This window comes from Streptomyces sp. NPDC034111 (assembly GCF_055575375.1).
Map to the genome: position 1 here is coordinate 1 of NZ_JBVIST010000030.1, position 54892 is coordinate 54892.

Genomic DNA, 54892 nt, shown 5'->3' on the forward strand with positions numbered 1-54892 from the left:
AAGGAACTCGTCGGCGCCCGTACGCCGTGTCTGCTGGGTCAGGAGAATCTGCTGCCGACGGCGAGGAAGCGCGGCTGGCGCTACGACGCCAGCTCCCCCGGCGGCCTTCAGGTGTGGCCCACCAAGAAGCAGGGCCTGTGGGACTTTCCGCTCCAGGGCATGCCGTTCCCCGGCCACTCCTTCCAGGTCCTCTCGATGGACTACAACATCATGGCCAACCAGTCACAGAACTCCACCAAGGCCCCGCCGGCCAACTATCCGGGCTGGCGCAAGCAGGCCACGGAGGCGTACATCGCCGGTTTCCAGCGGGCCTATGAGACCAACCGTGCGCCCTTCTTCATCGGCAACCACTTCGAGCAGTGGAACGGCGGCATCTACATGGACGCCGTCGAGGAGGCGATCAAGCACATCGCCGACGAGAAGAACAAGGACGTCCGGCTGGTCTCCTTCCGGCAGCTGTGCGACTGGCTCGACGCCCAGGACCCGAAGGTCCTCGCCGGCCTTCGCGGACTCGGCGTCGGGCAGCAGTTCACCGGACGCGGCTGAGAGCAGGAACCGGTCACGCCACGGCCGTCCGAGGGGCGCGTGCGCAGGTTTCGGCGGTTCGCAGCCAGCCGGTGAGGTCGGCGCGGGCGCGGGCCACTCGGGAGCGCACGGTGCCGATCGGGCAGCCCACGACCGCCGCGGCGTCCGCGTAGGGCATGCCGACCAGCTGGGTGAGGACGAAGGCCTGGCGCCGCTCGCCGTCCAGGGCGTCGAGCAGTTCGCTCAGCGCCAGTCCGTCGTCGAATCCCGGTAGTCCGCTGGGCTGTCGGCGTTCCGCGACTGCCTGCCAGTCGTCGACGTCGGCGATACGGGGGCGGGCGGCGGCGGACCGGTAGCGGTCGATCACCACCCGGCGGGCGATGGACAGCAGCCAGGTGCGGGCGCAGGAGCGTCCGGCGAAGTGCGGCAGGCCGGTGAGAGCGCGCAGAAACGTCTCCTGGGCCAGGTCATCGGCGCTGTTCGGGTCGCCGCTCAAGTGCGCCACGAACCTCCAGACATCGCGGTGGGAGGCGCGTATGAAGCGTTCGACGGCGGTGGGATCGCCGTCGCGTGCGGACAGTGCCAGGCCGGTCAGCTGCTCGTCGTCCACGGCGGTCCGCTTGCCACGGGCCGGACCAACAAGGGCAGGAATCATCGCCACATGTCCTTCGGAGGGGGCGGGCCGTACCACGGCAGGGCACGGCTCGGGTCGGTGAGCGGCACTCCGGCTGCCCGTACGGAACGGACGAGGGTCGACGGGCGTACGTCTATGGGCAGGCCGGAGGGCCGCGGGGCCAAGGGCCGGCGTGGGGGACGGCAGCGCTCATCGAGGTAGGAGGGAGGCAGCCGCGCGGACACGCCGGTACTCCGCCCGCCACCGCTTCCATGCGCCTTGCAGAAAGGGGAGTGGGGATCCCGGACGGCGTCGGCAACACTGAGCCATGGGCTTGTTGGCAGCCACCATGGGCGTATCGCAGAACCCGGACGGTGCCGGGAGGTCCCAGGACGGGCGGTCAGCAGGAGACGGAAAGCCTCGGCGGGCCCCGGCGGGAGAGGACGTGGTGCAGGAGCACCCCGCGCAGGCGTACGACATGACCGGCGGCGGCCACCGGGCGAGCGGGCGGCGTCGGACCGGTCCGGCCCAGCGTCGTCAGGACCAGTCGCAGGGGCGCGAACAACACCGCGGCCACGCTGCGGGCGAGCCGGAACGCGGCCGTCTCACCGCGCCACAGCCACAGGCCGCACACCAGCGCGGCCAGCGCGTGGGCGAGGAACATACCGAGGGTTCCGGGGCTGGAGTGCGCCGGCGGCAACTGGCTCATGTCGCCGTGCGCGGCGGCCATTTCCCCCATGTGCGCGGCGAGGTCGGCGGGTACGGCAGCCATGCCCGCCATACCGTCCATTCCGCTCGTCCCCGGTGGGCCCGACTGCGCCAGGCCGAACAAGGAGTGCAGAGCGAGTTGCGCCATGACCGTGGAACCCGTGACGACGAAGCCGCCGCGTTCCCGGCCTGTCAGCCACCAGGCCGCCGAGCCCGTGGTGCCCAGTGCGGCAACGAGAGCCCACCAGGGCAGGGGCTGCGCGGACATCAGCGCGTGCCCCAGGGCCGTGGTCGTCACACACACCACCGCGAAGATCGCGGCGCGCACGGCGCGTGAAACCGACCCGGTAGTCATGTTGGACATCGTGCCAGCCGGTCCGCCCGCTGGGAGGGGGCACGGCTTCTCTGGCTCAGTTGTTGTCCAGATCTGCTAAAGCGCCTTGTGGGGAGGCCGGCTGAGTGGCAGGCCGCCCGAGAGGGGGACCGTCGTGGCACCGGGTGTCACGAGTGAGAGCCGGCGCCACGACGGGGGCGGGCCCTACTGCACGTCGACGTAGTCACCGGTCGCGGTGACGGCCGGGGTGGTCGAGGTGCCGGCGAAGTTCCAGCGCCAGTAGCCGTCCACGGACGCGGTGGCCGTGGTCTTCAACTCGCCGGTGCTGGAGGTGTTCACCGTCTTGACGGTGGTGTACGTGCTGGTGCCCGCCTTGCGGAACTGGAGCTTGACCGGCTGGGCGGTGTAGCCCGCGTAGACATCGGTGTCCCAGTTCGCCCGGGTGAGCTTGCCGGTGACCGTGAGGGTCTTGCCCTGGGCCATCGGCTCCGGGCCCGCGTTGACGGTCAGCTTGGAGTACCGCTGGAGGCGGGTGGTGGTAGCGGCGTCCCGCTGAGCGCGGCTGTCGTCGTTGGCCCACACCTCGACACCGACCTTCCACGACCCGGCGTCGGCGTTGGTGAGCCACCAGTCCGGCTCGAAGGTGAAGGTCTTCGAGCAGGTGGAGGTGGTCGCGCTGGAGGCGACGCAGTCCGCGGGGGTGGTGTCCTCGTTCGGCTTGATGTAGCCGGCGGGGTTGTCGGGGTCGGTGCCGCGCCACAGATGAAAGTCCGCGTCCCAGATGCCCGAGGGGTCGGTGGCGGTCACCGAGACCGTGACGGTCTTGTCGGCGAGGCCGATCGCAATGTCCTTGCCGCCGTTGACGGTGACTTGAGCGATCTGGATGTCGCCGACGGTCTCGTCCGCGTACGCGGCAGGGACGGTGGATCCGCCCAGCGCGGTGACAGCGGCGAGCACAGCGAAGATTGCGCGCTTGCGCATACATCTCCCCACAGTGTGAAGATGCCTGCCGGATAAAGGACACGGCAGGCGAAGGAGCGGCCAACTGTAAACAGTTGAACGTTCTGTCACAACGGCGGGTCGATCACAGCGATCGCAGCGATCGCGCCGAATCGACCTGATCCACCGAATCCACCGAATCCACCGGTTCCCGCAGGGCCACGTTCACGCCTGTGCCGCGGGGGCGATCTCGTCGATCAGTCCGCGGATCCGCTGCTCGATCTCGTCGCGGATGGGCCGTACGGCCTCGACGCCCTGTCCGGCGGGGTCGGTCAACTGCCAGTCGAGGTACCGCTTACCGGGGAAGACGGGGCAGCTGTCGCCGCAGCCCATCGTGATGACGACGTCGGATGCCTGCACGGCCTCGACGGTGAGCACCTTCGGCACCTCGGCCGAGACATCGATGCCCACCTCGGCCATGGCGGCGACGACGGACGGGTTCACGGTGTCGGCGGGGGCGGACCCGGCGGACCGCACCCGTACGCGGTTGCCGGCGAGGTGGGTGAGGAACGCGGCGGCCATCTGCGAGCGGCCGGCGTTGTGGACGCAGACGAACAGGACGGAGGGCAGGGCGGTGTCAGACACGGGCGGGGTCCTCCTCGGTCAGGGGCGCGGGGGTGGTGAAGAAGCGCCGGGCGTAGAGCGCGACGTAGACGAGGCCGATCAGTACGGGCACCTCGATGAGCGGGCCGACCACACCGGCGAGGGCCTGGCCGGAGGCGGCGCCGAACGTGGCGATGGCTACCGCGATGGCGAGTTCGAAGTTGTTGCCGGCAGCGGTGAAGGCGAGCGTCGTCGCACGCGGGTGGTCGAGTCCGACGGAGCGTCCGAGGGCCATGGAGCCGGCCCACATCAGGGCGAAGTACACGAGCAGCGGGAGCGCGATGCGGGCGACGTCCAGCGGCCGTGAGGTGATCGCGTTGCCTTGCAGCGCGAAGAGGATGACGATCGTGAACAGCAGCCCGTACAAGGCGAACGGGCCGATGCGCGGCAGCAGTCGGGACTCGTACCAGGTGCGCCCCTTGGCCTTCTCGCCGATCCGGCGGGTGAGGTAGCCGGCGGCGAGCGGGATACCGAGGAAGATCAGCACGCTTCGGGCGATCGCCCATACGGACACGTCGAGGCCGGACTGTTCAAGGCCGAGCCAGCCGGGCAGTACGGACAGGTAGAACCAGCCGAGGGCCGAGAACGCGATCACCTGGAACACCGAGTTCAGCGCGACCAGGACGGCGGCGGCCTCACGGTCCCCGCACGCCAGGTCGTTCCAGATGATGACCATGGCGATGCAGCGGGCCAGCCCCACGATGATCAGGCCCGTGCGGTACTCGGGCAGGTCCGGCACGAGCAGCCACGCCAGCGCGAACATCAGGGCAGGGCCGACGAGCCAGTTCAGCAGAAGGGAGGGCAGCAGCAGCCGGCGGTCGCGGGTGACGGTGCCGAGCCGGTCGTAGCGGACCTTGGCCAGGACCGGATACATCATCACGAGCAGGCCGAACGCGATCGGCAGGGACACCCCGGTGACGGTGACCTTGGCGAGGGTGTCGCCGAGGCCGGGCACCAGGCGCCCGAGGCCGAGGCCGAGCACCATCGCGACAAGAATCCACACGGCGAGGTAGCGGTCGAGGAACGACAGGCGGCCGGCGACCGCTTGCTCGGGTGCGGCGCTCACGAGCTCACCCCGGTGACCTCGGCGGGGGCGGGCAGCGGCGCGCCCGCGGGACGCGCGAGGATGCCCGCCAGGCGGTCGGTCATCTCCGGCAGCAGCCAGTAGTAGACCCAGGTGCCGCGCCGTTCGCAGTCGATCAGGCCGGCCTGCCGGAGCAGCTTGAGGTGATGCGAGATCGTCGGCTGCGACAGATCGAACGCGGGGGTCAGATCGCAGACGCAGACCTCCCCGCCGGCGCGCGAGGCGATCATCGACAGCAGACGGAGGCGCACCGGGTCACCCAGCGCCTTGAACACCTTCGCCAGCTCTACGGCCTGGTCCTCGGCGAGCGGGGCCGACAGCATTCCGGGGCAGCAGGCGCCGGCCTCGTCCGTCTGGCCCAGCACCACCAGCTCTTGTTTCGACATACTTCTATGTTGACGTTTTTCGATTCAAGGCGCAACCTTGTATCGATAGACATCAATGCAACACGAGGGGAGTCATGACATGTCCCGTGCACAGCTCGCCCTGCGCGTCAGTGATCTCGACGCATCGGTCACCTTCTACTCCAAGCTGTTCGGCACCGAACCGGCCAAGCGGCGAGCGGGCTACGCGAACTTCGCCCTCGCCGAGCCCCCGCTCAAGCTCGTGCTGATCGAGGGCCGGCCCGGCGAGGAGACCCGCCTCGACCACCTCGGCGTGGAAGTCGACTCCACGGACCAGGTGACGGCCGCGACAACCCGGCTCAAGGACGCGGGCCTCGCGACGTTCGAGGAGAACGACACCTCGTGCTGCTACGCCCTCCAGGACAAGGTGTGGGTACACGGCCCCGGCCAGGAGCCATGGGAGGTCTACGTCGTCAAGGCGGACGCGGACACACTGGGCAAGAGCGCCGGCCCGGACGCAGGCGTCAGCGGCACCGCCTGCTGCACGGGCGGCAACGGCACCTGCGGGTGCGACGAAGGCCCAGGTCGATGACCTGGGCCTCCGGCCGTGAGCAGGTGTCGCGGGCCTAGCTCCGGAGCTGGTCGCCGATCTCGCGGGAGAAGGACGCTATCCGGGTGTAGACGCCGGGCGTCGGTGTGGAGTCATTGCCGTTGGTCAGCCAGCTGACGATGCCGATCAGCTTTCCGCCGGCGACGAGCGGACCGCCGCTGTCGCCCTCCGCGTGGTGGGCGCCGGTGACGCTGTTGTTGGCGCAGGCGTGCATCGTGGGCTTGACGTCGCCCCAGGGGTTGAGCCGTTGGCACGTCTTGTCGGCCAGGACGCGCAGATTCGCCGAGCGCAGCACGTTCGCCATGTGGTCCTCGTTGTCCAGCATGCCCCAGCCGTAGACCCGTGCGCCGGTGCCCGGCCGGTACAGAGCGGTGTCCGCGGCGGTGGCCAGGGGCAGCGGGGTGTACTGCGGGGGCATGGGCCGGTCGAGGGTGAGGACGGCGACATCGTTCTCGAGGTGACGGCCGAACCGCGGGTGGATCCAGACCTTGGTGACCTTGCGCCACGCGCCCGTGTGGCGGCGCAGGTCGGTGCGGCCGGCGACGGCCCCCAGATCGGTGGGGGCTTCGTCGGCCACACAGTGGGCGGCGGTGACGACCTTCGTCGGGGTGACCAGGGTGCCGCCGCAGAACTGGCCCGAGCGCGGGTAGGTGTCGGTCTGCCGCCACAGGTTGAGGGCGACGGCCCACGGTGCGCGGGCCGTGCTCGTGTGCTGTCCGCCTATCACGGCATGGGCCTGCTGCACCGGGAGGACGGCGAAGCTGATGCCGAGGAACGCCATGAGGCTTCCCAGGACCAGCAGCCGCACCGGCACTTGACGTCGTGTCATGGGGATGGCTCCTTCTTCTCCGACTGCGCGACGGGGCGGCTACTCGGCCATCTGGCTCTGGAGCAGCGGGTAGTAGGAGGCGACCTTGACGGCGACGCCCGGGTAGAGCCGGCTGGTGCAGCTGCCGCCGCCGCTGATGACGCCGACGAGCCGTCCCTTGACCACGACCGGTCCTCCGCTGTCGCCCGAGCAGGCGCTCACACCGCCGGCCGGGTAGCCCACACACATCGTGTAGCGCTTGTCGTAGCGACGGCTGCCGTACGCCGTGATGCACTGCTCGTCGCCCCTGTTGGGGATCAGCGCGGTCTGTAGCGGCGGCACGCGCCGGTCGTCGCCGCGGCCCGTCGTGGAGCCCCATCCCAGGACCCGGCTGGGCGTGCCCTCTTCGTACAGCTTCGGCTGCGCCGGGGTGACGAGCGGCAGTGTCTTGTAGGGCATGGGGGCGTTGAGGGTGAGTACGGCTATGTCGTGGGCGTAGGTGGCGCGGCCCCCGTCCGTCACGGCCTTGGGGTGGATCCACGCCTTCACGACCTTGCGGACCGTGCCCTTACGGGTGTTCCGGAGATCTTCCCGTCCGCCGACCACGCGGAGGCTGTCGACGGTGGCCGGGTTCACGCAGTGGGAAGCGGTCAGTACTTTGCGCGGTGCGATGAGGGTGCCCCCGCAGTCCGGATCCTTCACGTTGTCCGACGTCAGCGCGACCGTCCAGGGGTACTTCTTGAGGTCCGCACGGTCTCCACCGACGACCGCTGCGGCGGGTGAGACGGCTGACAGCGCCAGCGCCGACCCGGCCAACACCGCACCCACCAGGGCTCCGCGGCGTGTGCTCGCTGCGTTCATTGCTCCTCCGTGGCGATCGAAACAATGTCGCCCATGGAGAGGCAGTGCAGCGCGCGGCGGTTGTCTGCGAGGTGCGGTGACTCTTACGGGGTGGCCGATGCACCGTGAGGGGGCCGCGGCCAGTCACAACAGAGCGGTAGGTACTGTCAGTTCAGGCCGGGACGAGCCGCCTGGTGCGGCGGCCCGTACGGCGGGCTTCAGCCGGCCTCGGCCGGTCTCAGTGGCCCGTCGGCACCACCGAGGAGTGGTGGTTGACGATCTGCCAGCGGCCGTCGCGGAGCTCGTAGACGAAGGTGTAGCGCGCGTCGACCTTGCTCTTGGTGCCGTCCTTGGCCGTCAGGGTGAACTGGTACAGGCCGGTGTCGATCGCCGCGGTGGGGCTCAGGATCTTGATGGACCGCCACTGGATCCGTCCCTGGGGCTTCTGCGGGAGGAACCCCTCGAAGTAGTCGACGATTTCGGCGTGCGTCGAACGTATCTGGTCGGACACCGTCGGCAGCAGGACGGCGTCGGGGGCGTAGAGGGCCGCGACCTTCTGGGCGTCCCCCGTGGCCAGCGCCGCGTTCCAGCGGTCGAAGAGAGCGGCGATCTGCTCCTGGGTGGGCGGGGCCACGGCCTGCTGCCGGACCGTGGCGTGCGTCGCCGTGACCGTGGACGCGGGCGCACCGATAGCGGTGGAGGCCGCCCCTGTGCCGGCCAGCAGAACGGTGCTGGTGGCAATGGCTATCCGGGTAGGGAGGCGGTACTTCATCAGTCCTCCGGAGTTGGACGGTACGTCCGGACCCCCGCTTTCCAGCATCGACCTCCACCGCGACCACGGCATGTCGGCAGGAGGCCAGATCCCATCGGAACGCACGGTCTTGGGAAACCTTTTACCCGGCGGGGCCACGCACGCCCGTCGGCCGAGGAGGGACAAGTCCGGAGCGGGGAGCGGGGGTTCGCGTCCTGCCGATCACACCGTCCGGCGCTGCTGCGGCCCTCCAGCCGGCGTTGCACCACCGCGTAGCCGGGCTGGTCGTCGCCCTCCGGGACCAGGGGGTACTGGACGACCGCGACCAGGCCCGGCTCGTGCTTCACCAGCAGATGGGGGCGTGATCGCGCGGGCCGCCCGGGCGAGGTCCGGTTCCAGGGCCCGGACGGCCTGGGCCAGGAGGTCGAGAGGGCGGCGCGCAGGGTTTCCGGGGCGTCGAGGAGCCGGTGGGCGAGCTCGGCGCGGGCGGTGGAGCGCACATCGAGCGGCCGGTCCCCGGCGGCGCTCAGCGGGAGCAGATACCGGGCCCGGTATGAGGCCCACAGCGGTGCCCAGCCCCTGATGCGCTGCCTCAGGCCGGGAGTGAGGGTGGAGGTGGGTGCGGGGTCCCGCGGCGATCCGTCCGGGCCGGGGGCGCCGGTGCCGGAGGTGTCGGTTTCGAGGCCGCGGGCCCAGCGCCCCGACCGGGAAGTGAGCCGGCGGTGGGGGCGCCCGAAGACGGCGCCCCCACCGCCCGTACCCCATCCCGGGATTACGGAGGACATGTCCGGAGTACTCCCGGCCACCGGCAAGGAATCTGCACGGAAGCGTCACAAGGTCTGCGCAGGCCCTTCGGCGGGCGCCGTTAGCGTGACTGGCCGCTCGACCCGCGTGCGAACGCGAACCGGTCTCCGGGCCCCTCGCGGCGCAGTCACCACAGGAAGATCGCAATGGACTACTGCTCGTCGTGCCGCCGGAACCTCAACGGGGCCCTCGTGTGTCCAGGATGCGGTGATTACGCCCCGGACATCGCCCCGCCTTCCCACCGCCGCGCGCCGGACGCCGCCGAGGCGGACTGGGAGGCCTGGCCGGCCACGGCAGCCCCCGGATCTCACCCCTTCGACGCCGCGCCGGCCGGGCTCGACGCCATATCCGACGCGGCACGGCCCGAGACCCCGGACGCCGATACCGCCGATGGCCTCGCAGGCGCCTCCCCCACCGGCCAGGGCCGGGCGGCGCGCCGCCGGCAGCTGGCGCGCTGGAAGAAGTACCGGCGCCGGGCGGCGGCCGCCACGGTCTTCGCGCTCGCCGGTGGCGCCCTGACCGTCGCCCTGCTGCCCGACAAGCCGTCCGCCGGCCACACCCAGGCCTCCTCGGGACCGGACCCGGAGCTCGCAGGTACGCCCCGGACCGCCCCCACCGAAGCGCCGTCGGAGCGGCCGGACTCCCGCGCGTCCCGGCACATCGACAGCCGCCCGTCCAGGGAGGCCGGACACCGGCACACCGCGGAGGCCACCTCCCCCGCCGCCACGACGGCCCGGCACCCGCGGTCCTCCGCCACCGGCCACCCCGCCGCACCCCCGAGCACCACGCCGCACACCGCTTCCGCACAGGGCAGGACCACGCACACCGCCCCCTCCGACACCACCGAAGCGGCACCGGAGACCAGCTCGCCGGCGCCTGCCGAACCGTCCGGCACCGACAACGACACCTCGTCGGCCGGCCGGGAGCAGCCGACGACACAGCCCACACCGTCGGCCGACCCGGCGGACCCGGCGTCGGTCTGCGTACTGGGCGTGGTGTGCGTCGGCTGACGCCCTGGCACATATGACGGCCCTTCAGGACCGCCGCGGTCGTCCCGCGCGGTCGCGGCCGGGCGGGCCCCCGGGTGTCAGGCCGGGTCGGGATCCTGCTCGTCCGGGGGGAGGGTTTCCCCGAGCGGGCGGTCCGGCGCGGTCCCGGTGTCGAGGAGGATCTGCTGGGCCTCGTCGACGTTGTCGGGGCTGACGGCTCTGGCCATCGCGGCCCGTGCGGCGTCGGGGGGCGCATGCGGCGGGATCACGAGGAGTGAGAAGTAGTCCTGCTCGCCGCGGGTGATCAGGACGGTGTCGTCGCTCACCGGGAACGAGTCGATGTGCACGACCTGGTCGTCGACGACCAGCCGGGTCGGCAGGGTGTCCCAGGCGTCGGCGTCCAGGCCGACGCGGGTGACCGGGCCGAGGTGCTCGGTCAGCGCGGTGATCAGGCAGGGCAGTTCGGCGCAGATGTCGCGGGAGCGCGGCCACCACGCGCCGTCGAAAATGCCCTCGCGGGCCGGTGCCAGCTCCAGCCTGAGATGCGCCGTGCCGACTCTCGCGAAGTGGTGCATCGCGCCGGGCGGCTCGGCGCCGGGCGGGGTGTCGGATTCGGCCATGGCGTGCCGCCCGTCTGCGGGGAGGCCGGTACGGTCGCCGGACGTCACCATGGCGCCGGCGGGCTGCGGAAGCCGACGGCCTCGTACTCACAGTACTCCGTGTACGGGCCACGGGGCGGGCGCCGGCCGCGGAGTACGGTGAAAGCGCCGGGGGCGCTGCGCGCACCGGCCCCGCGCCGCATGGCCGCGACCGGGCCGGCGCCGGCAGGAAGGGCGTGAGGACGTGGAGACCGTAGTCACCGTGGCCGCCATCCTGGTCCTGATCACCGTGGTCGCGCTCCTGATCAGCCTGCGCAACGGCCGGAGCTCGCAGTAGCCGGGCCCCCAATGACCCCGGTGACGAGGTCAGGGCCCGTAGCGGGTGCTCCGGCCGCGGTCGGGCGGGCGGCCGTGCAGGCGCGTTGTCAGAGGCGGAAGCCGGGCAGTTCGTCGACCGCCGGCGGGGCCGGGGCGGCCGCGCTGACGCAGGTGAAGCCCAGGCGGGTCAGGGCTCTGGTCATCTCACCCGCGGTGAAGTCCCGCCGGTCCTGCCGCGTGATCACCGCACCGACCTGCTTGACGGGGTAGGTACGGCGGCCGATGACGACACAGGGACCGATCGCGGGCTCCGGCGTCACACCCGTCATCAGGTGCTCCACCTCGCTCTTGACGAAGTCGAAGGGGAAGTGCGCGATAACACATCGCATGGCGTGCCTCAACAGGGTGGTAGGGGCTGGGGACGGTCAGGGACGGCGTCGGGGCCGGCCGGCTCCGCCCCGTCGGCGGCGCGAGGCCGTGCCACGCTTCGCGGGCTGCTGCGGGGCCGGGGCGGCGATGACGACAGGGACGCCCGACGGCGCCTGAGCACCGGTGATGCGGGTCAGTTCCGCTTCACCGGAGCGCACCTTGGTGGAGAGCGGGGTGATCCCGGCGTCGGCCATCAGGCGGTCCATCTCGCGGCGCTGGTGGGGCAGGACGAGGGTGACCACGCTGCCCGACTCGCCGGCCCGGGCGGTGCGTCCGCCGCGGTGCAGATAGTCCTTGTGATCGCTGGGCGGGTCGACGTTGACGACGAGATCGAGGTCGTCGACATGGATGCCACGGGCCGCCACATTGGTGGCGATCAGGGCCGTGACCTGGCCCTCCTTGAACTGGGCCAGGGTGCGGGTGCGCTGCGGCTGGGACTTTCCGCCGTGCAGCCCCGCGGCACGTACACCGCTCTTGAGCAGGTGCCGGGTGAGCTTGTCCACCGCGTGCTTGGTGTCCAGGAACATGATGACCCGGCCGTCACGGGCGGCGATCTCGGTCGTCGTGGCGGACTTGTCGGCGTCCCGTACGTGCAGCAGGTGGTGTTCCATCGTGGTCACCGCGCCCGCGGAGGGGTCGACCGAGTGCACGACCGGGTCGTGCAGATAGCGGCGGACCAGGGCGTCGACGTTGCGGTCGAGGGTGGCCGAGAACAGCAGCCGCTGACCGTCGGAGGGGATGTGGTCGAGCAGCGCGGTGATCTGCGGCATGAAGCCCATGTCGGTCATCTGGTCGGCCTCGTCCAGGACGGTGATGCCGACGCGGTCCAGCCGGCAGTCCCCGCGCTCGATGAGGTCGCGCAGCCGGCCGGGGGTGGCGACCACCACCTCGGCGCCGTCGCGCAGCGCACCGGCCTGCCGGCCTATCGACATCCCGCCGACCACCGTGGCCAGCCGCAGTTGCAGGGCACGGGCGTACGGGGTGAGCGCGTCCGTCACCTGCTGGGCGAGTTCCCGGGTGGGGACGAGCACGAGGGCCAGCGGACGACGGGAGTCCGCGCGCTGCCCCGCGGTGCGGGCGAGCAGGGCGAGGCCGAAGGCCAGGGTCTTGCCGGAGCCGGTGCGGCCCCGCCCCAGCACGTCCCGGCCGGCCAGCGAATTCGGCAGCGTCGCCGCCTGGATCGGGAACGGCACGGTCACGCCCTCGGCGCCGAGCGCCGCGAGCAGCGGCTGGGGCATGTCCAGCTCGGTGAAGTCGGCGACGGGCGGGAGCGACGGGGTCAGGCTGGCCGGCACGGTGTACTCGCCCTGGAGCGCACCGGAGCGGCCCTTCCGTCCGGCCGCGCCGCGGGAGGCCTTTGCGCGGTGGGACGTCTTCGGACGTCCGGATGTCTGTGCCGGGCCGGACGCCTTGGCGTGGCCGGCCGTCTTTGAGCGGTTCGAAGTCGTCGAACGGTCCGGGGCAGTGGAGCTGCCCTTGCCCGTACGGAAGTTGCGGCCGTTCGTTCGGGCTGCGCGGTTCATCCAGAACCTTCCTCTGAGCGACACGTACGAGGAATCCTCGGCCCACCGGACCACACAGAGAATCGCAAGGACGAATCGAATGACATAGTGAACAAGTCCGGCTGCGAGGGCGTTTCCTGGGGGTGTACGCCGAGAATTCGCGGGATTACCACCGCCGGCCGCAGTACGAACTCCGCGAGGCGATCCTCGAAACGGAACTCGAACGACGAGCGTGCGTGGCAGATGCGAACGGCGGAACTCCGGTAGCGGGATTCCGATGCCGCGGAGAGAAGAGGCGGGAATCGGAATCGCTGGGGCACGGTCGCTGTGCAGGGGGTCGCTGCGCAGCTGATCGCGGCGCAGGCGGCCGCTGGGAACGCGGTGGGCGGAGCGGGCCGGGAAAAGACCAGAGCTGGGGCCCGCACCCAAGGCGCGGGCCCCAGCTCTGCACGTTTCAGCTTCAGGCCGGAACGATGTTCTCCGCCTGCGGGCCCTTCTGGCCCTGCGTGACGTCGAACGTCACCTTCTGGCCCTCCTGGAGCTCGCGGAAGCCCTGGGTGGCGATGTTCGAGTAGTGGGCGAACACGTCAGCGCCGCCACCCTCCTGCTCGATGAAGCCGAAGCCCTTTTCCGCGTTGAACCACTTCACGGTGCCAGTAGCCATATCAATTCTCCTTCGGGGAATTCTTTGGACCCGCACTGTGCGAGCCTCGCGTCGCCGCGATGATTGCCCCATCCGGAGAAATTCCGGCCATACAAAGCGCTCCGGTCGCCTCGTAGACGACTGAAGCACTCGAGGATTTTGGGAACCACAACTGCAACTGATATCGACAGTAGCACGGCTCATACAGCACCGCACAGAGCTTTCCCAGCCGGTCGACCATGAAGCCGGAAACGCCGTTGGCCCATCCGAAATTTCTCCGGCCGCGGGATGAGATATTCAACGCCAGCCGTCGCCATTCCGCACCGCATCCGTCCGGGCCGTACCCGTACGCTCTGCGGCGCGCCGCGCGGGCCCGCCCGCGCCGTCAACAGGATCCGGCGCCACGAAATCTACGACGGCCGTAATAGACATTCTCGACCGCCAGCGGATAGGGTCCGCGCGCGGCGCGAAATTCGCCCAGCCGGGCGGACCTTCGATGCCCGGACGAAGGGTGCGTATGGCTCTGGAAGGCCGACCGAACACCGCCGACAACCTCGACGACGACCACTACCCCGCCTACACCATGGGGCGGGCCGCGGAGATGATCGGCACCACCCCCGCCTTTCTGCGGGCGCTCGGCGAGGCCGAGCTCATCACCCCGTTGCGTTCCGGCGGCGGCCACCGCCGCTACTCACGCGCCCAGCTGCGGATCGCGGCCCGCGCCCGCGAACTCGTCGACCAGGGCACCCCGGTCGAGGCCGCCTGCCGCATCATCAGCCTCGAGGACCAGCTCGATGCGGCCCTACGGACCAACGAGGAACTACGCCGGCACCCCGAGAGCGGACCGGACCGCCCGGGCAACTCCTCCTGACCCTTCCCGGCATCCCTTGCACAGCGCTGCCACGGGACCGCACCCACGGGCGGCGGCTGGAGCTGATCCGGCTGCACCACCAGACGTGCGCTGGTCGATGTGGGTCCGCTGCGCGCACCTCAACTGTCTTCCGGCGCCTGTGGATCGGGCAGAGCTGTTCGCGGTTCGGCAGTCAACTGACGCTCGTCGCCGTGCTGTTCCAGGTCTGGCAGATGACCGGCAGCGCCGAGTGGACCGGTGCCGTGGGCCTGGCCCGGGCCCTGCCGCCCCTCGCCTTCGGGCTGTTCGCCGGGTCGGTCGTCGACCGGGTGGACCGGCGTTCTACGTCCCGGCCCGGTCTGGTCATGCTCGGCGGATCGGCCACCTGGGGCGCGGCGCTCGCCCTGTTCGGACTGACGCCGCACCGCCCTCGGCCTGACCCTGCCGCTCAGCCCGCCCACGGGCTGAGTCAGGGGCCCGGAGCTCGTACGGAAGCCCGGGGCAGCGCGCCGTTCGGCCAAATATGGGTATTCGTTACGCAACCGCCGGATTGCTGTAATGCAGGCCAGGGAGCATCATCGTCCGCATACGCTGCCGGCCTGCGCTCTGGAAGTACCGTGCCTCTGCCCCGCTCCCTGCCCCGCCTCGGTGCGGCACGCATCGGTGCGCTGGCTGTGGTGGTGGCGGGCGCGTCGACGGTGCTGGCGGGGTGCGACGCGACGGGGCAGCCTCAGAACGCCGGAGCGACGGCGGCCGCCTCGGCCCCGGCGCGGCTGTGGCCCGAGCGGTCGCCCGCGCCGCAGCCCCCGGCGGACGAGAGCGGTCAGGACGGGCCGTCGCCCCTCCCCGGGCTGCCCAAGGTGGCGGCCGGGGACATCCGGAAGGTGGATCCGCTCGCCGTCGTCCATGCGCAGATCGCGTCGGACGCCCGTGAGCACGCGCCCGCCTTCGACAAGGCCGAGGAGCGCAGGATCGCGCACTGCGCCGACGAGCCGAAGCGCTGTCCGGTCCGGGCCCCCCAGTACCAGGACCTGACGCACGACGGGCAGCCCGAGCTGATCGTCGGTATCGAGGGGAACGAGCACACCCTCGCCGTGTGGGCCTACACGCTCAGGGGCGGAGTGGTGAACCGGATCATGAACACCTCCGGCACCCCGCTGTCCGTCGAGGTGGCGGGCGGCGATGTGATCATGCGGGAGCCCACTGGCTCACCCGGGTACGAGATGCGTACGGTCCACTCGTGGGACGAGAAGCGGCAGACCATGGAGATCCGCACCATGGAGTTCGACCGGGCGGTCTCCTCGCCGCACGCGGAGCACACTCGGTGAGCAGCACCAGGTGGCGGGGCCCGCTGCGACTGCCCGCTTGGACGGCGACGCTCTACTGGAAGTTCGCCGTCTTCATCACCGTCATGTGCTGCACCCTCGCCGCGCTGCTCGGCATCCTCGTGCACGTACTGGTCGGCCGGCAGACCGAGAGCCAGGCCCGCGGCGCGGCCCTGGAGGAGCTGGACCACGCCGTGACCACGTACGTCGCCGGCGAACCGCTCGACCGCCACGCCACGGTGGATCCGCCGGACCTGCCCCGCCCCCTGCGCGAGATGGCGCGCCACAACGAGCGCGGCACCCAGCTCGCCGACCACCACGGACAGCCGACGATGTGGGCCGTCGCACCGGTCGACGGCGGCCGGGCGCTCGCCGTCCGCCTGGACTACAGCGACCGGGCCGCCGCCACCCAGGGCCTGGACCGGGCGATCATCGGCTCCTCGGCCGCCGCAATCGGCGTCACCCTGCTCGTCGGGCTGGTCGCGGTCTCCCGGATCACCCGGCGGCTGCACCACACCGCCCGGGTGGCGCGCCGGATCAGCACCGGCGATCTCGACGCCCGGGTGAGCGACCCCCGCGCCCGGCGCCCCGGCCACGCCCAGGACGAGGCCGCCGCGGTGGCCGCCGCGCTGGACGCGATGGCCGCCACCCTTCAGGCCAAGCTGCACAGCGAACAGCGCTTCACCGCCGATGTGTCCCATGAGCTGCGCACCCCGCTCACCGGGCTGCATGCGGCGGCCGAGCTGCTGCCGCCGGGCCGGCCGACCGAGATGGTGCAGGAGCGCATCCAGACCATGCGCCGGCTGACCGAGGACCTGCTGGAGATCTCCCGGCTCGACGCGGAGGTGGAGCGGGCCGACCTCGATCTGCACCAACTGGGGCCGCTGGCCGAGCGGGCGGTGCGGGCCACGGGGACGGCGACCGAGGTCCGGGTCGTACGGGACGCCCGGGTGGAGACCGACCAGCGCCGGCTGGAGCGGGTGCTGGGCAACCTCGTCACCAATGCGCACAAGCACGGCAGGCCGCCGGTCGTGGTGACCGTCGACGGGCCGGTGGTCACCGTGCGGGACCACGGTGACGGATTTCCCGACTACCTCCTCGAACAGGGCCCCCAGCGCTTCAAGAGCCAGCCGGGAAAGACCCGGAAGACCGGCCACGGGCTGGGCCTGACGATCGCCGTCGGGCAGGCGCGGGTGCTCGGCGCCGCCCTGTGCTTCACGAACGCGCCCGACGGCGGGGCGGTCGCCACGCTCCGCCTCACCGGCGCGAGCGGAACCCAGGCCGCGGGACGAGCGGAGTAGCCCGGACCGTCCCGGGCCGTCGTACGAGCGCGGGGCGGGCGGTCAGCCGCGGGTGCGGGCCTTGAGGGCCTGGGCGCCGAGGGCGAGCGTGACGCCCAGCAGCAGGACGTAGAAGACGCCGATCTTCTGGAGATCGTCGAGGAAGAACCAGACCGAGGTCAGTCCGGTGAACCAGAACGCGATCAGCGCGAAGCCGCCCGTCCGCTCGTCCTTGTACCCGGCGGCGAGGCAGAGCGCGGCGACGGCCCCCAGGAGCAGGGCGATGACGACGTAGTGGGTGTCCCAGCCGACGTAGCCGCGGGCGAGTTCGGACCATACGGCCACCCCCTCCGCCACCGGGCCCCACGCCACCGCACACGCCAGCCGCGCCGACCACAACAGCAGTACCGCCCCGGCCACCGCGGCGAGCAGCGCGACCCGGGAGAACTGGCCGACCTCGATCACCTGGCTGCGGGAGACCACCAGAGAAAGCAGACAGCCGAGCAGCGCCACCGCCCCCTCGGCCGTCGGCCGGAACACCACCCGGGCCGGCCACCGGCGCCCGGGCCGCGGCGCGGCCTTCCGCCCGGACGGTGCCGGGGACGGCTCCGGGGCGGCGACGGCCCCGGCGCGGGGGTCGAGTGCGGTGGGGGTCCGTACGGGGGCGGCCTGCGCGGACCGGGCCGCCTCGTCGAGTGCCGTCTTCATCGCCGAGGCGTCCGGGTACCGTTCCGCGCGGCTCTTGTGCAGCGCCCGCCGGATCACCTCGTCCACGGCGGGCGGCAGCTCCGGGCGCAGCCGCGAGGGCGGCACCGGTTCGGCGGCCAGGTGCTGGTGCATGACGGAGAACGGTGAGTCCCCGGTGTACGGGGGCCGCCCGGTCAGCAGCTCGTAGAGCAGACAGCCCACCGCGTACAGGTCCGTACGGTGGTCGGTCTCGGCTCCGTTGATCTGCTCCGGGGCCAGATAGGCGGGGGTGCCGACCGCGACACCGGTACCGGTCAGCCGGGTCGCCACCTCGCTGAGCGCCTTGGCGATGCCGAAGTCGACGACCTTGACCTTGCCGCCGGCCGTGAGCATCACATTCGCCGGCTTGATGTCCCGGTGCACGATGGCGTGCCGGTGGCTGTGCTCCAGCGCGTCCAGCACCTGGCCGGTGAGGTCGACGGCCTGCGCCACCGGCAGCAGACCGTCGCCGAGGACCTGGCTGAGGGTCCGGCCCGCGACGAACTCCATGACCAGATAGGGCTCGGCGGCCCCGCCGCCGGCGTCCTCCCCCACATCGTGGACGGTGGCCACCCCGGGGTGGTTGAGCGCGGCGGCGGCGTGCGCCTCGCGCTGGAACCGGGCGAGGAATTCGGGCTGGAGCGCCAGTTCGGCGGAGAGCGTCTTCACCGCGACGGTACGGCGCAGCCGGCGGTCGACCGCCCGGTGGACCGTGCCCATCCCGCCGTGCCCGAGCTGCTCCACCAGCTCGTAGCGTCCCCCCAGGACTCTGTGCTCCACCGGTTCCTCCACGGACCGCCAACGCCAACACGCGGGAAGACGGCCCGGAGAGCGGACGGGTTCCCTCCCCCCCCGCACGTCCGCCCGGCGCTCAGCTGCCGATGCCGAGCAGCGCCAGGGTGATGTTGTCCGGGCCGCCGGCCTCGATCGCGGACTTCCACAGTTCGAAGGCGGCCCTGCCGTCGTCGTGGGCCCGCAGCAGCTCGTCCAGCTCCTCCTCGGGGACGAGATCGGTCAGACCGTCGGTGCAGATCAGGTAGCGGTGGCCGGCGGTGAGCGGGGAGGTGGTGACATGCGGGGTGACGGCGCTGAACGAGGGTGCGCCGCCGAGCGCCTGGGTCACCAGGGAGGTGGTGCGGTGGCCGGGTTCCAGCGGCGGACTGTCGTCGACGCTGACCTGCCGCAGACCGTCCTCGCGTGCGTCGAGGACCCGGCTGTCGCCGACGTTGAAGACCATCAGCGACTCCTCCAGGACGACCGCGCCGGCGACGGTGGTGCCCATGGTGAGCAGCGCGGGGTCGCGGTCGGCGGCCGCGTACACCGCGTGGTTGCACAGGTTCAGGGCGTCCCGGACGGCCTGCTCGCTGTCGAGGGCCGGGCCGCAGGCCGCCAGCTGCCGTACGGTCAGCGCGCTGGCCACCTCGCCGGCCGGCTGTCCGCCGATACCGTCGGCGACCGCGACGACGAGCGGGCTGCCGCGCGGGAACACCAGCGTCTGCGGATTCTGGGTCACGGTCCCGCACAGCGTCCACGGGCCGACGACCAGGCTGTCCTCGTTGTGGTCGCGCAGCAGGCCGGGATGGCTGAGTGCGGTCACGGTGATGTACTGCATGGCGCGGTTCCGCCTCTCTCAGTCGTCTCACTCGTCGGGCCGGTCGTCCGTCCCCTTGGTGCCCAGGGTGTGCCGCTGCATCAGCCGGGAGACGTCCTTACCGGTGACGATCCCGGTCAGCAGGCCGCCGTCCACGACCAGGATGCGGGGGCCGGTGCGGAGGGTGACCCGGTCCAGGGCGTCGCTGAGCAGGTCGTCCGGTGCGGCGACAGCGCACTGCGACAGCGGGGTCGCCACCTCGCGCACCCGCAGCGTCTCCCGGCTGGGCTGCGGTACGCCCGCGAGCCGGTGGAGCTGCACCAGGCCGCTGGGGCGGCCCTCGAAGTCGAGCAGCGGGATGGCGGAGTGGTGGGCGGACACCGCCACCTCGTCGATGAAGCGCTGGACGGTCAGCCAGTCGGCGCCGGTGACGACCGGGCTGGACATCGCGTCGGCGGCCCGTACGCCCCGCAGCGCGGTGCGCAGATTGGCACGGCGCCGCTCCGCCCCGGCGACGACCATGATGAACAGTCCGACGAAGACGATCCACAGCCCGCCCGGTGCCCCGCGGATCACGGAGAACCAGCCGACGGCCACCAGCAGCACACCCATCACCTGGCCGCTCCGGGAAGCCGCGGCATCGGCCCGTTCGCGGTCTCCGGTCCGCCACCACAGCACCGCCTGCACCACCCGTCCCCCGTCGAGCGGCACCGCGGGCAGCAGATTGAAGACCCCGAGGAAAAGGTTCGCCCAGCCGAGCCAGAGCAGGATCACCGCGGGGATCTCCGCCCAGCCGGCCACACTCTCCAGCCCGACGCCCACACCGAGCGCCACACCCCCGATGAGCAGGCTGGCGAGCGGGCCGCTGACGGCCACCGCGAAGGCCGCGGCGGCGGTCTGCGGCCGGCCCATCCGCGTGATACCGCCCAGCGCCCACAGCGTGACGTCCTCGACCGAGATCTTCTTGCGGCGGGCGGTCGCCGCATGGGCCGTCTCGTGCAGCAGCAGGCTGCCGGTCAGCAGCGCGGCCCCGACGACGCCGCCGAGCGCGTAGACGGCGTCCGAGCGCCCCGGCGTCCATGCGGGCAGCGCCTGCCGGCCGAGTCCGAACGCGAACAGGCCTACCAGAAGGGGCACGCTCCAGTGCATCCGCAGCGGCACCCCGACCACTTGTCCGACCCGGACCGAACCGTTCATCGTCGTCGCCGTCCACCCCAATTGTCGCTCGCGGAATCTACGCTGGACCTAGCGACGCGACGGCTGGAATTCCGGAGGTGCGTCATGGGCCACAGCCATCACTTCCACCTCGACCAGGGCGGCCACTCGATCACGGTGAATGTCGGCCCCGGCCGGGACGGCGAGATTGAGCTCCTGGTCAACGGCAAGGTCATCGCCTACCGAAAGGAACACAGCCCTGGGATGAACGTCCTGACCGGCGAGCTCCCCGACCAGCCCGCCCACCCCTTCCGCATCCTCCTGCGCCAGCCTCACCTCGTCCCCTCCGTGCCGCGCTGCACGCTGGAGCTGGACGGCAGGGAGCAGCCGATGCCGGAGCGGCTCGTACTGTGAAGATCAACGCCTCGTCCGGCGGCGGTCCCGTTCCGCCGCACGGCCCGGTGACCACGGCCGGACACTGTTGATCTCCGCCCCCTGCGCGGGGCGCCGGACCGGCGGATTACGGGCTCACGGATTGTTGGGCCACCCGGCTGATTCTGGCCGTCGAGCGTTTTACTCCCTGCGGGTTGAACGACGATGCGGGTGCACAACGGCAGCACGATACGTCTGGCATCGGAACGATGAACAGGCGAGGAGCATCGTGAGAAGAATTGCGCAGGCGGGCACTGTGATCGGGGTATGCGGGCTGGCTCTGCTGAGCACCGGCGTAGCGCAGGCCGCGACCGTGCCGGGTGAGTCGCTGCTGTCGACCTTGGTGGGTGCGGACGTCGGCGACGTCACGGGCATGGTCTCCGGTGTGGTCTGCAACAACCGTCTCGCCGACTTCAATTACCACTCGCCGGTCTTCAGGTCTCCGCACCCCTGCATCAACGGCCCCGTGCACAGCGGCAACAGCCTGCACAGCGGGAACTTCATCAACCATGGGAACCCGAACAACAGCGGCAACCTCTCCAGCACCAACGGCTCCACCAACAGCTCCAACTCTGCCTCGGGCTCCTCGACGGCCAGCAGCAACAACATCCAGCGGATCCTGGGCCTGCACTACTGATCGGATACCGACAGAGAACTTCCGGCAGAGATCCCGGCCCAGACCGCCGCCCCAGACCCAGACCCAGATCCCGACAGGCCCACGGCCGCTCCGTCCACCACCCCCGCCCGACACGACGATCGCCCGGCGAGAACCGCCGGGCGATCGTCGTTCTCCGTACCGGGTGGGGTCAGAGCTTGAGGCCGTCGCCGCGTCCGACCTTCAACTGGTTGTTGTTGCTCTTGATCTTGGGGCCGTTCGTCTCGTCGTGCACATTGGTGTTGCCGTTGTCGTTGGTCGGGCTGCCGCTGTTGCTGTTGTTGCCCGACAGATGGACGTTCTGCGAGTTCCTGACATTGCCGCTGTTCACCGGCCCGTTGACGCAGATCCTCGCCCTGGGCCCGCAGCGGAGCACAGCGCGGAAGTCGGCATAGGTGTCGCTGTTGAACACACCGTCCCCGCCGTACCCCCCATCGAACCCGCCCCACGCCTGGGCGGGCGACGCTCCCCCAACGGCCAGGAGCAGGCCGCAAGCTCCTGCGATCACGAATTTGACGTGTGCCATCTTCTTCACTGTGTGCTCCTGCACCTCGCGGTTGGTAACCCGCGGTCTTGCTACCGGGCGTCCCCGCATCCACCAAGCCTGAGCAACGGCCCGTCCCCCGTATTCACCCTGTCCGACCACCGGATTCACCGTGACGGCCCTTCACGGCGGGGGACGAACGGAGGTACTGCCCGGCCGCCGCCCGGCCCGTACGGCGGATAACGCTCGCCCGGCCGTTCGAACGCCGCGCCACGTGCGGCTTCGGGTGAGCGAATGCGGGGCTTCCGCCACGAATGAGGCGACCGGCCGGCTCCCCGCGCCGCCGGTTCCGCGGGCCCGGCCGACCGCGCGGGCGGGGGCCGGTACCGAATTCAGCCAAAGCCGTTCTTTTGCTTCCCGATTCACCCACCGGCGGCAATATAGAGAGCCGCGTGGCGGGACGGGTCACGCCGGCAACACATCGAATATCGGGGGCCACAGGGCATGTTGAAGTTACGCGACAGTTCGTACGGAACCCATTACTGCGAGTCCACCCGATGATGCGGGAGTGGCCGCAGAGCACGTTCCTCGGGCAACTGGAGCCCTCCTCGCTGGCCGCCGCCGTCGAATTGGGCACCCTCGCGAAATACCCGGCACATCGCACTCTGCTGCATCAGGGCGATGAGAGCACCCATGTCCTGTTGATCACGAATGGCGTGGTGAAGGTGGTAACCAGCTCGTCCGACGGCCATGACATGCTGCTTGCGATTCGCGTCGCCGGTGATCTGGTGGGAGAAATGGCGGCATTTGAAGACCAGCCGCGCTCCGGCACCGTCATCGCCTGTGGTGAGGTCACCGCGCGGATCATCCAACGCCGCACCCTGGAAGGGTTTCTGACCAGGCACCCGGACGCCATGAACGCGCTGTACCGCATGATGAGCGCCCGTCTGCGCTGGGCGAACCGGCGCCGCCTCGACTTCCGGGCATACGACGCCTCGACCCGGCTGGCCCGGGTGATCGCGGAATTGGCGCAGGCCCACGGACAGCCGGTCAAGGGCACCGAGGGGAAGTGCAGCGTGCTCGGCGTGACGCTCACGCAGCCGGAATTGGCCTCGCTCGCCGGTCTGGCACTGGCCACCGCGGAGAAGGCACTCGCCGCGCTGTCACATCGGGGGCTGCTCCAGCGCAAGTACCGGCAGATCACGATCAGTGACATTCCGAAGCTGCTGGAATTCGCGAAAATCGGGGCCGAGAACCCGTATGAGTACGGGATCGCCGCACGCCGCCGCTCCTAACCTCTCCCTCAGAACTTCGCGGAAACTCCGCGAAGGAGGGAGGAATGGCCAAGTGGCCGAACAGGCCGGGTACTACCCCTGCACCTGCATTGCCCTGGACGTCCAGTCGTACGGAGGAAACAACGACCGCCGGCAATCCGAAATCCAGCATGATCTCCCCCGGCTCCTTTCCCGGGCCGCCCACAACGCGGCGGTGGACCGGACCGGTTGGCACATCCAGGCCAAGGGCGACGAGCAGCTGGCCGTCGCGCCCATGGACGGCTCCGAGCCCCGGATCGTGGACGACTACATCCGCCACATCACCGCCGGGCTGCTCGCTTACAACCAGGACCGGGTCCCCGGCGCGCGGATGAGGATACGGGCCGCGGTCCACCACGGGCCGGTGGAGGTCGCCGACAACGGCTTCGCCGGCCGGACAGTGGTCACCACGTGCCGGCTGCTCAACTCCGCCCCGCTGCGGGCGGCCCTGAAGGCCGCGGACGACGCCGACCTGGTGCTGGCACTGTCCGACGAGGTCTACCGGTCCACCGTCGCCGGCGGCCACACCACGCTCCTCGAAGCGGCTTTCCGCCGGGTGTCCGTACAGGAGAAGGAGTACGCGGCCGCCGCCTGGCTGTGGGTGCCGGGCCACGACGCGCACGGCCTCGAACTGGGCGACGACGGCGGCCCGTCTCCCGCACCCGCCGGCTCCGCCGCCAACGGACGACGCGCCGACGGCGCACCCCACCACGGCGCACCCCAGCACCCCGCCGCCCCGGGCCGGGTCCGCACCGACATCAAGGGGCGGAACGTCAGCGTCAACAACTTCAACGCCCCCGTGGACCTGCGCGGCGGCGTTGTCGGCTTCGGCAGCTCTGACCGCTGATGGCCGAGCCGGAATCCGGCGAAGGCCGGCAGCACACACCGGACGGCCCCGACGGCGCGGCCAAGAGCCCGCCCCACGCGGCGGATCCGGGCGGACCGGCCGCCGAGGAGCCGTCCGCGGAGGCCACGGCCGACGAAGCGCAGCAATCCGGTGGCCCGGAGCCGTCCGACGGTGAGCTCGACGCCGACCAGCAGGGCTACAGCGAACTGGCGGGCGTCCTCGGGCAGCGGGTCTACAACACCTTCTACGGCCGGGTCGATGCCGCGGACGCGGTGTTCGGGTTCGGCGCCGCGTCCTCCCCTGGGCTGGCGCCCGGCTTCGTCGAACCGGCGGAGATCGACCGGGTACTGCGCGACTACCTGCACCCCGACGGCTATGACGAAGCCGCCGGCCGGCTCCAGTCCGACCACATTCTGGTGCTGGCCGGCGAGGAGGGCAGCGGCCGGCGCGCGGGCGCGTTCGCGATGCTGCGGGACCTGCTGGGAGAGGACACCGGGCTGCGCAGCCTGTCACCCGCGAATTCGCTGGCCGACCTCGTGGCGAAGGGCACGCTCAACGACGACAGCGGTTACGTCATCCTCGACTACGTCGGCGAGACCGACTCCGACGCCGTCCAGGGCTTCAAGCTCAAGAAGCTCCAGGGCGAGCTGCGCCGGCGCGGCTCCTATCTGGTGCTGACCGCCGCACCCGCGGCCCGGCGCCGGCTGGCGCTGAAGGACTACTGCGTGCCGTGGAGCCCGCCCGAGCCGCTTTTGCTGTTCGACCACTGTGTGGCCCGGACGGGCGGGGGAGACCGGATATCCGCCCTGCCCGCGGACCTGTCGGACGAACTGCGCAGGAGGGTCGGCGAGTTGCGCCGCCCGGGCGACATCGTACGGGCCGCCCACCAGCTCGACGACGGCCCCGACGCGGCCCTGGAGGCGCTGCGGGACAGCGCGAAGCAGGCCGTCCACGAATGGTTCGCGGCGGCTCCGGGCACCGACGATCTGCTGCCGATGGCAGCGCTCGCCTTCGCCGAGGGGCTGCCGGAGCGCACCTTCGAGGAACTGTCGGTGCTGCTGGGCGCGCATGTGCGCGAGTGGCACCGGTCAACCGAGGGGCTGCCGCCCGAGGAAGACGCCCCCGCGGTACCGCGGCCGGGCATCGGACAGAGCCGGGCGCAGTGGAGCACACGGGCCGTCGGGATCGCCGGGCCCGTGCGCCGTACCGGACAGGGGGACGAGCACTGCCGCAGCGAACGGACGATCGTGTTCGCCTCGCGGCGGGTGCGGGAGCTGGTGATCGGCGAGCTGTACGCGCTCTACGGTTACGCCCTGTGGTACCCGCTGCGGAAGTGGCTCCACCAGCTCTCCGTGGAGTACGGCCCCGACGTCCGCGCCGAGGTGGCCCAGGGCGTGGCGTTGCTGGCCCGGTACGCGCTGCCGGAGGTCGAGGAGAACCTGCTGCGGCCGTGGTCGAACGGGACCAGCAGCCAGCGGCTGACCGCCGCCTTCGTCCTCCAGTTCATGTGCGCGGACGAGCAGCTGGCGCCCCAGGCCCTCAACACCACCCTGAGCTGGGCGAAGTTGGGTGCGGGGCAGTCGCGCGCCATCACGGCGGCGATGGCCTTCGCGGGCGAGGTCGGGTCGCTGTACCGGCTCGAAGCGCTCAACTGGCTGTGGGAGATGACCGGCCGCGGCCAGCGCGTGGCGCTGGCGGCCCGGAGCTCGCTGGTGCTCTTCCTCGCGACGGCCGCGGCCGAGCAAGAGGGCTCCGACCGGGCCGTGTTCTTCCTCCGCTATCTCCGCACCCGGCTGGCGCGGGGCCGTGACCTCAAGGAACGCGCCGCCGCGCTGGAGACGGCCGTCAAGGTGCTCGGAGCCGAGCAGCTGCGGCCGGGCGAGCCGCTGGCGGCGGAGTTGCTGCGGCGCCATCCGCAGACCGCCCCGCAGCTCGGGTCCTTGTGGGTCACCGCGCTGCTCAGTGTGCGCAGGGCGCGGGCCGTTACCGCACTGTGCAAGACCCTGGCCGCACTGAAGGACGACCCTTCGGCCACCGCCTCGGTCCGTGAGCTGGGCGAGGCGATGCGCGCGGCGCTGACCCCGCGCCAGTGGCAGGGCCTGCACAGCGATATGTCGGCGGCGCTGCGCCACCCGGACTTCGCCCTGGCCGGCACCCGGCACCTCGCGCAGGTGCTGCTGGGGTCCATGCAGCAGCGGCCTCACACCCCGGCCAACTCCCTTTCCTTCCAAGGAGGATGACGTACGTGCAGGAGAACTATCCGATCGTGGCCGAGCAGATGCTGGGGACCGTGCAGCGCGGCTGGTGGTCGCGTCGCCGGCAGCGCGACGATGTGCCGGCGCTGCCGCCCGGTGCGGTCTATGTCTTCCGGGTCGGCGGTCAGTACCGCGAGTACCCGGAGGGGATGACCTTCGATCCGTCCCACCCCGATGTGGTGGATGCCTCGTCGGTGAGCCTGGTCGACACCCGGGCCCGGCTGGTCGAGGTGGAGCGGGTCGTCCCCTCGGTGAGCGAGGCGGACACCTTCACGATCCGGGCGTCCTTCACCTGCCAGGTGACCGACGCCGCCACGGTTGCCCGGCAGGGGACCGACGATGTCACCATCCCGCTGCGGACATACCTGGCGGGCGACAGCGAACTGTCCCGGGCGAGCGCGGCCCATCGCATCGAGGAGGTCAACGCGGTCCGCGACCAGGTGACCCGGCGGATGACCGCGTACACCACGATCGTGACGCCGCGGATCGCCGGGATGAGCGTGGAGTTCGTCGGCATCGAGGTGCTGACCCCGGAGGACCTGCGCGCCTGGGAACAGAAGCTGCGGGACGAGCGCCGGGACCAGGAACTCCAGCGGGGCCAGCACGAGTTCGAGTCCGAGGCGGTCCAGCGGCTGGCCGAACTGCTGGCGCAGGGCAGGGAGTATGTGGACGCCCTCGGGGTGGCCCGCGACCGCATCGATGTGGCCGCCATCGCCGAGCGCGCCCACCGCAGGGACGACCAGGACCGGGCGCAGCGTCTCCAGGACACCGCCGACGACAAGGCCCGGGCCCACGAACGCGAGAAGGCGGACCGGGCCCTTCAGGCGGAACTGCTGCGCACGGTGCTGGCGCAGATGGGGAGGTCCGAGCACTACGTGGACTACCAGCAGGTGTTCCAGCAGATGATGGAGCAGGGCAGTGTCCCGTCGAGCGGCCCCGCCGCCCCCGCCGTGGAGGCCGCGCCGCACCGCAAGAACGGCTCCGCGAACGGCTCACCCGCCAAGCTGACCGGCCGGGACGGCAGGGACAGCCACCACATCAAGGACGAGGACGACCTCCTTGACTGACTTCCTCAAGCTGCCGGACGGGTACGAACCGCCCGCGGAGCACCGCGGCCCCACAGGCTTCGACCCCGCCCGCCGGCTGCGCGCACTCACCGGTGTGGACGAGAACCTGCTCGCCTGGGTGTGGTACGAGCGCAGCAAGTACACCGCGCTGGGCGGCGTGGTGCTGGGCACGTCCGTCATCGCCGCCTTCTCGATGTGGAACTTCGCGAACGAGGCGATCGGCGGGACGTCCGTCCTGGCCCTGCTGCCGGCCGTCATCTGGATGCTGTTCGTGCTCAATCTCGACCGCTGGCTGATCGCACCGCAGCCGAACGCCAAACGGCGGGCGGCTCCGATGCTGATGCGGCTCGTGGTCGCCCTGATGCTCGGCACCGTGATCGCCGAGCCGCTGGTGCTGCGGGTCTTCCAGACCGCGGTGGAGGAGCGGATCCGCGACGAGCGGCACGGCGACGTCGACCAGCTGCGGAGCAACCTGCTGCGGTGCAACCCGGACCCCTCGCAGAGCGGCGGGGGCCGGGCCCGCCCCGAGGGCTGCGGGAGCTATCTGCTGTCGTTCGGGGCGACGCCCGGCGGGCAGTCCGCCGAGCTCGAGTCGCTCCGCACGGACGCCGCCGCACTTCAGAAGCGGGTCGACCAGGACACCCGGCGGCTGGAATCCCTGGAGGCGGAGGTCCGGGACGAGTGCCGGCAGCTCATCCGTAACGCCTCCAACGGGCTGCTTCAGCGGACGTCGGAGTGCCTTCGGCTGCGGCAGAAGGCAGCCGACTACCGCGCCACCCACCACACCGCCGAGAACGAGCGGCGGCTGGCGAGGATGAACGAGCGGATCGGGCAGGACGGCAGCAAGCTCACCCGTTCCCGCGGCGCCTTCCTCGCGGCCCGGGACAAGGAGATCTCCGAGCGGGTGGCGCAGGAGCGCGCCAAGCAGCAGGGCATCGGCGTCCTGGAGCGCATGCAGGCCCTGGAGGAGCTGACTCGCGACAACTCCGCCCTGTTCACCGGCGTCTGGCTGGTCCGGATCCTGTTCATCCTCATCGATGTGCTGCCCGTGCTGGTGAAGTTCCTGGCGCACGAGAACAGCTACGACCGGCTGCTGTCGACGCGCAGCAACAGCGCGGTCAAGGTGCACGACGCCGCGGTCCGCACCGCGGAGCGGCAGGCCATGGCGGACCTGGAGATCGCGCAGGAGGCGTGCGAGCAGGACGTCCGGCGCCGCAGGGCCGAGTTCGACGCCGCCCGCCGTGAGCATGTGGCGGCGATGAACATCCGCGTCAGCCAGGCGGTCAACGCCCTGGAGGACGAGCTGCGCCGGCCGTCGTCCGTCTGATCTCTGTCCCTGTCGATGAGCGAGGGGGCGCTCCGGCCGCACGAGGCTGCGGCCGGAGCGCCCCTCGGGAAGGAACCCCGTTGTCCGTTGCGAACAGGGCCGGCGGTCCGCACCGCGACCACGACGCGAACCGGAGCGAGGCCCTGGCCCGGCTGCTGCTGACCGAGACCCGTGAGGAGATGCTCAAGGCGGACCAGAAGGCCGGCTTTCTGCTGTCGTGCCTCGGCGTCGCGGCGACCGCCCTGGTGGGCGCGGTGAGCGCGGGCGCGATCAGACCCTTGCGTTACGGCCCCCTCGCCCAGGCGCTCTTCTGGACGGGCTGCGCGGCGCTGCTTCCGTCGCTGTACCTGTTGGGGCTGGTCCTGCTGCCCCGTGTGGGCCCCGCGGGACGCCGGCGGGCCCACTACTTCGGCGATGTGACGGGCTCCTCGTCCGCCCGATTACTCAGCGCGGTGGTACGGCGCACCGATCCGCTGGAACGGGACCTCAGCCAGTTCACCGCGCTGTCGAAGGTGGTGGCCGCCAAATACCGTGGTATCCGTCGCGGAATGGCCGCCAGCGCCCTGTTCCTCGTGCTGACCGCGCTCGGCGTGCTGCTCGGCTCACTGCGCTGACCGGCTGCCGCCCGCCACAGCTCACCCCGGCAGATGCAGCAGCTGCCCCGGGTAGATGCGGTCCGGGCCCTCGGGGAGTTTGTGATGGTTGAGGTGGTAGAGGGCCTTGGTGCCGCCGGGTGCGTGGAAGCGTTCGGCGATGACGGAGAGGCAGTCGCCGGGGTGGACGAGGTAGGTGCGCACGGCGGCGGGGGTGGCGTGGGGGGCGGGGCGGCTTCTGGTGGAGGGGCCGGAGCTGGGGCTGCTGTCCGTGCCGGGGCCGGCCGTGGCGGTGCCGGTGTTTGCGGGGCGGATGGTCGTGCGCGCGCAGTTGGGCCAGGCGGAGAGGCCTCGGTCGCGGGCGATGCGCTCGCCGATGGCGATCTGTTGCTCGCGGGTGGCGAGGTCGGCGCGCGGGGCGTAGCGCTCGCCGCCGTAGGCGCGCCAGGTGGCGGGGTCGATCTGGAGGCCGCCGTGGTAGCCGTTGCCGGTGTTGATGTGCCAGCGGCCGCTGCTCTCGCAGGCCGCGATGCGGTCCCAGTCGGGCACCGGGTGTCCGGCGGGGGCGGCCACCGCGTGGGGCGGGCCGGTGAGGCCGAGGACGCTCAGCAGGACCAGCAGCACGGGCAGGATCGTTTCGGCGGACCGTTTGGCGAGGGGCGACGGCATGACGGCAAATCCTCCGCTGTGCTCCGGCAACGCCGTGGCGGAGTGCTCGCCACGACCGGTGGGCAGGCACCAAGTAACCCGGCCCTATGGTTCTCGCCGCGTCCGGAAAGCGCGACATGCGGGTGTTTCACCCCGGTGGACTATTGCCCGTGCCGTCGCCCGTGGCCGCCGATGTCAAGGCCTTCTTCAGGCCAGCGGCAAGGAATGCCTTGCGGCCACGAGCCGTTTGTGCGGTGGGAACGGGCAATTACGTGCCCGAATAGGCGAAGGAAGGGGTGAGCGGAAGGGGTTCGGGGGTGGCAACGGCGAACTCATAAGCCGGCGAGAAGGTGAAGTTCTTTACCGATACCGGGACTTCCAGACCGTACGGGCCGGGGACGGATACCGTGCCCTGGTCGGTGGGGAAGCCGGCCTCGATACGTTCGGGGGCGATGGACAGTCCGCCGCCGACGGCCTGCATGGCGGCGTCCTTGCGGACCCAGAAGCGAGTGATCAGGCGTTCCCGTTCGGCCGCCGGGCAGTTGGCGGCAAGGCGCGATTCCCGCGCGGTCAGCACCTCGTACGGGGTGTGCGGCGGTGACGTCTCACCGCGGACGGACTCCACCGAGAACCCCATCTGACGGGCGTCCTCCCCGCACGCCACGACCAGCAGGCCGCGGGTGCCGTACAGCTCCCAGTGGGTGGCGGCGGCCATCGCGGCGCTCACCCGGCCGGGGAGCCGGGCCAGCAGCCAGCTGCGGGAGGCACCGTCGAGGGTGGCACGGGAGTGGCCGTTCAGGCCCAGACAGTGGTCCGGGGACAGCGCACTTGCGGAGGTGCCGGCCGAGGAGGACGGTGCGGTGGGGACGGCTCCTACGGGGACGACGTAGACCGGGACGGAGGTGGCTGCCCATTCCGGGTGGTCCTGCGGGTGCGGCTGGATGTGCGAAGGTGCTGCTGCGAGCGGTGCCAGGCGGGCCTGGGCGGGGTGTTGCGGGTGGTCAGGAACGTCCTGGTCAAGGGGTTCCGGACAGAGTTCGAGAAGAGCGGCGTTCGTTTCCACGTACTTTCCGTCCTCCACAGTTGAGCGGTGCCAAGGCCGCACTCGGTGAGTGACAGGCCGACAAACAGGTGGTGGCTCCCCCTTTTTCGCCTACATCGATCGATACAGACAGCCCAAGGTTTGCAGATCCTCCGGATCCTTCGAGTCATCCCTCCTGCTGATGTACGGCTACATACTTCGATGTACGGGAGACCCACCCAAATTCGGGCGCCAGGGCCAAGAAAACGGGCAACTCGCCCCAGTACTGTCCTCGTGTGTGGTTACGTCTTTTCACAAGTACGAACGCGCGCCGCCGCCCCATACCGCTCCGCGACCTCAGATTGGCAGTGGTTTTCTTCGCCGCCTGTCTGATTCTGTATGTCCTGGGCGGCCCCCGGGTCATGGGAGGCGATATCCCCGCCTGGCAGGCGGTCCTGCCGGTGCTTGTGCTGTGTGCCGCGACCGCCTTCCGCAGCGCCCTGCCCCCGCTCGCGGTCGCCGTCGGCACCGTGACCGTGACCATGGAGATGACCTCCAGCGGCGGCCTGGGGCCCGTACTGATCTATACCGACCTGCTGTACGCGGCCGCGCTGTACGGGGCCACCTGGCTCTGCCGGCTGCTCCAGTTCGGGACGGTCGCCGTCACCCTCGCCACCACCGGTTTCCTGATCGCCATCAGCGACCGCTCGGAGGGCGTGACCACCGGCGTCATCGTCGCCATGCTCCTCATCTCCCCTGTATGGACAGGGGTGTTGATAAGGAACCACAAGGAGCGCGCGGACGCCGAGCGGGAGCGGGCGGCGCAGATCAACCGGCTGGCGGAGCTGGACCGCAAGACCGTGTTACAGACCGAGCGCACCCGTATGGCGCGTGAACTGCACGACCTGGTGGCCAACCACCTCAGCGCGATCGCCATCCATTCCAGCGCCGTGCTGTCGCTGAGCGAGGCGAAACGGGAGGGAGCGGGGCAGGGGGAGAAGGACACCGCGGCCGAAGAGGACCCGGTGCTGCGGGCGTTGGCGGTCATCCGTGAGAACAGTGTGCAGGGGCTGGCCGAAATGCGCCGGATGGTGGTCCTGTTGCGGTCCGACCGGGGCGTCGACGACGACTGGGACCGTCCGCAGCTCAACGCCCTGGGCGCACTGGTCGAACAGGCCCGCCCGGCCGCCGACGCCGCCGCCCTGACCCTGCACACCGAGTTCCCCGAGAGCTTCCCCGAGGTGTCGTCGGTGATCGAGGTGACGGCGTACCGCATCGTGCAGGAGGCGCTGACCAATGTCCTCAAGCACGCCGCGGCGGGGCGGGTGCGGATCCGCTGCGAGGCCGGCGCCGAGCAGCTGACCATCTCGGTCGACAGCCCGCTGGCCCGCGCCGACGGCCGGGCCCGGCAGCGCCCCGTGGCGCAGCTGACCACCGGTGCCGGCGCCGGGCTCACCGGGATGTCCGAACGGGCCGCCCTGGTCGGCGGCATCTTCGACGCGGGACCCGACCGCACCGCCCCCGGGCGCTGGCGGGTAAGGGCGGTGCTCCCGCTGACCCAGAACGCATAGGACGCAGAACTCCCGGCGCCGGCACGGCCCCGGGTTCCAGGACGGGGGCGGTGATGACGAGAGGTGGAGCAGCCAGTGAGGCAGCCGGTGGAGGAGACAGTGAGGTACGAGGCGGCGACAGAGCCTGCGGCGGAACCGGTCGGGACGTTGCCGGGCATCCGGGTACTGGTGGCCGACGACCAGGCCGCCGTACGGTCCGGACTGGTCCTGGTACTCCAGACCGACCCGGGCATCACCGTCGTCGGCGAGGCCGGTGACGGGGAGGCGGCGGTCCGGATGGCCGCCGAACTGCGGCCCGACGTCGTACTGATGGACGTCCAGATGCCGCAGCTCAACGGGGTCGCGGCGACCCGCCGGATCGTCGAGCGCCAGCTCGCCGAGGTCCTGGTGCTGACCACCTTCGACCTCAACGAGTACATCTTCGGCGCCTTACGGGCCGGGGCCGGCGGCTTCATCCTCAAGAACGCCGAGCCGGCCGTGCTGGTCAGCGCGGTACGCGAGGTGGCACACGGCGACGGCTTCCTCACCCCGGCGATCGCCCGCCGCCTGATCACCGAGTTCGCCGGCCGCCCACCGTCGGTATGCCCCGAACTGCCGGACGGCGCGGCGCAGGCCCTGGACACCCTCACCAAACGGGAGTTGGAGGTCCTCGCCTGCATCGCCCGCGGCCTGCCCAACAGCGCCATCGCGGAGACCCTCAACCTCGCGGAGGGCACCGTGAAGACCCACACCAGCCGCATCCTGTCGAAACTGAACCTACGCAGCCGGGTACAGGCGGCGATCTTGGCACAGCAGCATGGGATCGCGTTGGGGGGATGAGGGGCGGGCGGATGCGGGCCCGGGTGCCCCTCACCACATGACGTAATGCCTCGCCATGACGGCCCGGACCCGTCCCGGCCTGCCTATCCGGCCCGCATATCCGGCCAGGATGCCCGGCCGGGACGGGGTCTACGGTCGCAGTCAGAGGGGCCTGACGGCGTTGTCCGGCGTGCGCAACCACACGCGCTGTTCCGCCGCCGACACGGTCAACCCGAAATCGGTCACACCCGGATCGTCGAGGCTCTGGAACTCGGTGTGCACCTTTTCGACCCCGGCCCAGAGCTCTCGTGGGCCGAACTCCGTCACCGACTCCGCTCCTTCGTGCTCGCCCGGGTCCGCACAGTCCTCCTTCATCGTTGGGTCGCTCCTACCCACGGCCGATCGCAGCCATGGTGAGGTGCGCGGCAGTTGGCCTGCCCGCGCCCCGAGGCGCCGCGGCAGGCGCGCAGCGCCGGCGTGCCGGTTGACGTCGTCTGGCCAAGCGGAGCCCAGCGCGGGCGTGACTCCCTCGCATCGGACGGGGGCTGTCAACGGTCACCTGCGCCCGGGCCCCCGGCCCCATCTCTACGCCGACCGCTCGCCGTCGGTAGCGCCCGGGGGCTGCCATGAAGGCGTCGGAGTCGGCTCCCGCGCACGATCGGCCCGGATCCGCTCAGCGAGGCCGCGCAGAAACGCCGCCTGCTCGTCCTCGGTCAGCTCATCCACCCACGCGGTACGGGCCTCGCACTCCGCACGCATCTGCTCAAGCAGCCGGTACAGCTCCCGCCGACCCACATACCGCCCCCAGGTCTCCTCCGCCCAGAAGCGCAGCCGCGACCACACGCCCAGGCACCGTGCCCGGCTCATCCGAACGCCTCCGCCGGAAGCCGTGGGCCGCCGCCCTCACCGGGGCCATGGTCGTGGCCCGCAGCGATGCCGTCCGCATCGCAACCTTCGTCGTCCGGCGCGGGCAGGCGCGCGCCTCTGCTCTCCGCCACCCGGAGCACATCGGCCAGGCTCCCGGTCAATTCGACGGCGAGCAGGTGTAGTTCGCCGGGCGTCCACGTCCGGGCAGCGAGGACGCGGCGCGCTTCCTCGACGAGTCCGGTGGCAGAGTCGAGCAGCACCGTCTCCATGTCATCGGCCAGACGGGACACGAAGCCCGTCCCGTCGCCCGCCAGGAAGCACGGCTTTCCCTCCGGGCTCAACCAGGGCAGGAGCCGCGCGGTGTCCGTGGGACTCATCAGCCCGCCACCTCCACACCGTGAATCCAGCGCGGCCCGACATCGATCCCGTGCACGGCGAGCCACAGCGTCTGCCGCCGTCGGTACTGCAACCGCCGTTCCTGCCGTTCCACCGACGTGAGGACGTACGGCCGGATCAGCGCCGCGTCCTCGCCCCGCAGCAGCCCCGCCCGCCCGCCGGGCACCCGCGGAAACACGGGCGTCGTTGGCCCCTCGCACCTCACGGCGGGCCACGAGCCGACGGACCTGTGACGCCCTCGCGCGGGCAGTAACAACCGCAACAGCGGTTCGAAGAACCTGGCGGCAGGCTTCGCCATATCGTCAACCTCCCAGGGATTGGTGGCCACGCCCCGGGCGTACGTCATACCGGCAACGTCGCGGGGGTCCGTGCGTCTCTCACCTCACACACTTCCGCGCCTTGTGGAGCGTTCCTACTGCGTTCCGCGACCGTTAGGCACGGAGCAGACCTACCGCGTGAAGCGTGCCTAACGTCCCTGGGGGTACCCGTGAACGAAGCACTACGCCGCGCCATGCTTCGGGCGCACTTGACCGACCGGCAATTAGCTGAGAAGTGCGGCGTCGACATCAAGACCGTGAGCCGATGGATCACCGAAACCGGACGGGTTCCCCATGCCCGTCACCGGTGGGCCGTCTGCGAAGCGCTCGGAGAGGACGAAGCGGTGTTGTGGCCAGCAGCCGCAAAGAAAGCGATAAAGGTGGGTCCGGACCGTGAGGTCGTTTCGGTCTACCCTTACCGGTCCGGTTGCCCGGCCTCCCTGTGGCGATCGTTGATCACCAACGCGGAGCGGGAGATGACCTTCGCGGGTTACACCAACTACTTCCTGTGGCTCGAACAAGCCAGGTTCGGTGCAGCACTACAGCGGAAAGCCGCCCGAGGGTGCCGAGTTCGATTTCTGCTCGGAGAGCCTGACAGCGACCTCACGCGGTCGCGCGAGCAAGAAGAAGACGTCGCACTCACTTTGTCCACGCGTATCCGGGTAACACTCGCCGAACTGGAGAAGATCAGAAGCCAGCCGGGCATCGACGCCAGGTTCAGCGGCGGGCACGCGTACCTTTCCGTGTTCCGCTTCGATGACAACATGATCGTTACGCCGTTGCTGACACACAGCGTTGGGCACGATGCTCCCACGCTGCACCTGCGTCGTCTCCAGGACAACGGCATGTTTGATCGCTTCGCCACGCACGTAGAAGAGCTGTGGAACAGGGGAACTCCGGTGGGGAAAGGTGGCGGCAATGGGTAGGCGCGACTACGAGGACGATCCGCACGCGCCCGCAGCGAACAGCTTGGTTCCGGCTGCATCCGCGATCGTTGTCGACAACTTCGGGCGCGTCCTCCTTCAGCGCCGGCGCGACAATGACATGTGGGCACTTCCGGGTGGCGCCATGCACATTGGCGAGTCACTGCCGGAATGTGCCATCCGGGAGACACACGAAGAAACCGGGTTCAAGGTCGAGATCGTGGGCATCGTCGGCACCTACACCAACCCCCGACATGTCTTCGCCTACGACGATGGTGAAGTACGGCAGGAATTCTCCATCTGCTTCCTGGCTCGCCCCGTGACGGGGCAGTTGGCAGTGTCCGAGGAATCCACGGATGTTCGGTGGTTCGAGCCCGAAGAGATTGATGCGCTCCCCATGGTCCCCAGTATCCGAAAACGCCTGAATGACTGGCGCACCGGCCAAATGCCCGCCGCCCGGTAGTCGACACGCAGTCGAGACCCACGTGCCCGGCCCTCACCACGCGGGCGGGGCCGTGGGGTTGGCGGCTACGCGTTCCTGAGGATGTCCACCAGCTCCGCGAGGCTCCCCACCCTCCAGTCCGCGGCGCGCGCTTCGTCGCTGCCTGCCCACAGATGCCCGAGCGGGCCCCGGCGCAGATGCGCCGCCCGAAGTCCCGCAGCACACGCGGGCAGGACGTCGTTTTGCGGGTGATCGCCCACGTACAGCACCCGGCGAGCCTCGACGCCGGCCAGGTCGACTGCTTCGGCTGGGGCGGGGGTGGAGCCGCTTGCTCAACGCTCGCGGCTCCAACGCGCGCCCAGTGCCGGAGCTCAGTCGTCTCCGAGCAGCCCCCGCGCGATCGCATCGTTCTGCCGGAAGTAGACGGCGTTGGTCGCCGGGCGGGGGAACTGGGCCGGGCCCGCGATGATTCGGTCGGGGTGGGTGGTGCCGTGCGCGTCGACCGGGTGCAGGGCCGCGCCGGAGAGACGCAGCATGCCGCTTGCTGCGCCGTCCTCGCCGTGCTCCTCGGCCAGTTCGCCGCGGGACAGCAGCGCGCGCAGCAGCGGGTCGGTGATCCGGTCGGGTGTGGGCGCGGCCAGCCGGGCGTCGAGCAGGACGGTTGCCTCGTGGATGACGCCGGGGAGGGCGGGGCTGGTCGCGCGGTACACCGCTCGGCCGCCGGCGACCGTGGTCTCCACCCGCATCCCGGGGCCGACGAACGTCACCACGCCCGCCTCGGCCAGTGCCAGCAGTTGGGCGGTGCGCAGGGGCGGCGGGCCGGAGCTGAGGTGGGTGCCGATCGCGAAGTGGGCCAGCGCCTCGGTGACCTGGTCGGCGGCGAGGTCACCGGAGCGCCACAGCTCCTCGATGACCGCGCCGGTCCGCTGGAGTCCGTCGACCAGGGCGGTCGCGACGCCGCGCGCGGGTCCCGTACGGCGGTGCAGGACCTCGGCGAGATGGGCGCGCAGCTGCCGTTGGAGGTCGTCGGTGTCGTCGAACCGCAGGCCGGTCAGCGGGTCCGCCAGTCGGTCCAGGTCGAGCCGGTCGGCGGGGTCGGGGACCGCCTCGCGGGCGAGTTTGGCCAGCCGCTCGGGGTCGGTGTGCAGCAGGGCGTACTGGGCGTCGAAGTCCTGCCAGGTCGTGCGGGCACAGGCGGGCTGCTCGGTGAAGAGGGCGTGGTAGTGGCACCAGCCCAGTTCGGCCAGCACGAGCGGCCAGATGTCGCGGGCGAACGAGGCGCCGGGGCGGGCGAGTTGGGCGCGACAGGCGTTGAGGGTGGCGAAGCGCGGGGCGGTTGGCGGCGCCGCGGGGGTGGAGGGTGCGGGGTGTGCCGGTTTCGGCGGCAGGGGTATGCCGCGGCGGGAGCCTGCGTAGAGCCGGGGTTCGCGGCCGGACGGCAGATAGCGCAGCGGGCCGCCGGGGGCGGTGCGGACGAAGCGGCCGCCGCGGCCCTCGGTCAGCAGCGCCAGACAGTCGATGAAGACCAGGCCCAGACCGCGGACGAGGACCGGTGCGCCGGGTGGGACGGCCGCCAGTGCGTCCGGGTCCGCGGGGCCGGGGCCGATCCGGGTCAGGCCGGGCGGCGCGGGGTCGGGGCGGGTCTCCAGGTGGCCCTGGGCGAGCACCACCCGGTCGGCCAGGAACGGGGGTTCGCCGGAGTCGAGGATCACCTGCTGGCGGGAGGGCGGAGAGCCACTGCCTGGTATCGGCCCGTCCACGGCCGCCCGCGGCCCGTCCACGGTCACCCGGCGCAGGTCCACCGCCCGTGCGCGGTGGACGTGGAGCCGGACCGAGGCGGGGCGGGCGTCGGTGACGGTCTCGAAGAAGTGGCGCAGATAGCGGCCCTGGTCGCGGCGGGCGGCGTAGGCACCGTCGTGCAGGGGGGAGTCGAGCCAGTCGGCGGTGGTGGGGCCGGGGCGCGGCGGGCCGGCGCAGTCCACACTCTCGTCGGGGTACACGGTGACCTGCTCGGCGGCGGAGTTCATCCACAGCAGGCCGGGCTGGTCGGTGCGCCAGGTGCGGCCGGCGCCCGGCGGACAGGGGTCGACGATGTGCAGATCCAGGGGGCGGTCGCCGTACAGGGCGGGGACGTTGGCGAGGATCCGCTCGACGATCGAGGCGCCGCGCGGACCGCAGCCGATGACGCAGAGGGAGCGGGCCGGTCCCGCGTGCCGGTTCAACTGGCCTCCGTCCGTTGGCCGGTGGCCGTTCGAGACGTGCACGACGACCGTGGAACTCAGGTGAGGAACACAGGGGCCCGGTGGCCCGCACCGTAGTGCGGGACCACCGGGCGCCGTGTCAGCAACCGCCGCTGATGGTGGAGCCGAGCGCCTGGGCGTCACGCTCGCCCGGCACCTCCAGGCCCTGAAGGTCCATGATGGTCATTTACGACACCTCCCTTCCGCGGATCGGTGGACGTGTGTACGGTGAACAGACGGTGTGGTGGAGACCGAACACCACTGGGTCAGCAGCTCATGCTGAAGCTGGAGCCAAGCGCCTGGGCATTACGCTCGCCCGGCACCTCCAGACCCTGAAGGTCCAAGATGGTCATCTACGACACCTCCGTTCGAAGATGCGTTGCGGATGATCACGTACCAGGTGCCGTTGCGGGACACCTGGAGCCGGTGGGCCGTGCACGACCGTGCACGGTCCGCCCGGCGTCGCGTCAGCAGCCGCCGCTGACGGTGGAGCCGAGCGCCTGGGCGTCACGCTCGCCCGGCACCTCCAGGCCCTGAAGGTCCATGATGGTCATCTACGACACCTCCCTTCCGATGCGTCGTGGCGGATGATCACGGTGGTGACGTGCCAGGTGCCGTTGCGGGGCACCTGGAGCCGGTGGGCCGTGCACGACCGTGCACGGTCCGCCCGGCGTCGCGTCAGCAGCCGCCGCTGACGGTGGAGCCGAGCGCCTGAGCGTCACGCTCGCCCGGCACCTCCAGGCCCTGAAGGTCCATGATGGTCATTTACGACACCTCCCTTCCGCGGTGCGCAGTGCCCGCTGCCCCGGACGGGGCGGTGGGGGTGACGGCGCGCGGGGCGCCGTCGCCGCGTCCCGGTGCGGCCGGGTAACCGGCCGCCGCGGAGCGCGAGTCGGTGAGGAACGGGAGCAGCGGGGTGCCCCGTTCAGTGGCGGAGAGCGCCAGCAGGACGCCGGCGCCGCCGCCGGCCAGGTCCATGGAGATCCGGGCGCGGCCGTCGCAGGGGAAGACCGTCGCTCCGTTCCACGTCATGGCGTGCTGGCCGAGGTTGGTCAGATGCCGGCGCAGATAGCGCTCGGTGTCGGCGGGCTCCAGGGGCGGCCCGCCCGGCCGCTCCGTCGCGTCCCGGGGTACGGGCACCCGGTCGCGGAGCAGCGCCAGGGTGGCGAGCAGGCCGGCGCGGCCGCCCAGCAGTCCGGACTCGATCACGAAGTCGGCGGCGCAGGCGCGCAGCAGGGCTGGCAGTGCCTCGCGGATCCGGTCGTCGTCCCGGTGGTCCAGCAGCTCGGCCGCCACCAGGGCGATTCCGGCGCTGCCGTTGTCCAGGTAGGGCAGGAGCCGGAACCCCTCGTCCACGTGGAGGGTGCCCTGCGGGCCCGGGGAGCAGCGGTCGAGGTCGCGGTGGACGGCGCGTACCGCCTCGTCCAGCAACCCGGGGTCCCCGGTGGCCTGGTGGGCGCGCAGGAGGAAGAGCGCGGCGCCCGACCAGCCGTACATCAGCCCGGCGGCGTCCTTGGAGCCGCGCCGGCGGCGGCGTTCGACGGGTTCGGTGCGGGCCGCGGTCAGCCGTTCGGTGACCCGGCCGGCGAGGCCGAGGGCCTGTTGCCGCAGGGCGTCGCTGTCCAGCGCGTCGGCGAAGTGCAGCAGGTTGAGGCCGACGCCCGACAGGCCGCGGTAGAGGCTGGGGCAGTGGCGTACGGAGAGGCGGTCCGCGGCCCGGTCGAGGGCGCGCCAGGCGGCCTCCTCGTCGCCCAACTCCCGTAGGACATAGGCGATTCCGTGCAGTCCGTCATAGAAACCGATCCGCTCGGCGGGGACCCGGTCGACGGCGGCGCGCAGCCAGACGGCGCCCTCCTCGTCGCGTTCCCCGAGGGCGGTGTGCCGGGCCCACAGGACGCCGGCCGCGCCGTGGCCGAAGCCCGCGCCGCCCTCGACGAACTGCTCGAAGTCGCCGGGGTAGAGGCGGTCGGTGCGGTGCGGGGTGGCGCTGTCGCGCAGCCCGCGGCCGAGGGAGACGAGCACCTCGTCGGGTGGGAACGTGCCTGGTAACGAGGCGAGTGGGGAGGTCGTGTTGTCGTTGGGGGCCAGCTGCGGGGCCAGCCGGGACACCAGGGAGTCCGGCAGTGCGAACCGTTCGGCCGCGGTGGCCAGCAGTGCGGGGGCCTTGTCCGGGGCGAGGCCGCCGAGCGCGGCCAGCGGCAGGAAGAGCCAGAGTCCGATCGCGGCGAGCGCATAGTGGTCGCCGTCCGCGCCGGTCGCATCGCCGCGGTGGAAGCCGGGGGCGCCCAGGCTGCTCGGGGTGGCCCGGTCCAGCTCGTCGGCGACCTCGAAGTCGATCAGGACGGGTTCGTCACCGGGCTTGATGATCAGGTTGCCCGGGTGCAGATCGCCGATCCGGATGCCGCGGCCGTGCACGGTGGCGACCAGCGCCTCGATCCTGCCGAACAGGGCCAGTGCGCGGTCCCGGTACTGCGCCACGGCCTGTTCGTCGGGGTCGGGCACGGTCAGCGGGTGGTGGGCGGCGAGCCAGGTCTGGAAGTCCTGGCCCGCGATGTCCTTCAGGACCAGGAAGAGGTGGTCGCGTACCTGGAGGGTGCCGAAGGTGCGCGGGATCCCGGGGAGGCCGGCCAGCCGCTCCAGCATCCGGTGCTCGTGGGCGAGCCGGCTGACCGCGTCGCGGCCGACGCCGTCCGTCCCGGAGTAGGGCCGGCCCTCCTTGAGGACGACGCTGCGCTCGCCCGCGCCAAGTGCGCCGGCGCCGACCGGGGTGGCGCGGTAGACGCCACCGCCGTTGGAGAACTGGAGCGCGCCGGTGATCCGGTAGGGGAAGTCGTCCAGGGCCTGCCGGGCGGCCAGCGAGTCCTTGAGGACGTCCGGCACCTCGACCCAGTCGGGGGTGTGGAAGACCGGGGTGCGGCGGTCCGGCTCCGGGGTGCCGTCGGGGCGGTGGAAGGCGGTGACCAGCTCGCCGTCCGCGTCCTCCATGTAGTGGGTGCGGAAGCCGCCGTAGCGTACGTAGAGCGGGCCCTGCCGGAAGCGGAGGTCGGTGAGGACGTACGGGCCGGGGCGGCCGCCGATGAGCGCGTCGAGTCCTTCGAGGGTGCGGGCCAGTTCGGCCTCGTCCACGGGGTAGACGGTCAGCAGCTTGCCTGCCGAGGAGCGCTGGGCGTACTTACGGCTCAGGGCGCGCAGGACGTTGGCGCTCTTGAGGTACTTGAAGGCGATGCCGTGCCGGGTGCAGTAGGCGGCGACGTCGGCGAGGGTGCGGCGGGCGTCGTCGGGGGCCGCGCTGACGTGGATCTTCCAGCCCTGGTCGGGGAGTTGGTCCTCGGCAGGGCGGCAGAAGGTCCAGGCCTCGTTGTCGTCGCGGGTCCAGCCGTCGGGCAGCGGCGGGGCGGGGAAGCGGGTGGCCTCCAGGTCCCAGTTGCCGGGCCAGTCGAAGAAGGTGCGGTCGGCCAGGGCGAAGCTCTCGGCGCCGTCTCTCATGCGGCACCCCGGGCGGGAGCGGGGGCGGCGGCCTCGGCACCGTCGGGCAGTGCGGCGCTGCGCACGGTCGCGGCGGCGTCGTCGAGGTAGGCGGCGAGCGCGGTGCGTCGGGTGGTCGCCAGGTGCTCGGCGAGGACGGCGCGGGCCTGCGTCTTGTCGTCCTCGGAGACGAAGTCGGCGAGCCCGACGGCCAGTACGCGGTTGTCCTCGCTGGGCTTGAGCGAGGCGTAGTGCTCGTCGCGGAGCAGGCCCCACACGATCGCGTCGTGGTACTCACCGTCGAGGTAACAGTGGTCCCGCAGGATGCCCTCGACCACGAACGGGGTCTTGGTCATCAGCCGGATGATGCCCTTGTTGTAGCCGGCGGTGGTGACCTGCACGCGGTGCGCGTCGAGCTGGTGGAAGAGGTAGTCGACGAGCAGGACGACGGCCTCCGCGCCGTAGCCGCGGCGCCACAGCTCGGGGGAGCCGATCGCACCGCCGACGGTGAAACCGCCGATCCGGCCGGAGCGCTGATAGCTGACGGTGCCGATGCGGTCGCCGTCCTTGGTGCGGATCACCAGGTTGTGGACCCGGCCCGAGCGGTTGGCCTGCTCGATCTCGGCAGCGCCCACCGGCTCCCAGTCACCGCTGAGTACGGCGGCCGGCGAGCCGGGCCGCAGCCAGGAGGCGATCGCCGCCCAGTCGTCGTCGCCGGGCCATTCCAAGGTCACCAGTCGTCCTTGCACGGTCGTTTACCTCCTCAACGGGTGTAGTGGGTGGGGCGCATGGGGTCCTGTGCGCTGGGTGCGGCGTAGCGCTTGAGGACGAGTACGGCGTTGTGGCCGCCGAATCCGAAGGAATTGCTCAGCACGACATCGCCGTCCCAGTCGCGGGGGCCCTTGACGACCAGGTCGAGGTCTTCCTCCTCGGGGTGGTCGCAGTTGCGGATCGGTGGGATCTTGCGGTCCTTCAGGGAGAGCACCGCGGCGGCGGCCTCGGCGGCTCCGGAGGCGCCGAGCATGTGCCCGGTCATGCTCTTGACGGCGGTGACCGGCGTACGGCTCAGCTGGTCGGGTCCCAGCACCTCGCGCAGGGCCGCGGCCTCGATGCGGTCGTTGAGGACCGTGCCGGTGCCGTGTGCGCTGATCTGTCCGACGTCCTCGGGGGTGAGCTCCGCGTCGGCGAGTGCGCCGCGCATCGCGCGGACGGCTCCGGCGCCGGTCGGGTCGGGAGCGGTGGCGTGGTGGGCGTCGGTGGTCGCGGCGTAACCGGCCACCTCGGCAAGGATCTCGGCGCCCCGGCGCTCGGCGTGGCCGGCTTCCTCCAGCGTCAGGACGGTGGCGCCGACGGCCATGACGAAGCCGTCGCGGTCCCGGTCGAAGGGCCGGCTGGCGCCTTCGGGGTCGTCGTTGCGGCGGGAGAGGGCCTGGGCGTTGGCGGTGCCGGCCAGGTCGACGGCGGTGAGCGCATCGTCCGCGCCGCCGGCCAGGGCGATGTCGGCGCGGCCGTGCCGGATCAGCTCGGCCGCCTCCCCGATGGCCACCGCACCGGTCGCGCAGGCCGCGGAGACCGCGCAAGTGGGGCCGCTGATGCCGTACTTGATGGACAGCAGGCTGGCCGGGTGGTCGATGGCGGTGAGGACCGAGTGGTACGGGGAGACCCGCCGCGAGCCCTGCTCCCGCAGCACGTCGTACTGCTGCTGGATCGAGTTGGCGGCGCCGTAGCCGGAGCCGATGACCGCGGCGAAGCGGTGCGGGTCGACACCGGCCGGCGATTCGAGGCCGGCGGCCCGCATCGCCTGCGCCGCGGCGACCACCGCGTACCGGGTGAAGCTGTCGCTGCGCCGGGCTTCCTGCGGGGTGAGGTAGCCGGTGGTGTCGAAGTCGGTGACATCTCCGCCGATCCGGACGGGGAGGCCGGAGGTGTCGAACCGGGTAAGGGTACGGATACCACTACGGCCGGCGAGAAGAGCGGCCCAGAAGTCCGCGGTGGTGTTTCCCAGCGGGGACACCACGCCGCAGCCGGTGACGACAACGCGTCGCCGATCCGTGCGCAACTCCATGAAACCCGCCTCCTGATTTTCAGCCCCGTTGTCACGCTCGGGGCGTCCTCATGACCAGAAACATGACAGCTGAGTCATTGGCTTGTCAACAGATCCCCGAAGAGTCAGTCAGTCGAGGATCCGCCAGCCACCCCACCCCCAAGCCCCGTACCAGCGAAAACGCTCTCAGACTCATGACCAAGAGAGTCACGAAAATTGACTACGCGGGCCCGGTCGCCGCGGTCGAGGGCGGCGCGACGGCGCCCGGACGCCGCACCGGCGGGAGCGGAGGACCCCCAGGTAGGGGCCCGGAGTACATAGAAAGTGACAGACCGTGCGGCGGAAAGTGCCTACCTGCGGATGATCCGAATGCCCCGGTTCGACGGGACGCTGGTCGGTACAACCAGCCCCGCACCCTCGTGCGGGGCACCTTCACAAGGGACGAGGGAGTTCATGAAGGGTATTGCAGTAGGCATTGTTCTGGCGATCATCGGACTGATCCTGTGGCTGACCACAAAGGAAGTGGAGACGTCGGTCGTCTCGCTTCACAAGGCCGGTCTGGTGCTGGCGATCGTCGGCGGCGCGGAGGCGTTGTTCGCGCTCCTGAGCCTGGGAAAGAAGGCGAATAAATAGGCGCGCATCGGTCGCAATAGCGGCATTTGCGGCGCCGCTGCGCTTTTGGCCCGGCGGCCGTCAGCCGCGCTTTTCCAGGAGGTCCGCCAGCCGTTCCCGGGCCCGCTCGGCGTGCCGGTACGCCTGGGCCCGCCGGAACAGCTCCGCGGAATACCGGAAGTGTCCGGCCGCCCTTTCCCGGTCCCCCGCCCGCTCCCCCGCCGCCGCGATCTCCCAGAGCGCGGCGGCCTTCTCATGACTGCGCCCGGTATCCGGCAGCCCGGCCAGTTCCTCGCCCAGCGCCCGCAGCCGGTCGGTGTCCCCGGCCGCCGCCGCGCAGACCGCGTCCGCGGTCGTCAGCCACAACGGGAACTCCGGCTCCTGGGCCACCGACGCCACGACCAGACCGCGCTCGACGATGGTGCGGGCCGCCGCCGCCTCGCCGCGCTCCAGCAGCAGCAGGGCGTAACGGCCGTTGATCTTCTCCCAGAGCGGGAAGCCGGCGGCCGGAGTGACCCGGCGCGCACAGGCGCCCAGCAGCTCGGCGGCGCGCACCACCTCGCCCCGGTCGCGCAGTTCGAGCGCCCGGTGCAGATCGATGGTGGCCCGCGGACCGGAGAACGCCCCGTCGGCCGAGGGCCGGCCGTGGTCGGTATCGGGCGCCCAGTCCGGGCAGCCGCTCCAATAGGCGCAGCGGGTGAGTACGTCGAGGACGAGCAGCGAGTGGAATCCGCTGCCGGGCCGCCGGTCGGCGCATTCGAGGAAGCCGGTGAGCGCATAACGCAGACCGTCCTGGACCCGGCCGGCCGACTCCAGCAGGTCGGCGAGCGCGATCAGCGCACGCAGCCGGGCCTCGGCGTACGGCGCGGGGGCGAGCGCGTCCAGCATCCGCAGCAGGACCTCGGCACCCTCGTCGGCGCGGCCGAGCGTGCCCAGTATTTCGGCAATGGCGAGCTGTGCCTCGGTAAATACGTCGTCCTGCCGTCCGGCCGGATCAATCTCGGCCAGTGCCTGGAATTCCGACAGCGCGCCCTCGGCGTCGCCGCCCTCCCATTGCCGGCGGGCCGCCACCAATCGTCCGACCAGGTCGAGCCGGCGGACCCGGCCAGCGGTTTCGACCGGTTCGGCGCCTCTGGATATTTCGTCCACGCCGACCCCGAGGCGTTCCGCGAGGATCTTGAGTGCCCGGCCGCTGGGAATGCGCTTCCCGCGTTCGACGAGCGAGATGTAGCTGGACGACATTTCGGACCCGGCAAGGTCGTGCTGTGTCATTCCCGCGCTGACCCGAAGCTCTTTGATTCGCCGCCCGGTGTCCGCCAGCTCAGGCATTCGACAAACCCTCCGGATTTGGACCAGTGGATGACTTCGGCCGGCTGCATCAAATCGGCGAGTCACAATGAGTGCTCGGCACTTTACCAAGCAGTCAAGAAGAAGTCGACCAATACTTGGATTCCTTCATCGTTCTTCACCAGCCGTACCGAGATCATTTCGTCGAGTACGCCCGGACCGAAAAACCGGCTGACGCGTACACCGAACTGTGTGCCCCGGCACCGCGGGTCAACCTTTCGATGTACTACCCCACGGCGATGTCCTGGACCGCCATGACGTGGTCCGATGAGGTCAGCAACACCCCACCACTGCCGGACCCTGCGGAGGCACCACCGATGACGCAGTCCCCACGCCCCGATCTGCACAAGGATGTGGCGCCCCCGCCCGCCGGCTCGGCGCGCTCGGTGCTGGCCTCGGACGCCGAGCGCGAGGACATGGTCGAGCGGCTCAGGGAAGCCACCGCGGAAGGCCGGTTAACCCTGGAAGAGCTGGCCGAGCGGTCCGAGGCGGCCTATCTGGCCCGTACCCGCGAGGAGTTGAGCTCGGTCGGCGAGGACCTGCCGCATGTCACGCCCCCCGAGTCCGCCCGCACCGCGACCGGCCAGCGCAGCTTCCGCGCCGCCTTCGGCGACCTCACCCACCACAACCCCTCCCTGGAACACGGCATCGAGGCCACCGCGCTCTTCGGGGACCTGACCCTCGACCTGTGCGCCTCCCCCGCCCCCTCGACCGGCGAACTGACCATCGCGGCCCGCGCGATCGTCGGCGACGTCCATCTGCTGCTCCCGGAAGGTGTCCGGGTCGAGATGAACTGCAGCAAGGTCCTGGGCGATGTGCGCAATCTGACCCGGGAGCACTCCGGCCCGGAAGCCGTCACCCCGCGCGTACGGATCACCGGCTCCGCCGTCCTGGGCGACATCATCGTCGCCCACCCCAGCAGCGACCGCCGTACGTACTGGCAGAAGTGGCTCGACGAGCGTCGCAGCCGGGCCTGACGGGGGAGCAGCGGTGACGTCGTATCAGGTCCTGCCCCGCCCCGGGCCGTCCGCCCCGCTCCTCGACGAGGGCCGGATACGCCCGCGGGCCATGGCCCGGCACACCGGCGCCCTGGTCCGCCGCAACCTCCTCCAGATCCGGCGGAACCCGGAGTCGATGACCGATGCGCTCCTGATGCCCATCGTGCTGACGCTGCTCTTCGTCTTCGTCTTCGGCGGGGTGCTCGGCACCGGCGGCTCCCGCGCGCAGTACACCACCTTCCTCGTGCCCGGCCTGATGGTGCTCCTCGGCATGACCATCGCCATGGCCGTGGGCACCGGCGTCAACGACGACTTCCGCACCGGTGTCATGGACCGGTTCCGTACGATGCCCATCGCCCGCTCCTCCGTGCTGCTGGCCAAGATCGTGGTGGAGACCGGCCGGATGCTGGTCGCCATCACGGTGCTGCTGATCGTCGCGGCCCTGCTGGGCTTCGGCTTCACCGGCCGCTGGCCGGGCATCGCCGCGGCGGTCGCGCTGACCGCCCTCTTCGGCACCTCGCTCATCTGGATCTTCATGCTGCTGGGCCTGACCCTGCGCACCGCACAGTCGGTCCAGGGCCTGTCGGTCGTCGTTCTGACCCCGTTGCAGTTCGGCTCCTCGATCTTCGTACCGCCCACGACCATGCCGGACTGGCTCCAGGCCTTCACCCGTATCAACCCCCTGACCCATATGGCCGACGCGGCCCGCGGACTCGCCCTGGGCGAGGGCCCGGTGGCCGGCCCGGTGCTCTGGACCCTGGTGTGGTCGCTCGGCCTCACCGCGGCCACCGCCCCCCTGGCCCTCGCCAAGTTCCACGCCAAGACCTGACACCGATCCGTACGGAGCGGAGCGCAACCCCCGTCACGCCGCCGGCGTGGCTCCCCCCGTACGAAGCGTGGGCCTGGCCCCTTCCGACTACCCCCGGGTTGGAGGGCCGGGCCCACGGCCTTCCGTTGCACTTGGCGGCCCTCCCACGTTTTCGGCTGTCCCGCCGTGGTGGTTTGTGGCCGTTGCGCCCTTGGCGGGGCCTCCCACGTTTTCGGCTGCGGCGCCGTGGTGGCTTGTCGCCATTGCGCCTGGCGGCGGGCGTGGGTTTGTCGGGTGCGGTGCCGCTCCTCCGGACTTCGTCCTGCGGCGCGGCCCCTCCCGTGGTGGGTGGGAACAGGACGGTGGGGGCGGGCCATTCATCTCCAGTTGCTGTGACTGGATCCACGAGCGTGCACCCGCCCGCTTACATGCACCCCCACGGTCTTCTTCCACCCACCCACGGGAGGGGACGGGCCGGAGAGGCCTGGTGTGTGGACGTAAAGCGAAGCAGTCCACACACCAGGCCCCGGAGGTCCGTCACCGCACCCGACAGCTCCGCGCAGCGGCCCCGCCCGCCGCGTGGGGGTACCTCCCACGCCCTTCAGGCAGTGGGGGAGCAACGGCGAGAACACGCACGGCGGGACGGACAACAACGTGGGATTAATCCGGTCGTACCGGAAAGTCGCCATCCGCCCCAGCCATCCCCGGCGGCATGTCAGGGAGGGCGACCGCGACCTCGACCACCGACGTCGTGCCGGCGACGACCTCGCGCCAGGCAGCGGTGAGCGCCGTGGGCAACGCGTCCGCGGCCGTCACCTGGTGGTAGCCCAAGCCGTACGCGCGGGTCAGGCCCTCCGTCCCTGTGGGGCGCGGGGCCGTGAAGGAGAAGCGGGAGTCGGGGCCGGAGACCCGGTCGAGGTTGGACTGGAGCCAGCCGTAGCCGCCGTTGTCGAGGACGACGTAGAGGACCGCGGCTCCGGAGTCGGCGACGGTGGGGAGTTCGGCGCGGAAGAGGTTGAAGGCGCCGTCGCCGACCACCGCGACCACCGGGCGGCCGGCCGGTTCGGCCAGCCGTACGCCGACCGCGGCCGCCGCGCCGAAGCCCAGCGGTGTCTGCTCGCTGGGGACGACGGAACCGCCGCCGGCGCCGAGCGCGTAGTGCGGGAAGAAGTACGACCACATGTCCTGGAGTCCGTTCTCCTGGACCAGGACCCGGTCGGCGGGGACGGCGCGGTCGAGGGCGGCCAGCACCTGCGAGACCGGGACGGCCCCTTCGGGCACCCGCTTCTCGGCCTCCTCGGCACGGTCCTCGGCGCGCTGCGCCAGCGCGGCCCGTACCGTGCGGACCCGCTCCGGCCAGGCGTTGTCCGGCCGGTGCCCGGCCAGCAGCTCCGCCCAGCCGTCGACGATCCGTCCGGCGTCCCCGAGCACATGGTCTCCGGGGCGTTCCATGACCAGGCTCTCCTCGCCCAGGACGGCCTGGACGACGGGGAGTTGGGCGGCCTCGTCCGGCCAGCCGAAGGTGGCGGTCTCCTCCAGGCGGCTGCCCAGGGCGATGACCAGGTCGGTCTCGCGCCACAGGGCGTCCATCGGCGCGGCGGTGTAGAGACCGCTGACGCCGCAGTACAGCGGGTGGTCCTCGGCGACGGTGCCGCGGCCGGAGGCGGTGGTGAAGAGGCCGGCGCCGAGGCGTTCGGCGAGGCGCTCGATGCGGCGGCCGGTGTTGCGGTGCCGGGCACCGCCACCGACCAGCAGCAACGGGCGTTCGGCGGTGGCGATCCGCCGCGCGGTGGTGGCCAGGGCGGCCCGGTCGGGGCCCGGCCGCTGGGGCGTGACCGGGCGCCAGGGCCCGCTGCGGGTGACCGGCTCGGCCGCGATCTGTTCGGCCAGCTCCAGGTAGACGGGCCCTGGGGTGCCGTTGACCGCGAGGGCGGCGGCCTTCTCCAGGGCGCCGGGCAGCCGTTCGGCGTGATCGACCCGGGTCGCCCACTTCACATACGGGCGGACGGCGGTGAGCTGGTCCAGCTCCTGGAAGGCGCCGGTGCCGAGCCGGTCGAGCCGGGTGCCGTCGGCGATCAGGATCAGGGGTGCGGCGGCGGAGCGTGCTTCCAGGACGCCGGTGAGCGCATTGGTCAGGGCGGGGCCCTTGCCGATCACACAGACGCCGGGGCGGCCGGCGGCGAGCGCGTAACCGGTCGCCATGAACAGGGCGTTGCGCTGGTCGCGGCAGAGCACGACCCGGGTGTCGGTGCTCTCCAGCTCGCCGAGCAGCGCCATGTCGTCGCCGGGCAGCGCGAAGACCGCCTTCGTACCGAGGTCGCGGAGGTGGTCGGCGAGGGCGGCCCAGGCGGTGGGGTGGGTGACGGAGGTCATCGGGCGGCTCCCGGGCCGTAGGTGGCGACGGCCTTGGAGATCAGTACGGGCTCGGCGCGCACCTCCTGGCCGTCGGAGATGTAGTTGGCCATCCGTCCGTAGCCGCCGAAGGGGGCGTTGCCGTCGTCGATGGACAGCAGGGTGGTGTCCAGGGTGACGGTGGTGCGGCGGCGCAGCGCCTCGACGAGCGCAGGGGCATGGCCGTAGACGCTGGAGCCCAGGGCGCGTTCGGTGAACATGCCGGTGGTGAGGGTGGCGGCGAGCGCGTCCTCGTCGCGGTAGGACGCGACGTTGAAGATCGGGGCGAAGAACTCCGGTACGTGGGTGCGCGGGGTGACCTCCTCGCCGACGACGACGGTGGGGTCGAGCCGGCGGGCGCGGAAGTCGACGTGTCCGCCGTGCACGATGTCGCGACGGTTGCGGGCGAGGAACTGGGCGCCGTCCTCCAGCGCGCTTTCGTAGAAGATCGGCCCGAAGTCGGCGTCCGGGTCGGAGTACGGGCCGTAGCGCAGCCCCTTCAACTCGCTGACCAGCGCGTCGACGAACGGGTCGAGCAGCGACTCATGGACGCTGAAGAGGTCGGGGCCCAGGCAGTCCTGGCCGGTGTTGAGGACCCGGATGGCGATCGCGTCGCGGGCCGCCTGTTCGACATCGGCGCCGGGCGCGACGACGAACGGGTTGACGCCGGAGCCGAGGAAGAGAAACAGCTGGCCGGGGGAGAGCTGGGCGCGGATCTGCTCGGCGTTGGCGTAGGCACCGGTGAAGACCACGACATCGGCGGGGCGTACATGGTCGTGCAGGAAGTCGCGCTGGCTCACGGTGGTGAGGGTGAGCGGCAGTTGGTGGTGCTCGGCCAGCAGGGTGTGCAGCCGGAGCATCTGGTCCTTGACGCGGCTGGAGGGGCGGAAGACCAGGCGCTCTGTGTAGAGGGCGGGCACCAGCAGATAGAGGGCGTAGGAGTAGAGGATGACGTTCGACGGCATGAAGGCGGCCAGGCGGGAGACGCGGCCGGGCCGGTGTGCGGCCACCTCGTCCAGGGCCCCTTCGAGGGTGGCGATGGTCGACTCGATCTCGTAGCGCGCGGCGCTGTGGGTGGAGATCTCGCACAGCAGCTCGTGCACGGTACCGGCGTCGTTCACCAGAAAGTCCCGGACCCGGTGCACGGCCGCCGCGCGTCGGCTGGCGAGGCTGTCCTCCTCCGGCTCGGCGGCCACGGTCGGCCATGCGGGAGCGGAGCTCATATGTCCCTCCTCGGGGCGTAGTCCATGGAGGGTCAGCGTCAGCCAATTGTCATTTATTGTCAAGTAAAGTCATTGCACTCGACTGGCTCATATGACAAGCGTTCCCGTCCTTGCTCGCACAACAGCTTCTGTCGCACCCCCTCCTTCCCCTGCGTACAGCCACTGGACAGGCCTCTCAGCTGTCGCAACACGCTCGAACAGAGAAGGGGAATGCCGAGCTCCGCAAATGACAAAAAATGACTCACTGGCCGGCGGCGGTCGTCCACGAACACCCCCGCGCGGGCGTCCGGTGAGTAGACTCCGGTCACCGCGTTCCGTCCGTCGGAGCCCGACCACCGTCACTGTCCGTACGCCCAACTCAACTGCGAGCGATTTTCTTGGTGATTGAGCAGCCTGCTTTCGGGAAGCGAGTGCGGGAGGCCCGGCGCGCTCAGGGTCTGTCCCAGGGGGACCTCGCCGGGGACGATCTCTCCCCCAGCTATGTCTCGCTGGTCGAGAACGGCCGCAGAATCCCGGGTGCCAAGATCGCCCGGTCCATCGCCGAGCGGCTCGGCACGACGGTCGAGGCACTGACCGCCACCGAGGAACCGGGCGACCGGCTGACCCAGCGCCTGGGCCTGGTCGGCGAGTTGGTGGCCGCCCGCGCCAGTGCACTGGCCGGCGACTGGCAGGCGGCGCGCCGACAGCTGGAGTCCGTGGTGGAGCAGGCCGGCGGCGAGGGACAGGACGAGGTGCGCTGGGAGGCCCGCTGGGAGCTGGCCACCGTCCTCGGCCGGCTCGACGAACCGGACCGCCATGAAGCGGCGCTGCGCCGGCTCCTCGACGATCCGCTCACCCGCTCCGCACCGGTGCTGCACGCCCGGGTCGCCATCGAGCTGGCCCAGCTGCTGCGCACGGCGGGCCGCCTCTCGGAGGGCGTGCGCTTCGCCGAGGAGGCGGTACGGGTCACCGGCGAACTGGAGCCCGGCCGTCCGGAGCCGGCCCAGGCCCGGGTGGCGCTGCTGTCCTTGACCGTCGACAGCGGGGAGTGGAACCGCGCCGAACAGCTCGGGACGGAGCTGAGCGCGCAGGTCGCCCCGCTGCCCGCCGGTGAGCTGCGGGCGAGCGCCCTGTGGGCGGTGGCCGGTGCGCAGTACCTGGGCGGTCACCCGGAGCGGGCGCTGGAGCTGCTGGCCGAGGCGGAGCAGCTGCTCGCCACGACGGACGGGGTACGGCTCCGGCTGCGGCTGGCCCGGGCCCGTACGCTGCTGGCGCTCGCCGCCGGCCCGCCGGAGGAGGCCGACGCCTTGCTGGCGCGTGTCCGGCAGGCCACCGCGCTGGTCGGGACGCCGTCCGCCAGGACCTGGCTGGCGGTGCTGGAGACGGCCGCGGCGCTGCGCCACAACCGGCCGATGGACGCCGCCGAGCAGGCCGCCGCGATCGACCTCGGCTCCGCCGGTCTCTCGCCGCTCGACCGTGCCCGCTGTCTGCTGCACCTGGCCCGCGCCCATCGTGCGGACCGCTCCGAGGAGGCCGCCGAGGCCGACTTCAAGCTGGCCGCCGAGGGCTACGAGCAGGCCGGCGCCTTCCGGCTGGCCCTGGAGACCTGGCGCGAGCTGACCGCCGGCGGCCGTGGTGCCGAGGGCCCGGATCCGCATGCGGTGCTGATGCCTTGACGGCGGGGACGGGGCCGGGCCTTGTGCGGGCCGGTACCGGGGGCCGGGTGGCGGCGTGGGCCGTGGTCAGCTGCCGGGCGCCGGGGCCGCGGGCCCGTAGGGGTCGTCGGGGTCGTCCGCGCGCCAGATGCGTATGCCCGGTGCCGGGGTGACGGTGGCCGCGGCGGCCACCGTCTGCGGGCCTGCGGGCAGATCGCGGACGTAGGCGACGCCTCCGGGGTGGGCGGCGGATGCGGGGATCACGACCTTGCCGTCCCGCGCCTCGCTCAGCGCATCGATCTCGTCGGCGAGGGCCAGCCCGCCCGGGCCGGTCAGCCGCAGCGCCGCCTCCTTACGGGTCCACAGCTGGGCCAGCCGGTGGGCCCGCCGGTCGGCCGGTGCCTCCTGGACGTGGCGGCGCTCCAACGGGGTGAAGGGGAGCAGCAGTTCACCCACCGGGCCGTACGGAACGGTGTGCACGGACAGGGCCACCGGGAGGTCCCGGGTCAGGGCCAGGAGCTGGCGGGCCGGGTCCGCCGCGATGCCGAGGCAAAGGCGGGCGCCCGGAGGCCAGCCGATGGACGGGGGCGGTTCGGCGGACACCGGCCGTCCGAAGCCGTCGGGGATCACCGGAATATCATGCGGAGAACAATGCAGTAACCGTCCGAGAAAGGCCGTCAAACAGTCGACTTCGCGAATGTCGCCGGCCGTGAGCGAGAATATGTGTAAACCGCCGTCGGCTAATTCGGATGTACGGGACGGGTCCCAACTTCCGCCAGGGTACGGCAGGTTGGCCGTACCGGCCGGACTGTCGCGGCTGCCGTCATGGTTGAGTGAATGCGCGCCACAGAAAGGCTCGTCCCCCCGCATAGATCCCCTCGCACCATGTCTCCTTTCCGCGGATCGGTCGCATCCGGGAAAGCAGTGCACTGAGTCGATTTGATTTACCCTCTGGAGATCTTCAAGGTAACCCTGGTCTATGCCTGCGTCAACAAGCATCGACCGAAAATCAACTTCGGTTTAGCGCCAGTCATTACCAGATTTCGCCAAGTTTAGCCCCTTGTCACGAGGCGGTGATCTGCGGCTCCCGGCGCGTTGACCGCTGCTTGATCCGTGATTGCTCCGCAGTTTGATCTGCGGTCACCCCGCGGTTTCGCCGCGGCTCTTCTGCGGTTCTCGCGCGGCCGTTGCCTTGCCGTTCCGCGGTCCCGCCGCGGTTCACGGCGGTCGGCCGACCGCTCCCGGGTGGACCTGACCGTCCCTCACATCCGGTGGGCGCTGCGCTCCTTCCGGGCTCCGCGGACCGGCGGGAGCGCACCGCCCCTGGCCCCTGTGGCGCGCACGGCGCGGGGTCGCCTCAGGACGCCAACTGCTTCTCCACGCGGAGCACTATGTCCAAAACCCTACGCATGTCCTTCATCTCCTCTTCGGGCAGTGTGACCCCGAACCGCTCCTCCGCGACGACGATCACCTCCGCCATCGCCAGGGAGTCCACGTCCAACTCCTCGACCAGGGACTTCTCCTCGGTCACCTCGGCGGGCAGCACGCCGGCCACCTCGTGCAGGATTCCGGCGAGCTCCGCGACGATCTCTTCGCGCGTGGGGACGGTCATAACGGTCACCTCTCTGTGGAATGGCGGGTGTTACTGGTCCGGTGCGGGTCCCGGCTCCGCGCGGCGGGAGCGGGCCGGCCTCCGGTGATTCGGGGTCGTACAGGACCCTCAGGTGGGGCTGTGGGGCGGCGA

At 71.2% G+C, this 54892-nt stretch carries 59 protein-coding genes; 22 read left to right on the forward strand and 37 right to left on the reverse strand.

Features of this window, described 5'->3' with window-relative positions:
• A partial coding sequence (locus ACZ55A_RS35710; protein WP_468849082.1) for a polysaccharide deacetylase family protein occupies positions 1-546 on the forward strand: 546 nt, incomplete at its 5' end.
• A 13-nt stretch (positions 547-559) separates the two neighbouring features.
• Here the strand turns inward: ACZ55A_RS35710 and ACZ55A_RS35715 are convergent.
• The 6 genes from ACZ55A_RS35715 to ACZ55A_RS35740 all read right to left on the reverse strand — a co-directional run bounded on the left by ACZ55A_RS35715 (position 560) and on the right by ACZ55A_RS35740 (position 5252).
• On the reverse strand, positions 560-1180 hold the full coding sequence (locus ACZ55A_RS35715) for a sigma-70 family RNA polymerase sigma factor (protein WP_468849083.1): 621 nt from the start codon (positions 1178-1180) through the stop codon (positions 560-562).
• A gap of 358 nt (positions 1181-1538) precedes the next feature.
• A complete protein-coding gene (locus ACZ55A_RS35720; RefSeq protein ID WP_468849084.1) occupies positions 1539-2201 on the reverse strand; it encodes a hypothetical protein in 663 nt (220 codons plus the stop codon).
• A gap of 183 nt (positions 2202-2384) precedes the next feature.
• Positions 2385-3161, reverse strand: coding sequence for a calcium-binding protein (locus ACZ55A_RS35725; protein WP_468849085.1), 777 nt, complete (start codon positions 3159-3161; stop codon positions 2385-2387).
• 183 nt (positions 3162-3344) lie between these two features.
• On the reverse strand, positions 3345-3764 hold the full coding sequence (locus ACZ55A_RS35730; protein WP_468849087.1) for an arsenate reductase ArsC: 420 nt from the start codon (positions 3762-3764) through the stop codon (positions 3345-3347).
• The gene (gene arsB / locus ACZ55A_RS35735; protein WP_468849089.1) at positions 3757-4848 is read right to left on the reverse strand and encodes an ACR3 family arsenite efflux transporter; all 1092 of its coding nucleotides are present in this window, start codon (positions 4846-4848) and stop codon (positions 3757-3759) included. Before arsB ends, ACZ55A_RS35730 begins: the two co-directional genes overlap by 8 nt.
• The gene (locus tag ACZ55A_RS35740) at positions 4845-5252 is read right to left on the reverse strand and encodes an ArsR/SmtB family transcription factor (protein ID WP_468849090.1); all 408 of its coding nucleotides are present in this window, start codon (positions 5250-5252) and stop codon (positions 4845-4847) included. The genes arsB and ACZ55A_RS35740 overlap by 4 nt, the downstream gene beginning before the upstream one ends.
• A gap of 79 nt (positions 5253-5331) precedes the next feature.
• Between ACZ55A_RS35740 and ACZ55A_RS35745 the strand changes: the two genes are divergently transcribed.
• On the forward strand, positions 5332-5802 hold the full coding sequence (locus ACZ55A_RS35745; RefSeq protein WP_468849091.1) for an ArsI/CadI family heavy metal resistance metalloenzyme: 471 nt from the start codon (positions 5332-5334) through the stop codon (positions 5800-5802).
• A 34-nt stretch (positions 5803-5836) separates the two neighbouring features.
• Here the strand turns inward: ACZ55A_RS35745 and ACZ55A_RS35750 are convergent, their stop codons facing one another.
• The 3 genes from ACZ55A_RS35750 to ACZ55A_RS35760 all read right to left on the reverse strand — a co-directional run bounded on the left by ACZ55A_RS35750 (position 5837) and on the right by ACZ55A_RS35760 (position 8240).
• Entirely contained in the window at positions 5837-6649 is an 813-nt protein-coding gene (locus ACZ55A_RS35750) for a S1 family peptidase (RefSeq protein ID WP_468849093.1), read from the reverse strand.
• Positions 6650-6688: 39 nt separating this feature from the next.
• On the reverse strand, positions 6689-7489 hold the full coding sequence (locus tag ACZ55A_RS35755; RefSeq protein WP_468849094.1) for a S1 family peptidase: 801 nt from the start codon (positions 7487-7489) through the stop codon (positions 6689-6691).
• 217 nt (positions 7490-7706) lie between these two features.
• Positions 7707-8240, reverse strand: a complete 534-nt coding sequence (locus ACZ55A_RS35760) for an SgcJ/EcaC family oxidoreductase (RefSeq protein ID WP_468849095.1) — start codon at positions 8238-8240, stop codon at positions 7707-7709.
• 929 nt (positions 8241-9169) lie between these two features.
• Here ACZ55A_RS35760 and ACZ55A_RS35765 point away from each other — a divergent pair.
• Positions 9170-10033, forward strand: coding sequence for an SCO2400 family protein (locus ACZ55A_RS35765; RefSeq protein ID WP_468849096.1), 864 nt, complete (start codon positions 9170-9172; stop codon positions 10031-10033).
• Positions 10034-10110: 77 nt separating this feature from the next.
• On the opposite strand, the gene ACZ55A_RS35770 is transcribed toward ACZ55A_RS35765, so the two are convergent.
• The 4 genes from ACZ55A_RS35770 to ACZ55A_RS35785 form a co-directional block, all read right to left on the reverse strand.
• Positions 10111-10632, reverse strand: coding sequence for a DUF5994 family protein (locus tag ACZ55A_RS35770; protein ID WP_468849097.1), 522 nt, complete (start codon positions 10630-10632; stop codon positions 10111-10113).
• Positions 10633-11036: 404 nt separating this feature from the next.
• On the reverse strand, positions 11037-11318 hold the full coding sequence (locus ACZ55A_RS35775; protein WP_468849098.1) for an SCO5918 family protein: 282 nt from the start codon (positions 11316-11318) through the stop codon (positions 11037-11039).
• Between the two features lie 36 nt (positions 11319-11354).
• On the reverse strand, positions 11355-12881 hold the full coding sequence (locus ACZ55A_RS35780) for a DEAD/DEAH box helicase (RefSeq protein ID WP_468849099.1): 1527 nt from the start codon (positions 12879-12881) through the stop codon (positions 11355-11357).
• Between the two features lie 439 nt (positions 12882-13320).
• Complete coding sequence (locus ACZ55A_RS35785) at positions 13321-13524, reverse strand: cold-shock protein (RefSeq protein ID WP_030788646.1); 204 nt, start codon at positions 13522-13524, stop codon at positions 13321-13323.
• Between the two features lie 496 nt (positions 13525-14020).
• On the opposite strand from ACZ55A_RS35785, the gene ACZ55A_RS35790 reads away from it, so the two are divergent.
• The 3 genes from ACZ55A_RS35790 (at position 14021) to ACZ55A_RS35800 (ending at position 16979) form a co-directional block, all read left to right on the forward strand.
• The gene (locus ACZ55A_RS35790; protein WP_468849101.1) at positions 14021-14374 is read left to right on the forward strand and encodes a helix-turn-helix domain-containing protein; all 354 of its coding nucleotides are present in this window, start codon (positions 14021-14023) and stop codon (positions 14372-14374) included.
• A gap of 596 nt (positions 14375-14970) precedes the next feature.
• The gene (locus ACZ55A_RS35795; protein ID WP_468849102.1) at positions 14971-15681 is read left to right on the forward strand and encodes a hypothetical protein; all 711 of its coding nucleotides are present in this window, start codon (positions 14971-14973) and stop codon (positions 15679-15681) included.
• Positions 15678-16979, forward strand: coding sequence for a sensor histidine kinase (locus tag ACZ55A_RS35800; protein ID WP_468849104.1), 1302 nt, complete (start codon positions 15678-15680; stop codon positions 16977-16979). Before ACZ55A_RS35795 ends, ACZ55A_RS35800 begins: the two co-directional genes overlap by 4 nt.
• Before the next feature lie 42 nt (positions 16980-17021).
• Here ACZ55A_RS35800 and ACZ55A_RS35805 read toward each other — a convergent pair whose 3' ends face one another.
• From ACZ55A_RS35805 to ACZ55A_RS35815, 3 genes are all read right to left on the reverse strand, one after another.
• Complete coding sequence (locus ACZ55A_RS35805; RefSeq protein WP_468849106.1) at positions 17022-18464, reverse strand: protein kinase domain-containing protein; 1443 nt, start codon at positions 18462-18464, stop codon at positions 17022-17024.
• 91 nt (positions 18465-18555) lie between these two features.
• Entirely contained in the window at positions 18556-19296 is a 741-nt protein-coding gene (locus ACZ55A_RS35810) for a PP2C family protein-serine/threonine phosphatase (RefSeq protein WP_468849108.1), read from the reverse strand.
• Positions 19297-19323: 27 nt separating this feature from the next.
• A complete protein-coding gene (locus tag ACZ55A_RS35815; RefSeq protein ID WP_468849110.1) occupies positions 19324-20472 on the reverse strand; it encodes a site-2 protease family protein in 1149 nt (382 codons plus the stop codon).
• Between the two features lie 84 nt (positions 20473-20556).
• Here ACZ55A_RS35815 and ACZ55A_RS35820 point away from each other — a divergent pair, with 84 nt between their 5' ends.
• Together ACZ55A_RS35820 and ACZ55A_RS35825 are read left to right on the forward strand one after the other, a co-directional pair.
• Entirely contained in the window at positions 20557-20844 is a 288-nt protein-coding gene (locus tag ACZ55A_RS35820) for a hypothetical protein (RefSeq protein ID WP_468849112.1), read from the forward strand.
• A gap of 247 nt (positions 20845-21091) precedes the next feature.
• Positions 21092-21499: a hypothetical protein gene (locus ACZ55A_RS35825; RefSeq protein ID WP_468849114.1), complete on the forward strand. Its 408-nt coding sequence runs from the start codon at positions 21092-21094 to the stop codon at positions 21497-21499.
• A 169-nt stretch (positions 21500-21668) separates the two neighbouring features.
• On the opposite strand, the gene ACZ55A_RS35830 is transcribed toward ACZ55A_RS35825, so the two are convergent.
• A complete protein-coding gene (locus ACZ55A_RS35830; protein WP_468849116.1) occupies positions 21669-22067 on the reverse strand; it encodes a hypothetical protein in 399 nt (132 codons plus the stop codon).
• Between the two features lie 491 nt (positions 22068-22558).
• Between ACZ55A_RS35830 and ACZ55A_RS35835 the strand changes: the two genes are divergently transcribed.
• The 6 genes from ACZ55A_RS35835 to ACZ55A_RS35860 all read left to right on the forward strand — a co-directional run bounded on the left by ACZ55A_RS35835 (position 22559) and on the right by ACZ55A_RS35860 (position 29424).
• The gene (locus ACZ55A_RS35835) at positions 22559-23296 is read left to right on the forward strand and encodes a Crp/Fnr family transcriptional regulator (protein ID WP_468849118.1); all 738 of its coding nucleotides are present in this window, start codon (positions 22559-22561) and stop codon (positions 23294-23296) included.
• Positions 23297-23348: 52 nt separating this feature from the next.
• Positions 23349-24161 carry a hypothetical protein gene (locus tag ACZ55A_RS35840; protein WP_468849120.1) on the forward strand — a complete coding sequence of 271 codons (813 nt, stop codon included), beginning with the start codon at positions 23349-23351 and terminating at the stop codon, positions 24159-24161.
• The gene (locus ACZ55A_RS35845) at positions 24161-26401 is read left to right on the forward strand and encodes a hypothetical protein (protein ID WP_468849122.1); all 2241 of its coding nucleotides are present in this window, start codon (positions 24161-24163) and stop codon (positions 26399-26401) included. The genes ACZ55A_RS35840 and ACZ55A_RS35845 overlap by 1 nt, the downstream gene beginning before the upstream one ends.
• Positions 26398-27483 carry a hypothetical protein gene (locus ACZ55A_RS35850; RefSeq protein ID WP_468849124.1) on the forward strand — a complete coding sequence of 362 codons (1086 nt, stop codon included), beginning with the start codon at positions 26398-26400 and terminating at the stop codon, positions 27481-27483. The genes ACZ55A_RS35845 and ACZ55A_RS35850 overlap by 4 nt, the downstream gene beginning before the upstream one ends.
• Entirely contained in the window at positions 27476-28810 is a 1335-nt protein-coding gene (locus tag ACZ55A_RS35855) for a DUF4407 domain-containing protein (RefSeq protein ID WP_468849125.1), read from the forward strand. The genes ACZ55A_RS35850 and ACZ55A_RS35855 overlap by 8 nt, the downstream gene beginning before the upstream one ends.
• An 80-nt stretch (positions 28811-28890) precedes the next feature.
• Complete coding sequence (locus ACZ55A_RS35860; RefSeq protein WP_468849127.1) at positions 28891-29424, forward strand: Pycsar system effector family protein; 534 nt, start codon at positions 28891-28893, stop codon at positions 29422-29424.
• Positions 29425-29445: 21 nt separating this feature from the next.
• Here the strand turns inward: ACZ55A_RS35860 and ACZ55A_RS35865 are convergent, their stop codons facing one another.
• Entirely contained in the window at positions 29446-30072 is a 627-nt protein-coding gene (locus tag ACZ55A_RS35865) for a transglycosylase family protein (protein ID WP_468849128.1), read from the reverse strand.
• 247 nt (positions 30073-30319) lie between these two features.
• The gene (locus ACZ55A_RS35870) at positions 30320-31114 is read right to left on the reverse strand and encodes a 4'-phosphopantetheinyl transferase family protein (RefSeq protein ID WP_468849130.1); all 795 of its coding nucleotides are present in this window, start codon (positions 31112-31114) and stop codon (positions 30320-30322) included.
• 326 nt (positions 31115-31440) lie between these two features.
• On the opposite strand from ACZ55A_RS35870, the gene ACZ55A_RS35875 reads away from it, so the two are divergent.
• Positions 31441-32643: a sensor histidine kinase gene (locus ACZ55A_RS35875; RefSeq protein ID WP_468849132.1), complete on the forward strand. Its 1203-nt coding sequence runs from the start codon at positions 31441-31443 to the stop codon at positions 32641-32643.
• Between the two features lie 156 nt (positions 32644-32799).
• A complete protein-coding gene (locus tag ACZ55A_RS35880; RefSeq protein WP_468849178.1) occupies positions 32800-33462 on the forward strand; it encodes a response regulator in 663 nt (220 codons plus the stop codon).
• 141 nt (positions 33463-33603) lie between these two features.
• On the opposite strand, the gene ACZ55A_RS35885 is transcribed toward ACZ55A_RS35880, so the two are convergent.
• The 4 genes from ACZ55A_RS35885 to ACZ55A_RS35900 form a co-directional block, all read right to left on the reverse strand.
• Positions 33604-33768 carry a hypothetical protein gene (locus tag ACZ55A_RS35885; protein WP_468849133.1) on the reverse strand — a complete coding sequence of 55 codons (165 nt, stop codon included), beginning with the start codon at positions 33766-33768 and terminating at the stop codon, positions 33604-33606.
• Between the two features lie 258 nt (positions 33769-34026).
• Entirely contained in the window at positions 34027-34308 is a 282-nt protein-coding gene (locus ACZ55A_RS35890; protein WP_468849135.1) for a hypothetical protein, read from the reverse strand.
• Positions 34305-34685: a hypothetical protein gene (locus ACZ55A_RS35895; RefSeq protein WP_468849137.1), complete on the reverse strand. Its 381-nt coding sequence runs from the start codon at positions 34683-34685 to the stop codon at positions 34305-34307. The genes ACZ55A_RS35890 and ACZ55A_RS35895 overlap by 4 nt, the downstream gene beginning before the upstream one ends.
• A complete protein-coding gene (locus tag ACZ55A_RS35900; RefSeq protein ID WP_468849138.1) occupies positions 34685-34882 on the reverse strand; it encodes a hypothetical protein in 198 nt (65 codons plus the stop codon). The genes ACZ55A_RS35895 and ACZ55A_RS35900 overlap by 1 nt, the downstream gene beginning before the upstream one ends.
• Positions 34883-35191: 309 nt before the next feature.
• Between ACZ55A_RS35900 and ACZ55A_RS35905 the strand changes: the two genes are divergently transcribed.
• A complete protein-coding gene (locus ACZ55A_RS35905) occupies positions 35192-35947 on the forward strand; it encodes a DUF5919 domain-containing protein (protein ID WP_468849139.1) in 756 nt (251 codons plus the stop codon).
• Positions 35940-36407, forward strand: coding sequence for an NUDIX domain-containing protein (locus ACZ55A_RS35910; RefSeq protein ID WP_468849140.1), 468 nt, complete (start codon positions 35940-35942; stop codon positions 36405-36407). Before ACZ55A_RS35905 ends, ACZ55A_RS35910 begins: the two co-directional genes overlap by 8 nt.
• 65 nt (positions 36408-36472) lie before the next feature.
• Here ACZ55A_RS35910 and ACZ55A_RS35915 read toward each other — a convergent pair whose 3' ends face one another.
• The 9 genes from ACZ55A_RS35915 to ACZ55A_RS35955 all read right to left on the reverse strand — a co-directional run bounded on the left by ACZ55A_RS35915 (position 36473) and on the right by ACZ55A_RS35955 (position 44156).
• Positions 36473-36679 carry a hypothetical protein gene (locus ACZ55A_RS35915; protein ID WP_468849180.1) on the reverse strand — a complete coding sequence of 69 codons (207 nt, stop codon included), beginning with the start codon at positions 36677-36679 and terminating at the stop codon, positions 36473-36475.
• A gap of 78 nt (positions 36680-36757) precedes the next feature.
• Positions 36758-38608, reverse strand: coding sequence for an FAD/NAD(P)-binding protein (locus ACZ55A_RS35920; RefSeq protein WP_468849141.1), 1851 nt, complete (start codon positions 38606-38608; stop codon positions 36758-36760).
• Positions 38609-38726: 118 nt separating this feature from the next.
• Positions 38727-38813 carry a class III lanthipeptide gene (locus tag ACZ55A_RS35925; RefSeq protein ID WP_218039239.1) on the reverse strand — a complete coding sequence of 29 codons (87 nt, stop codon included), beginning with the start codon at positions 38811-38813 and terminating at the stop codon, positions 38727-38729.
• A 79-nt stretch (positions 38814-38892) separates the two neighbouring features.
• On the reverse strand, positions 38893-38979 hold the full coding sequence (locus ACZ55A_RS35930) for a SapB/AmfS family lanthipeptide (protein WP_468849182.1): 87 nt from the start codon (positions 38977-38979) through the stop codon (positions 38893-38895).
• A gap of 114 nt (positions 38980-39093) precedes the next feature.
• Positions 39094-39180 carry a class III lanthipeptide gene (locus ACZ55A_RS35935; RefSeq protein ID WP_199838955.1) on the reverse strand — a complete coding sequence of 29 codons (87 nt, stop codon included), beginning with the start codon at positions 39178-39180 and terminating at the stop codon, positions 39094-39096.
• A 124-nt stretch (positions 39181-39304) separates the two neighbouring features.
• Positions 39305-39391 carry a class III lanthipeptide gene (locus ACZ55A_RS35940; RefSeq protein ID WP_199838955.1) on the reverse strand — a complete coding sequence of 29 codons (87 nt, stop codon included), beginning with the start codon at positions 39389-39391 and terminating at the stop codon, positions 39305-39307.
• Positions 39392-42112, reverse strand: a complete 2721-nt coding sequence (lanKC, locus tag ACZ55A_RS35945; protein WP_468849142.1) for a class III lanthionine synthetase LanKC — start codon at positions 42110-42112, stop codon at positions 39392-39394. It lies immediately after the preceding gene.
• Positions 42109-42825 carry a GNAT family N-acetyltransferase gene (locus ACZ55A_RS35950; RefSeq protein WP_468849144.1) on the reverse strand — a complete coding sequence of 239 codons (717 nt, stop codon included), beginning with the start codon at positions 42823-42825 and terminating at the stop codon, positions 42109-42111. Before ACZ55A_RS35950 ends, lanKC begins: the two co-directional genes overlap by 4 nt.
• Before the next feature lie 29 nt (positions 42826-42854).
• Complete coding sequence (locus ACZ55A_RS35955) at positions 42855-44156, reverse strand: beta-ketoacyl-[acyl-carrier-protein] synthase family protein (RefSeq protein WP_468849146.1); 1302 nt, start codon at positions 44154-44156, stop codon at positions 42855-42857.
• Between the two features lie 432 nt (positions 44157-44588).
• On the opposite strand from ACZ55A_RS35955, the gene ACZ55A_RS35960 reads away from it, so the two are divergent.
• Positions 44589-44768 carry a DUF5708 family protein gene (locus ACZ55A_RS35960; protein ID WP_468849147.1) on the forward strand — a complete coding sequence of 60 codons (180 nt, stop codon included), beginning with the start codon at positions 44589-44591 and terminating at the stop codon, positions 44766-44768.
• A gap of 60 nt (positions 44769-44828) precedes the next feature.
• On the opposite strand, the gene ACZ55A_RS35965 is transcribed toward ACZ55A_RS35960, so the two are convergent.
• Positions 44829-46076, reverse strand: coding sequence for a helix-turn-helix domain-containing protein (locus ACZ55A_RS35965; RefSeq protein ID WP_468849148.1), 1248 nt, complete (start codon positions 46074-46076; stop codon positions 44829-44831).
• Between the two features lie 116 nt (positions 46077-46192).
• Here ACZ55A_RS35965 and ACZ55A_RS35970 point away from each other — a divergent pair, with 116 nt between their 5' ends.
• Both ACZ55A_RS35970 and ACZ55A_RS35975 read left to right on the forward strand, forming a co-directional pair.
• Entirely contained in the window at positions 46193-47071 is an 879-nt protein-coding gene (locus ACZ55A_RS35970; RefSeq protein WP_468849150.1) for a DUF1707 SHOCT-like domain-containing protein, read from the forward strand.
• A 13-nt stretch (positions 47072-47084) separates the two neighbouring features.
• Positions 47085-47921 (forward strand): ABC transporter permease, encoded by an 837-nt coding sequence (locus ACZ55A_RS35975; RefSeq protein WP_468849151.1) that lies wholly within the window; start codon positions 47085-47087, stop codon positions 47919-47921.
• Between the two features lie 639 nt (positions 47922-48560).
• On the opposite strand, the gene ACZ55A_RS35980 is transcribed toward ACZ55A_RS35975, so the two are convergent.
• Positions 48561-50273, reverse strand: coding sequence for a thiamine pyrophosphate-binding protein (locus ACZ55A_RS35980; protein WP_468849152.1), 1713 nt, complete (start codon positions 50271-50273; stop codon positions 48561-48563).
• Positions 50270-51514, reverse strand: coding sequence for an aldehyde dehydrogenase family protein (locus ACZ55A_RS35985; protein WP_468849154.1), 1245 nt, complete (start codon positions 51512-51514; stop codon positions 50270-50272). Before ACZ55A_RS35985 ends, ACZ55A_RS35980 begins: the two co-directional genes overlap by 4 nt.
• Before the next feature lie 380 nt (positions 51515-51894).
• On the opposite strand from ACZ55A_RS35985, the gene ACZ55A_RS35990 reads away from it, so the two are divergent.
• Entirely contained in the window at positions 51895-53169 is a 1275-nt protein-coding gene (locus ACZ55A_RS35990; RefSeq protein WP_468849156.1) for a helix-turn-helix domain-containing protein, read from the forward strand.
• 66 nt (positions 53170-53235) lie between these two features.
• Here ACZ55A_RS35990 and ACZ55A_RS35995 read toward each other — a convergent pair whose 3' ends face one another.
• Entirely contained in the window at positions 53236-53778 is a 543-nt protein-coding gene (locus ACZ55A_RS35995) for a 4'-phosphopantetheinyl transferase superfamily protein (protein WP_468849157.1), read from the reverse strand.
• Between the two features lie 727 nt (positions 53779-54505).
• On the reverse strand, positions 54506-54760 hold the full coding sequence (locus ACZ55A_RS36000) for an acyl carrier protein (RefSeq protein ID WP_468849159.1): 255 nt from the start codon (positions 54758-54760) through the stop codon (positions 54506-54508).
• Positions 54761-54892 lie beyond the last annotated feature (132 nt).

Excerpts from the sequence above, each read along its gene's own strand:
- ACZ55A_RS35715 (WP_468849083.1), bottom strand. The coding sequence starts at position 1,180 with ATGATTCCTGCCCTTGTTGGTCCGGCCCGTGGCAAGCGGACCGCCGTG.
- ACZ55A_RS35720 (WP_468849084.1), bottom strand. The coding sequence starts at position 2,201 with ATGACTACCGGGTCGGTTTCACGCGCCGTGCGCGCCGCGATCTTCGCG.
- ACZ55A_RS35725 (WP_468849085.1), bottom strand. The coding sequence starts at position 3,161 with ATGCGCAAGCGCGCAATCTTCGCTGTGCTCGCCGCTGTCACCGCGCTG.
- ACZ55A_RS35740 (WP_468849090.1), bottom strand. The coding sequence starts at position 5,252 with ATGTCGAAACAAGAGCTGGTGGTGCTGGGCCAGACGGACGAGGCCGGC.
- ACZ55A_RS35745 (WP_468849091.1), top strand. The coding sequence starts at position 5,332 with ATGTCCCGTGCACAGCTCGCCCTGCGCGTCAGTGATCTCGACGCATCG.
- ACZ55A_RS35750 (WP_468849093.1), bottom strand. The coding sequence starts at position 6,649 with ATGACACGACGTCAAGTGCCGGTGCGGCTGCTGGTCCTGGGAAGCCTC.
- ACZ55A_RS35755 (WP_468849094.1), bottom strand. The coding sequence starts at position 7,489 with ATGAACGCAGCGAGCACACGCCGCGGAGCCCTGGTGGGTGCGGTGTTG.
- ACZ55A_RS35760 (WP_468849095.1), bottom strand. The coding sequence starts at position 8,240 with ATGAAGTACCGCCTCCCTACCCGGATAGCCATTGCCACCAGCACCGTT.
- ACZ55A_RS35765 (WP_468849096.1), top strand. The coding sequence starts at position 9,170 with ATGGACTACTGCTCGTCGTGCCGCCGGAACCTCAACGGGGCCCTCGTG.
- ACZ55A_RS35770 (WP_468849097.1), bottom strand. The coding sequence starts at position 10,632 with ATGGCCGAATCCGACACCCCGCCCGGCGCCGAGCCGCCCGGCGCGATG.
- ACZ55A_RS35775 (WP_468849098.1), bottom strand. The coding sequence starts at position 11,318 with ATGCGATGTGTTATCGCGCACTTCCCCTTCGACTTCGTCAAGAGCGAG.
- ACZ55A_RS35780 (WP_468849099.1), bottom strand. The coding sequence starts at position 12,881 with ATGAACCGCGCAGCCCGAACGAACGGCCGCAACTTCCGTACGGGCAAG.
- ACZ55A_RS35785 (WP_030788646.1), bottom strand. The coding sequence starts at position 13,524 with ATGGCTACTGGCACCGTGAAGTGGTTCAACGCGGAAAAGGGCTTCGGC.
- ACZ55A_RS35790 (WP_468849101.1), top strand. The coding sequence starts at position 14,021 with ATGGCTCTGGAAGGCCGACCGAACACCGCCGACAACCTCGACGACGAC.
- ACZ55A_RS35810 (WP_468849108.1), bottom strand. The coding sequence starts at position 19,296 with ATGCAGTACATCACCGTGACCGCACTCAGCCATCCCGGCCTGCTGCGC.
- ACZ55A_RS35815 (WP_468849110.1), bottom strand. The coding sequence starts at position 20,472 with ATGAACGGTTCGGTCCGGGTCGGACAAGTGGTCGGGGTGCCGCTGCGG.
- ACZ55A_RS35820 (WP_468849112.1), top strand. The coding sequence starts at position 20,557 with ATGGGCCACAGCCATCACTTCCACCTCGACCAGGGCGGCCACTCGATC.
- ACZ55A_RS35835 (WP_468849118.1), top strand. The coding sequence starts at position 22,559 with ATGATGCGGGAGTGGCCGCAGAGCACGTTCCTCGGGCAACTGGAGCCC.
- ACZ55A_RS35845 (WP_468849122.1), top strand. The coding sequence starts at position 24,161 with ATGGCCGAGCCGGAATCCGGCGAAGGCCGGCAGCACACACCGGACGGC.
- ACZ55A_RS35850 (WP_468849124.1), top strand. The coding sequence starts at position 26,398 with ATGACGTACGTGCAGGAGAACTATCCGATCGTGGCCGAGCAGATGCTG.
- ACZ55A_RS35865 (WP_468849128.1), bottom strand. The coding sequence starts at position 30,072 with ATGCCGTCGCCCCTCGCCAAACGGTCCGCCGAAACGATCCTGCCCGTG.
- ACZ55A_RS35890 (WP_468849135.1), bottom strand. The coding sequence starts at position 34,308 with ATGAGCCGGGCACGGTGCCTGGGCGTGTGGTCGCGGCTGCGCTTCTGG.
- ACZ55A_RS35895 (WP_468849137.1), bottom strand. The coding sequence starts at position 34,685 with ATGAGTCCCACGGACACCGCGCGGCTCCTGCCCTGGTTGAGCCCGGAG.
- ACZ55A_RS35910 (WP_468849140.1), top strand. The coding sequence starts at position 35,940 with ATGGGTAGGCGCGACTACGAGGACGATCCGCACGCGCCCGCAGCGAAC.
- ACZ55A_RS35925 (WP_218039239.1), bottom strand. The coding sequence starts at position 38,813 with ATGACCATCATGGACCTTCAGGGCCTGGAGGTGCCGGGCGAGCGTGAC.
- ACZ55A_RS35930 (WP_468849182.1), bottom strand. The coding sequence starts at position 38,979 with ATGACCATCTTGGACCTTCAGGGTCTGGAGGTGCCGGGCGAGCGTAAT.
- ACZ55A_RS35935 (WP_199838955.1), bottom strand. The coding sequence starts at position 39,180 with ATGACCATCATGGACCTTCAGGGCCTGGAGGTGCCGGGCGAGCGTGAC.
- ACZ55A_RS35940 (WP_199838955.1), bottom strand. The coding sequence starts at position 39,391 with ATGACCATCATGGACCTTCAGGGCCTGGAGGTGCCGGGCGAGCGTGAC.
- lanKC (WP_468849142.1), bottom strand. The coding sequence starts at position 42,112 with ATGAGAGACGGCGCCGAGAGCTTCGCCCTGGCCGACCGCACCTTCTTC.
- ACZ55A_RS35955 (WP_468849146.1), bottom strand. The coding sequence starts at position 44,156 with ATGGAGTTGCGCACGGATCGGCGACGCGTTGTCGTCACCGGCTGCGGC.
- ACZ55A_RS35960 (WP_468849147.1), top strand. The coding sequence starts at position 44,589 with ATGAAGGGTATTGCAGTAGGCATTGTTCTGGCGATCATCGGACTGATC.
- ACZ55A_RS35965 (WP_468849148.1), bottom strand. The coding sequence starts at position 46,076 with ATGCCTGAGCTGGCGGACACCGGGCGGCGAATCAAAGAGCTTCGGGTC.
- ACZ55A_RS35980 (WP_468849152.1), bottom strand. The coding sequence starts at position 50,273 with ATGACCTCCGTCACCCACCCCACCGCCTGGGCCGCCCTCGCCGACCAC.
- ACZ55A_RS35985 (WP_468849154.1), bottom strand. The coding sequence starts at position 51,514 with ATGAGCTCCGCTCCCGCATGGCCGACCGTGGCCGCCGAGCCGGAGGAG.
- ACZ55A_RS36000 (WP_468849159.1), bottom strand. The coding sequence starts at position 54,760 with ATGACCGTCCCCACGCGCGAAGAGATCGTCGCGGAGCTCGCCGGAATC.